Here is a 57547-nt window from a genome sequence, read left to right on the forward strand (position 1 = left end):
GTTTCCCCATGTGAGAGTAGGTCATTGCCAGGCACCTAATAAACAAAGAACCCCAGTACCGAAAGGTCCTGGGGTTTTTTGTTTTTTGGTAGCAAGGAGACTTCTGAGCGAATGCCCATGTGACCACAGATGCACCGAAGGTGCGCTGGGGAGGCGCCAACGGCGTCGCGAAGCGATTACGAACACCGTTCGTAACCTATTGTAGGTCATTTCGAACTTCGTACAGGATCTCTGCCAAATCCATCGCGGCCTTTGCAAGACCGCTCCAACGGTTTTAAAAAAGATCTCTGCCAACGTCAACAGCGGATGACAGGCTGAAGGCCAGTCACCGTAGCTTCGTAGTGAGTTAAGCACACCAGTGACTGGCTTTAGCCTGTCATCTGCTGTCCAATTACGCGCCCAACCTTCCCGGCCTTCGCAAGACCGCTCCAACTACCCCCTCAAATGCTTGGCAAAGAATTCTAGGGTTCTCTCCCATGCCAGCTCTGCTTCAGCTTCGCTATAGCGTGCTGTCGAGTCGTTGTGGAAGCCGTGGTTTACACCTGGGTAGGTATGAGCGGTATAGGTTTTACCAAGCTTATCCAATATAGGCTGGTAGTCGACCCAGGTTCCATTCACGCGCTTATCCAGTTCTGCAAAGTGGAACTGTAATGGAGCAGTGATCTTCTCAAATCCGTCTTCAGCAGGCGTTCCATAGAAGGGAACACCGGCGTTCAAATCTGATCCTAGATCGATCGCTAGTTGATTGACTAGGTAGCCACCAAAGCAGAATCCAACCATACCCAGTTTGCCACTGCTGAACTCGTGATTCTTAATAAACTGAGCGGCTGCAATGAAGTCTGCAACGATTTTGCTTCGCTCTAACGTACGCTGCATTGCGCGGCCTTCGTCATCGTTGCCTGGGTAACCACCCAATGGATAGAGAGCATCGGGTGCAAAGGCGATATAGCCTGCTTTGGCCAGACGTCTAGCGACGTCCTCGATGTATGGATTCAAACCACGGTTCTCGTGGGCAACCAGTACGGTCGGCGCATCATTCATCTCATCGACCCCTGCTGGAACAACTAGGTATCCGCGCCCTTTTCCATGGCCTTCAGGCGACTCGAACTCTACATATCTCCCTTTGATTTCGGGATCATTGAATGAGACCTGTTCCGCCAGGGCGTAGTTTGGTGTCAGTGCTGTCGTCATTGCGCCAAGGGTTAATCCTGCAATGCCTAAAGTGCCTAAGCGCGCTAGGAAGGTGCGTCGGTCAATATCACCGTGTGCATATTCGTCGTACCAATCAAACGCGACCTGAGGAATGGTCAGCGGGGTTTGTTCTTTTTGTTGCATATCCATGGTTGCACTCCTGTGCTGATGATTTACAGATACTCTTTTGCCTATGCGTCGGTTTCTTACTACTGGAGCAAACTCTATAATGAGTCTCTTATTTATAGCTTAGGATTTTGAAATGCGCCTAATGATATTTTTATTAACGGCCCTGCTTGTGTCGGGCTGCGTGCCATTCGTTCCGTTTATCTAATTCTAATATGCCATCAGATTTCACTATTAATCGCTTCACCACCGAGTTCTCACCGTCTGAGGACCGAATTCGAATGGTGGTCGAAGAGAGTCAGCAGCAAACGATTGTCATTTGGCTAACGCGTCGTCTTTTGGTGCGCCTCATTGAGGCGATGGTTAAAGCGATTGAATCAGAGACAGTGGGGCGTCCTGAGTCGGATACTCTTCAATCATTTACTCAACACCGTGCTCAACAAGCTCAGGTCGAAGAGGCACCTGTTAAGGCGATAGAGGGCAGTTCTGAGTGGTTAATCAATCGTGTTGATCTGAATGTCTCGCATGAGCAACTGACGTTAAAGCTATTCTGTGATGAGGAGTGTGCCACTCTTGCCATGCCTCGTGTTAATGCTCGTCAGTGGCTAAATATTATGCACCGGCTATTTGAGGTCGCTGAGTGGCACTATGATAAATGGCCTAGTTGGCTTCAGCAGTCCCCCTCAGTGACTCAGCCGGCCCTGGTCCATTAAGACCGCGTCAAAATTCCATTAACAGTTTATTTACTATGCTCGCATCCATTAACGCCCTGCTACCCGATTTGCTGACCGTATCAGAATCTTGGTTTCTAATTGTGCTTTCAGGCTTTACCTCGCTGCTAACGGCAACGCTTGGCATTGGTGGCGGCGCGCTGTTGCTAGCGGTCTTGGCGCAGATAATGCCGCTTGCTGCACTGATTCCGGTGCATGGATTGGTCCAATTTGGCTCTAATTTTAATCGTGCACTGCTGACTTGGCGCCATATTGATCGTCCATTGATCGCTCAATTTATGGCGGGTGCCGTCATAGGAGCGGTGATTGCGTCGTTCATCGTCGTTCAGTTGCCCCTGACGTGGATTCAAATTGCGGTTGGCCTATTTATATTATGGATCGTTTGGGGGCCTAAACCGAAAGGGGGTGGTCTCTCTCCAAAAGGGGCAGTTGTAGCAGGTGGGTTAACCACGATTATCTCGATGTTTGTTGGAGCAACCGGCCCTTTAGTCGGAGGGCTTGTCTACCGCACTGGAGCGGATAAGCTATCGAAAGTAGCGACAATGGCCGCTGCATTGACGGGGCAACATCTATTAAAGGGTGTTGTGTTCGCGTTTGTTGGATTCTCATTTCTTGAGTGGCTGCCCCTCATCTCATTGATGATCCTATCGGGCGCAATAGGCACTTGGGTCGGACTCAACATTCTGCACAAGATCTCTTCTGATCTCTTTAATCAGCTGTTTCGACTGGTCATTACTCTGCTTGCGCTGCGATTACTGTGGCAGGGGATCGAATCGTTTTTATGGCATTAACACCAAACCAGCCGCGGCCGTTAATGCTGTTGCGGTGAAACGCGCCAACCACTTAGTGTTTGACTCATCAGCGAGTTTTTTCTGTAACCAGCGGCCACCCGATGCATAAGCAATTAACGCACCGATCTCTATCACAATAAACGTCCCGCCCATGACAGTAACCTGCTCGGCGATATTGGCTGTTGGATCCATAAATTGTGGAAAGAAGGCGGTGAAGATCAGGATCAACTTAGGGTTGGTTGAGGCGACGATCGCTTCTGATCGAGCCATCTCCCAGATTTTTGTCTCTTGTGCATCGACACTGTTCAGGTTGACCTGTGCACGGAGTGATTGCCAGGCCATGTAGAGCAAGTAAGCGGCACCGATTAGCTTCATAACAAAGAAAGCGTGTTCGCTCAGTGCAAGCAGCGCTTCTAGGCCATAAGCAAGCAGAACCAGCATCACCACCATGACGGGTAGACGCGCAAGACCGGCAACTGATGCAGCAAAGAGTGAAGTGCGTGTCCCATGTATCAGTGCTATCAGGTTATTGGGACCAGGGAAAAAGTTCATCCCGATACAGGCTGGAAGGAATATCCACCATTGAGCTTCGTTCATATCTCTCCCTATTTCCCTAAAGAGTCGGTTAACAGCAGGTAAGCTATTGTCCACATAGTAAGGGCTACGAGGCAATCTAATACGCGCCAAGCCAGTGGATTGGCAAACAGAGGTGTAAGCGCTCTCGCACCGTAGCTAATGGTTAAAAACCAGAGCAGAGAGAAACTGGATGCACCGGCTGCAAACCAATAAGTGTCTAGGCTGTCATAACGCCCTGCAATGCTGCCCAGTAGTACCACAGTATCTAGGTAGACATGGGGGTTAAGCAGGCTTAAGGCTGCGGTTGCCATCAATGCTGTAGAGAGGCTGCTAAAACCTGCGCTTTTATTAGCTTGTAGAGTGTTGCTTTTGAGTGCCGACAACCCTGCTTTGCATCCATAGAGTATCAAAAAGGCAGCACCGCCCCAGGTAACCAAGGTTAAAAATAGCTCGGAGCGATTGATTAAAGCACCCATGCCGGCGGCACCCGCAAAAATTAACAGGGTATCGATCAATGCGCAGGTGAGGGCAATCTGCCAAAAGTAGTGCTGCTTAACTCCTTGGGTTAATACAAAGGCATTTTGAGCACCAATCGCAGCGATTAAGCTCGCTCCGGTAATGGCACCTGTAATGTAAGCAGTCGGTAGCAATGTCATAGTCGGTCCAAACCAAAAGAAGCCACGGAGTTCGTGGCTTCTTGATGGCTATCCTATCTAAGCGATCGCTTAGAACGGGATGTCATCATCAAAGTCATCAAACGCAGGAGGCTGCTGTTGCGGGGCTTGTTGTTGCGGCGCCTGCTGAGGCGCTTGTTGACGCGGTGCACTTTGCTGAGGTTGTTGGTTGTAACCCATATCGCCGCCCTGCTGTTGGTAACCGCCGCCCATGTTGTCGCCACCGCCATTTCGGCCATCTAGCATCTGCATTTCGCTCGCTACGATTTCAGTAGTGTAGCGATCTTGGCCATCTTGACCCTGCCATTTACGGGTACGCAGTGCGCCTTCAACGTAGACTTTTGAACCTTTGCGAAGGTACTCACCAGCGATCTCAGCAAGGCGGTTAAAGAATACAATGCGGTGCCACTCGGTACGTTCGTTCATTTGCCCCGTGTTCTTGTCTTTCCAAGAGTCACTGGTTGCCAGTGTGATGTTGGTCACCGCACCACCGTTTGGCATGTAACGAGTCTCTGGGTCACCACCAATGTTACCCACTAGAATTACTTTATTAATACCGCGTGCCATTCTTATCTCCGCACAAAAACTTTAATCAATTTAGGTTACTTTAACAGATCAAAAGCGGCGATTCAGCCGTAATTGCAATCTACTTATCTGTCGTATTGAACTGCATGATATAGTACTCGTTTTTTCACGGCCGGAGCAGTAATGGACACAATTCTGGTACGCGGTGCGCGCACCCATAACCTTAAAGGGATCGATCTAGAGATACCCCGCGATAAGTTAGTCGTAGTCACCGGTCTATCGGGATCTGGTAAGTCCTCACTTGCCTTCGATACGCTCTATGCTGAGGGACAGCGACGTTATGTCGAGTCACTCTCTACCTACGCGCGTCAGTTCCTATCGATGATGGAAAAACCCGAGGTGGACCACATTGAAGGTCTCTCGCCGGCCATCTCTATTGAGCAGAAGTCGACCTCCCACAACCCGCGTTCAACGGTCGGTACCATTACTGAGATCTATGACTACCTGCGCCTTCTTTACGCTCGTGCGGGTGAACCGCGTTGTCCTGATCATGATCTACCTCTAAAGGCGCAAACTATCAGTCAGATGGTCGACCAAGTGTTGGCACTGCCAGAGGGGTCTAAACTGATGCTACTGGCACCTGTTGTGCAGGATCGTAAAGGCGAGCATCTGCACACTTTGAATGAGTTAAGAGCCCAAGGCTTTGTTCGAGCTCGTATTGATGGCACGGTTGTTGATTTAGATGATGTCCCGGCGCTCGATAAGAACAAGAAGCACCGTATTGATGTGGTCGTAGATCGTTTTAAAGTGCGATCTGACCTACAGCAACGTCTTGCTGAGTCGTTTGAAACCGCCATCAATCTTACCGACGGTCTGGCAACGGTTGATTGGATGGATGAGGGTGCGGGCGAAGAGATGATCTTCTCTGCGCGTTTTGCTTGTCCTAAGTGTGGGCACTCCATTCAAGAGCTAGAGCCGCGCCTCTTCTCTTTCAACAACCCACACGGCGCTTGCCCAAGCTGCGATGGTTTGGGGGTTAAGCAGTATTTTGATCCCAACAAGGTTGTTCAAGATAACACTCTGACGCTCTCTGAAGGGGCAATTCGTGGTTGGGATCGACGCACGCTTTACTATTTCCAACAGCTTAAAGCAGTTGCCGAACACTACGGCTTTGATATCGATACGCCGTTTAAGGATCTGTCTAAAAAGCATCAAGAGGTGATCCTCTATGGCAGCGGTACTGAGACAGTACCATTCCGCTACCTGAATGATCGTGGCGATATCGTCTCTAAATCACACGCTTTTGAAGGGGTTATTAATAACCTTGAGCGTCGTTATAAAGAGACTGAGTCAGACATGGTGCGTGATGACTTAGCGAAGTACATCAACATGCAGCCTTGTCCGAGTTGTTCTGGCAGTCGTCTGCGTCGTGAAGCGCGTCACGTATTCATCGATGACAAGACACTGCCAGAGCTTGTACGTTACCCCATTGGTTCAGCATTGGACTACTTCAATGGCTTGAAGCTAGAGGGAAAACAGGGCGAGATCGCAGAGAAAGTGCTGAAAGAGATCCGTGAACGACTCAGCTTCCTTGTCAATGTCGGACTTGATTACCTCTCTCTAGAGCGCAGTGCAGAGACTCTATCAGGCGGCGAAGCTCAGCGTATTCGTCTGGCCAGTCAGATTGGTGCCGGTCTAGTCGGTGTGATGTACATCCTAGATGAGCCCTCTATCGGTCTGCACCAACGCGATAATGAGCGTCTTTTGAAGACGCTTGAGCATCTACGCGACCTGGGTAATACCGTGATTGTCGTTGAGCACGACGAGGATGCGATCCGCCAAGCTGATCATATTATTGATATTGGTCCTGGTGCCGGTGTACACGGTGGCGAGGTTGTTGGTTCTGGAAGCTATGAGGATATCGTTAACAGTGAGCGCTCACTTACTGGTCAATACCTCTCCGGCAAGCGTGCCATTGAGGTGCCCAAGCAGCGCCATGAGCGTGATCCTAAGAAGTCGCTCAAACTGTTTGGGGCCTCTGGTAACAATCTGCAAAACGTCGACCTAGAGATTCCGGTTGGCCTGTTTACCTGTATCACCGGTGTATCGGGCTCTGGTAAGTCGACACTAATTAATAATACGCTCTACCCGATTGCGGCAACGGAACTGAATAACGCGACGACCTTAACGCCAGCTCCGTATAAGAAGGTGGTCGGTATGGACCACTTCGATAAGGTGATCGATATCGATCAGAGTCCAATCGGTCGTACCCCTCGTTCAAACCCTGCAACTTACACCGGTATCTTTACTCAAGTACGTGAGCTGTTTGCCGGTACCCAAGAGGCTCGTTCACGTGGCTACAAACCTGGCCGATTCAGCTTCAACGTTAAAGGCGGACGCTGTGAAGCCTGTCAAGGTGATGGTGTTATTAAGGTAGAGATGCACTTCCTACCGGATGTGTACGTGCCCTGTGATGTTTGTAAAGGGAAGCGTTACAACCGCGAAACTCTGGAAGTTCAGTACAAGGGTAAAAACATCCACGAAGTGTTGGACCAAACGGTTGAGGACGCACGAGAGTTCTTCGATGCTATCCCAGCCTTGGCTCGCCGACTACAGACTCTGATCGATGTCGGCTTGAGTTACATCCGATTAGGCCAAGCGGCAACGACCCTGTCTGGTGGTGAGGCGCAGCGCGTTAAGTTGGCCAAAGAGCTCTCTAAGCGTGATACGGGAAAAACACTCTACATTCTCGATGAGCCGACGACTGGTCTGCACTTCTATGATATTGAACAGTTGTTGACTGTTCTCAATCGTCTGCGCGATCACGGCAATACCATCGTTGTCATCGAGCACAACCTCGATGTGATTAAAACGGCGGATTGGATAGTCGACTTGGGGCCTGAAGGTGGCAGTGGCGGTGGCCGTATTGTCGCTGAAGGAACCCCTGAGCAGGTGGCTGATACTCAAGGGTCCGAGACAGGGCGTTTCCTGAAACCGATGCTCTAAAACCGACAGCTACAAAAAAGCCGGCACATCTGCCGGCTTTTTTATGTCGCTTGAGATCAGTCCAGCTGACTAAGATCGCGAACGGCACCCTTATCTGCTGCCGTAACGAGTTTCGCGTAGGCTTTTAGCGCTGCAGAGACTTTACGAGGACGCTCTTTAGCAGGCTTCCATCCCGCAGCATCTTGAGCTGCGCGACGAGTCGCTAGCTCTTCATCGCTGACAAGCACATCGATGGTGCGATTCGGAATGTCGATACGAATCATATCGCCATCTCGAACAAGACCGATGTTACCGCCACCAGCAGCTTCTGGTGAGACGTGACCGATCGATAGGCCTGAAGTACCACCCGAGAAACGACCATCAGTAAGTAGAGCACAGGCTTTACCTAGACCCTTAGACTTGATGTATGACGTTGGGTAGAGCATCTCTTGCATGCCTGGGCCACCCTTAGGGCCTTCGTAACGAACAATGACAACGTCACCCGCTTTGACCTGGTCGTTTAGGATGTGATCAACCGCTTCGTCTTGAGATTCGGTGATGTGTGCGGGTCCTTCAAACACAAGGATCGAGTCATCAACACCGGCTGTTTTCACAACACAACCATCTTGAGCTAGGTTGCCGAACAGTACCGCTAGGCCACCCTCTTGAGAGAAAGCGTGCTCTACTGAACGGATACAACCCTCGGCGCGATCCCCATCAAGAGATGGCCAGCGCGTCGATTGAGAGAAGGCTTGTTGAGTTGGAATGCCGGCAGGACCCGCTTTGTAGAACTCAACGACTTCCGGTGTTGGATTACGCATGATGTCCCATTTGTCGAGCACTTCAGCCATATCTTTACCAGCTACGCTTGGAACGTCGGTGTGTAATTTGCCGCCACGATCGAGCTCACCCAAAATGGCCATGATGCCACCCGCACGGTGTACATCTTCAATGTGGTATTTAGGTGTATTTGGCGCCACTTTACAGAGCTGTGGGACGACGCGTGAAAGACGATCGATGTCAGCCAATGTGAAGTCGATCTCTGCCTCTTGAGCAATCGCTAGAAGGTGAAGAATGGTATTGGTAGAACCGCCCATTGCGATATCCAGCGTGATCGCGTTTTCAAAGGCTTTGAATCCAACGCTACGAGGTAGAACGCGTTCGTTGTCATTCTCGTAGTAGTCCTTTGCCATCTCAACGATGCGGCGGCCTGCCTCTAGGAAGAGGTTTTCACGGTCAGCGTGGGTTGCCACGACCGTACCGTTACCTGGTAGAGCAAGACCTAAAGCTTCTGCCAAACAGTTCATCGAGTTGGCCGTAAACATACCAGAACAAGAACCACAGGTTGGACAGGCTGAGCGCTCAACGGCGTCTACTGTCTCATCGGAAGCCGTTGGATCGGCTGCCAGTACCATTGCATCGACTAGATCGAGTTTGTGCTCTGCTAGTTTTGTCTTGCCGGCTTCCATTGGGCCGCCGGTGACGAAGATAACAGGGATGTTCAGGCGCATAGAGGCCATCAACATTCCCGGTGTGATCTTGTCACAGTTAGAGATGCAGACAATGGCATCGGCACAGTGTGCGTTCACCATGTACTCCACTGAATCGGCGATGATGTCACGGCTAGGTAGAGAGTAGAGCATACCGTCGTGGCCCATCGCGATGCCGTCATCGACGGCAATGGTGTTGAACTCTTTTGCAACACCGCCCGCACGTTCGATCTCACGTGCGACTAGCTGCCCCATGTCTTTTAGGTGAACGTGGCCGGGAACGAACTGAGTAAATGAGTTGGCTACGGCAATGATCGGTTTGTGAAAGTCATCATCTTTCATGCCAGTTGCACGCCAAAGCGCGCGGGCACCAGCCATATTGCGGCCAGCGGTGGATGTTTTTGAACGGTACTGTGGCATCGTCTTCTCTCTTTTGATTACGCCAAAAAATTATCCACTCAGTATATCAGATTGAACGAAATGATCAGCTTAAAGACTTGTTCGCAGGTTCCTTATTCTGAGTAGGGTTTTTTACCGATTCAGACTCAATTAATATGTGCTGAGTTATTCTAATAATCATTGTTCTATCCTCGTGTTTGGAGGAGTGTTTGAAACACTTATTTTTGTTGATGTTGAGCCCCGTGTTTTTGGGGTTTTCTGTTGCTAGTGCCGCTGATAAAGAGGCCGTGGCCGATGCGGTTACTGCTGTTGTTGAAGCAGATGTTACTTCGCCTGAAGCCGTTGCAATTCCTGAAGGTGTCATTGATCCTGTTGTCACCCCTGAGTCGACCAGTGCCGCTGAAGTGAGTGTGGCTGATGTGCAATTGCCCTTTGATCTTAAGGCTGCAGCTGATCTGGCCATCGACACATTCGGTGGTGAAGTGGTGAAAGCGGAAGAGACACCGGACGAAGCTGGACTGCTTCTTTTCACTATCCGTATTGTTAACGAAGGGCGTGTTAAAGACGTCGTTATTGATGCAGCTAATGGTGACATTATTAAGCCTCTTGAAGAGCCGCTTGCTGCAGAAGCTGAATCGGATACGGTAACCGAGGATGTTCCTGTAAGCGAGAAAGCTCCTTTAAGTGAGGAGGCTGCACAGTGAAAATACTCGTCGTTGAGGACGATCCGGATCTACGTCGTCAGCTAGTCAGCGGTCTATCGGGTCGTGCTTATACTGTAGAAGATTGCGGTGATGGTAACGAAGCGCTCTACCAGGGCAGTGAGTTTGAATACGATCTTGCGATTGTCGATATTGGCCTACCCGGCATGTCAGGCCTTGATGTTATTCGAGGCTGGCGTAAAGCGCAGAGACAGTTTCCTATTTTGATTCTTACGGCACGCGGTGATTGGCAGGATAAGGTAGAGGGGTTAGAAGCGGGCGCTGACGATTACCTTGTTAAACCTTTTCACATGGAAGAGCTGAATGCGCGCGTGAATGCACTGCTTCGTCGTGCAGCTGGTCACGCCTCCCCGCAGATGACCTTTGGCCTCATTACTTTGGATACGGTCGCACGTGCCGTATTTGTTAATGGCTCAGAAATTAAACTGACCAGCTATGAATACCGCACATTGGAGTACCTAATGGTGCACGCCGGTAAGACAATCTCTAAAGCTGAGTTGACTGAGCATCTCTACCATCAAGATTACGATCGCGACTCCAATGTGTTGGAAGTGTTTGTTCGTCGTCTTCGTCAAAAACTGGATCCTGATCAGACCTTGCATCCGATCATGACCGTCCGAGGTCTAGGCTATCGTTTTGCTCTGGAAGCCTCTGAATAAGTTCTTTTCGGGCATCAAATGGGTGCCCGGATCTCTGCAGACTCGACTCCTTTGGGCGTCGATTGTGCTGCTCCCTATTCTGATTATTTTCGCCGGTGCAGCACTGCAGAACGCCTACGAGAGCAGTCTGTTTGCATCGGAGCGCTCCCAAGCGCAACTGCAAACCTATGGTATTTTGGGGTCCGCTGATCTGGTGGAGGGGGAGCTCGTCCTACCACGCCGCCTTCAAGAGCCGCGTTTCAGTCAGGTCCAATCTGGATTATCAGGGCTGGTGTTCGATGCTCAAGGTCTATTGCGTTGGCAGTCTGAGTCGAGTGCACTGCTCGAAGAGCAGTTTCTCATTCAGGTTTCAACCATCCAGCCGGAGCCGGGCAGTAGTCGATTTCAGCACTTAAAAGATCAAGGATTCTACCTCTACGTCTACCCACTGGTTTGGGAGATTGAAGAGAAGGAGTTTCGTTACACCATCGCGATAGTGAGTTCAGATGCGGCCGCGATGGAAGAGCTGCTAGCCTTCCAACGCCAGTTGTGGGGTTGGTTATTAGCGGTCTACTTGCTGGCTCTTTTGCTGCAGTTCTTTATTCTTCGTTGGGGTCTGAAACCCTTGGATGATCTTGCGGACGACCTCTCTATGATTGAGCAGGGTGATGCGGAGAAGCTTGAAGGTGTCTATCCCTATGAGGTGGAGCGTATTACCAAGAACTTGAACCGCCTGATCGAATCCGAGCGCTCGCAACGAGAGCGCTACCGCAACACCCTAGGCGACCTTGCACACAGTCTTAAAACACCACTGGCAGTGATTCGTGGTGCCGGAGAAGAGCAACACTCGCAATCGAGCTATAAACGCTTGGTTGAAGAGCAGAGTGATCGCATGACTCAGATTGTGCAGTATCAATTGAGCCGTGCGGTGAAGTCTAAAGAGCAGGCTATGACAGGCGCCACCAGCCTGCTGTTGTCGGTCGATCGTATTGTTAATGCACTTGGCCGGGTCTATGCCGCAAAAGAGATCGATGTCGAGCGTGAAGGGTTAAATCATTTCTTCGCGGGTGATGAACGAGATCTGATGGAGATGCTGGGTAATCTGATTGAGAACGCCTTTAAGTATTGTGATCATCAGGTTCGTCTCTCTGCGACGCAAGAGCAGCAGTGGTTAGAGATTGTTATAGAGAATGATGGCCAAGCTATCTCGACAGAGGAACATCAGGTTGTCATTGAACGAGGTGCTCGTCTCGACACCTCTCGACCTGGTCAGGGCATAGGTTTAGCCGTTGTGACGGATATTGTCAGCAGTTACAACGGGGGTATCGAAATAGCGCAGTCGGAGCTTGGCGGAGCCCAGATTAGACTCCGCCTTCCGGCTGGTGAGGAGTGATTACTCCAAGATTTTAAAGAAGACTTTTGAGTTTCTTTGAAAGTTATAGAGCGCCTGACGTTCAGTGGGTAGTGCGCTTAAATCGCGCTCTACAAAGCCTCTCTCCAAGAACCAGTGTGCGGTTCTTGTTGTCAGTACAAACAACTCTTTAAGGCCAATGGCTTTAGCTCGCTCAGTAATGTGCTCAAGCAGACTATCACCACGTTCACCACCACGATACTCATCACTGACGGCTATTCCGGCAAGCTCACCAACGCCCTCTTCATGGAAGGGGTAGAGGGCGGCACAGCCAATGATCGCATTATCTCGTTCAATGACAGAGAAGCGCTCAATTTCAGATTCGAGCAGCTCTCTAGAGCGGCGCACCAACACACCGGCCTGCTCTAGAGGGGCGATAAGATCAATCAGACCGCCGACATCATCGATGCTCGCTTCCCTGACCTGCTCATAGGAGTGGCGGCTGACCATTGTGCCGTAACCGTCTCGGGTGAACAGTTCCGTTAGCAGTGCACCATCCTCTTGGTAGCTCACTAGGTGACAACGTGGCACACCACGCTCACAAGCATCGGCCGCGGCACCAAGCAGACAAGCGATCTCGGAGTGTGGTTGAGTCGGGTCATCAATATTCGCTAAATAGTGCGAAACCAGACGTTTAGCCGTCGACGCGAGCAGTTCACTGCGTAACTCGCCTTGGCTATCACGTATACCCTGCTGTGCGCCAAACAGCACAAGTTTGTCGGCGTTCAATGCTGTCGCTACATTCACTGCGACCTCCTCAACCGATAGGTTGAAGATCTCTCCAGTCGGTGAGTAACCCAGGTTGGTCACCAGCACTATGTTCTCTAGGGCTAACTGCTGCTGAATCGCTTCACTGTCGACGCGACGCAGCTCGCCGGTTAATCCCATGTCCACGCCATCAAGAACACCCAGCGGTTTAGCCATAACAAAGTTGCCACTAACAACACGTATTTTGGCGCCGTGCATCGGTGTGTTGGCAAGGCTCATAGAGAGGCGTGCTTCAAATTCGGTTCTGACATTGGCCACGGCATCAATGACATCACCCATTAGGTCGGGTGAGGTAATACGCTGATCGTGGTGCAGTCTAACCTCTTTGCCGGCAGCTTGAAGGCGTTGATCAATTTGTGGGCGCGCACCGTGCACCAGAACGAGCTTAACACCTAAGCCATTCAGCAGCGCAATGTCATGAATAATGTTAGCAAAGTTGTCGCTGGCAACGGCTTCACCCGTCAGCATCATCACCATCGTTTTATCACGATGATGGTGGATGTAGGGTGATGAGTGCCTAAACCACTTCACATAGTTCGATGAGCTATCCATCGTTAACAGCCTTTCACACAGTATTGATTGATTAGATTATGCAACAGATCGAGGGTTGGAGCGAATTGATCCAGCGCTAAGAACTCATCTGGCTGGTGAGCCTGATCAATCGACCCAGGTCCGAGTACCAGTGTCTGCATCCCCATCTGCTGCAGGAAGGGCGCCTCTGTGCCAAATGCGACCGCTTCCGCTTTGTGTCCAGTGAGTCGTTCGACACATGCCACAAATTCGCTTTCGCTCTGTTCAAACGGAGGGATGCCGGGGAATAGTGAGCGAACACTCAGATCCACTCTGTGCTTCTGCTCTATCGGCTTGAGCCGATCGCTGATTAGGTTTCGCAGTCCATCCATCGACATGCCAGGTAGCGGGCGAAGGTCAAACTCCAACTCACACTGCCCACAGATCCGATTGGGATTATCACCACCGTGGATACAGCCCAAATTCATGGTCGGGACGTCGATTCTAAAGTTTGAGTTCTGATACTTAGACTGAAGCTCGCTGCGTATTGTGAGCAGCTCATTCATCACACCACTCATCGCCTCTAGCGCATTGGCCCCAAGCGATGGATCGGATGAGTGACCCGCTTGCCCCTCAATGCGAACCGCTTCCATCATCATGCCTTTATGCATTCTGATCGGTTTCAGGCTGGTCGGCTCGCCGATCAACGCAGCACGTGCTTTGGGTTTGCCCGCATCGACCAAGGCTCTTGCCCCAGACATCGAGGACTCCTCATCGGCTGTTGCGAGAATGATCAGCGGTGCTTGTAAGGGTGTATCTTTGTATTGCTTGGCGGCTTCAATCGCCAGTGCTAAAAAGCCTTTCATGTCACAGGTGCCCAGCCCATACAGTTTTTGATCACGCTCTTCGACTTTAAAAGGGTCTGATTTCCACAGCTCTGGATCACAGGGCACAGTATCGGTATGGCCAGAGAGAACGAGACCGCCAGGTCCTGTGCCCAAGGTTGCTATTAGATTGGCTTTGCCTGGGTTGTTGGGAACCGGCATCACCTCACATTGAAACCCTAGCGATTCACACCAGCTGTGCAGTAACTCAATGACGCCGAGGTTTGAGTGATCCCATTTCGGTGTGGTTGAGCTGATAGAGGGCACAGCTATCAGTGAACTGATCATCTCTATCGGCTTGGGTGGCATGGGCATGGTCGGCTCTCCATAAATATTTCATCTGACTTTATCCTGTTCCAGTGCGTTGGTCACTGATTCAGAGCTCAAAACTCTTGTACAATGGCTTAAACATCCGCGTTATTGAGAATGGAATCATGTCCAAAGAGCTTGAGTTAAAGTTAGGTTGCCTTCCGACTGTGGCAGCACAGGTCTGCGCACTGCCGTTTTTAAGTGACTTACCCAGTGAATCAAAGCTCCTTCTCAATCTCTACTACGATACGCCGGATGAGTCTTTGAAACGGATGAAAATGGCGCTGCGCATTCGTAAATCTGGCGATCAGTGGCTGCAGACTTTGAAAACGACTGGGATAACCGATGCATCGGGGCTCTCCACTCGTGGTGAATATGAGTGGGTGATCGATGGGCCCAATCTCAAGTTGGATCTTCTAAAGGAGTTGCTGCCCGCCGATCTCGACAGTGACAGCCTCTACCCTGTCTTTTCAACCAACTTTAAGCGCACAACTTGGCTCTATCAACGCGAACAGACGCAGATCGAGATCGCTTGTGATCAGGGTGAAGTACGAACCGGTAATCGTATTGAGCCGATCTCTGAAGTGGAGTTAGAGCTAAAACAGGGCGATGCCAGTGCTCTGTTTGATCTTGCTGAACAATTGACTCGATTGAGCCCACTGTGGATTGGTCAGCGTAGCAAGGCGCAGCGTGGCTGGGAGCTACGATTCGAGCACCCTCCTGCCCCAGAGTTGCCATCGCTTATCATGGAGCGTGGCGATTTGGCTGAGCGTGTTGAGCGCCTCTCGGCCATGACCATCTGTTGGCAGCGCTGTTATGAATTGATTCCAATCACTCTCGCACCAACGGTCATTACCACCCTCTGTTCTGCCCTGGAACAACAGATTGCACTGTTGCGACAGTTAAGTGATTTAGAAGCCTCTGCAGGGCTGCTGAAGGAGTACGAAGCACTGCTTACTCGAGTCATGCCTCTTTATGATTTGGCCTATTTCAGCGGCTCCTCTCCAACCTTTTATAAGACCATTGAAGAGAGATCACGATCGATCTCTGCTGATCTTTTGAATGATCCTTCAATCGGTCAGTTAGCGCTCAGAACGGCTCACTTCATTCGTGAAACGACTCAAGGAGCGGGTGATGAATAAGGTTCTGATCATTAATACCGGTGGCACCTTTGGTATGGTGCTAGGTGAAGCCGGGCTGGCGCCCGCTGCCGATCTTGAATTACGGCTGCGAGAACAGGTACCAGAGTTGGCGCACTATTCATTTGATCTCGTCGACCTGCTTCCCCTCATCGACAGTTCCGATCTTCGTTTAAATGATTGGACGCGCATCTGCGAAACGATCCTATCTGAACAGCATCACTATGCCGGCTTTATTGTGATTCATGGCACGGATACCTTAGCGTACACCGCATCGGCGTTAAGCTTTGCGCTGCTGGGTTTGAGTCAGCCTGTTGTGGCGACGGGATCTCAGTACCCCTTAGGTGTTGAGGGCAGTGATGCGCCAACTAACCTGTTGGATTCGCTTAGCTATCTGGCCCAGCCTGATGTTGAAGGCGTTCGTGTCTGTTTTGGCGGACTTAATCTTCAGGCAAACCGCGTTCGAAAAGTGGATGCTCAGGACTATGTCGCTTTTGAGATGCCAAACGGTGAGATCTCATCTATCCATGAAGCTGCGGTTCCAGAAGTGCTGGGCTACCAAGAGGGCGCAGTCGCGACCCTTTTGATCTACCCCGGAATGTCTGCCGCTATCATGGATGGGCTTCTGACGGATGATCGCCTGCGAGCTGTTGTGTTGTTGAGCTTTGGCAGTGGCAATATTCCAACGACCAGCAGTGACTTTGGCGATGCACTAAGGCGTGCTCATGAGAAAGGTGTGCTGTTGGTCAACATGACCCAGTGTCTGAAAGGTCGAGTCATTCCAGGGGCTTATGAGACCGGAGCTTTGTTAGCAGAGTTGGGCGCATTGCCGGGCTTTGATATGACACCTGAAGCGGCCTTTGCCAAGCTGCACTATCTGTTTGCAAAAGGCTTAGACAAAAAAGCGGTTGAGGCCCAATGGCAACAACCGCTTTGTGGAGAGCTTCAGCCCTGAGAAGAGCTTTAGCCTTCATTGAGGGGTGAAGGCTCTGTATTAGTGCCCCAGAATCTGACTTAGGAAGAGTTTAGTACGCTCGTTCTGTGGATTGTTAAAGAACTCGTTGGGTTCATTCTCTTCCACAATTTGTCCTGCATCCATGAAGATGACACGGTCAGCAACTTTCTTAGCGAAGCCCATCTCGTGTGTCACACACAACATGGTCATACCCTCTTCAGCGAGCTCAACCATGACGTCGAGTACCTCTTTGATCATCTCAGGATCGAGAGCTGACGTCGGCTCATCAAACAGCATGATGTTCGGGTTCATACAGAGGGAGCGCGCAATCGCGACACGCTGCTGCTGACCACCCGATAGCTGGCCTGGGTACTTATCAGCCTGATCAGGAATCTTAACGCGCTCTAGGTACTTCATTGCGATCTCTTCAGCTTCCGCTTTTGGCTTCTTCTGAACCCAGATCGGGCCTAGTGTAAGGTTTTCCAAAATGGTTAGGTGCGGGAATAGGTTGAAGTGCTGGAACACCATACCCACGTCGCGGCGGATCTTCTCGATATTCTTAACATCTTCAATCATCTCGACACCGTCAACCACTAGAGATCCCTCTTGGAACTCCTCTAGGCGGTTGATACAGCGAATGGTGGTCGATTTGCCTGAGCCCGACGGGCCACAGATAACGATACGCTCACCTTTTTTAACACGCAGATTGATATCACGTAGTACATGGAAATTACCGTACCACTTGTTTAGGTTCTCAATAACGATGACATCTTGAGAGTCTGCTGCTGAGTTAGTTGCGGTCATGATTAGTCTCTCTTATCAGTATTCATTTGACGTTCGATGCGGCGAGCAAGCACCGACATGCTGAAACAGCTTCCCCAGAACACGAGGAAGACGAATAGGTAACCTTCAAGCGCATGGCCACCTAGCCAGTAGGAGTTAGACAGAGCTGTCTGTAGTGTTTGAACGACTTCTGGGATGCCGATGATCAACAAGAAGGTTGTGTTCTTAAACAGCATGACAAAGGTAGCCAGAATGTTCGGCATCGACACTTTGATAACCTGCGGCAAGATGATCAACAGGATCTTCTGCCAGTAGCTAAGGCCGATCGAATCTGCCGCTTCGTATTGACCCGACGGGACAGCTTGGAAACCACCACGGAACACTTCTGCCATGTAACCTGACATGAAGAAGATCAATACCAACCAGACACGAATCAACTTATCGACGTTCGTTCCTTCTGCAAAGAAGAGTGGCAGCATGACTGAGCCCATGAAGAAGAGCGACAGTACCGGAACACCACGGAAGAACTCGATAAAGATAACTGAAACGGATCGGATAAATGGCATCTCTGAGCGACGGCCCAAAGCCCACAGGAAGCTGAATGGGAAGGCGACGATAATGCTGGCGGCTGCCATAAAGACGTTGAGCGTAAATCCACCCCAAAGGTCAGTACTGACAACCTCTAGACCTAACCAACGACCATCTAGGATAGCGATACCCACAATCGGTAGTAGTAACCAAGATGTGATGGAAGCTTTCAGGCGAATCGATTTTGGTAGCGTGAATGACGCCGCAATCACCATCACTAGTAAGACTAGGGTTAGGTTGATACGCCATACCTCTTCAACAGGGTAAGTCCCATAGAAGAATTGGTAAGACCAAGCGTTAATAAAGACCCAACAAGCCCCCTCTTTGACACAGGCATCTTCTGTGGTGCCGGTGAAATTTGCCGACCAAAAAGCCCAGTCAAAGATAAGTGGTAGGTAGTAAGCCAACAGTGCAATGACTGAAAGGGTTACGACCGAGTTCGGGATCGAAGAGAAAAGGTTGTCACGCAGCCAGGCTGTAAAACCGACGGTTTTAATCGGTGCCGGGCGGGCTGCAATAGGCTGAAATTCTTTCATTATGCTCTCCTATCGGCTCACCAACGCAACCGCGCTGTTAAATCGGTTCATGAGGAACGAGATCACCATATTGACCACAAAGTAGACGATAATGGTCATAAAGATGGTCTCAATCGCTTGTCCAGTCTGGTTAAGAGCGGTGCCGACAAATACGTTGAATAGATCGGGATAACCGACCGCCGCCGCTAGCGTAGAGTTCTTCACCAGTGACTGATACTCGGAGTTAAGTAGCGGCACAATGACACGCATTGCCTGAGGCACGATGATCAATGACATGATCTTATTCTCACGCAAACCAATGCTGCGAGCCGCTTCTGTTTGACCGTGTGGAATCGATTGCACACCTGCACGCACGGCTTCGGCAATGAATGCACCAGTGTAGACCGACAGCGCAATGGCAAGCGACATCAGCTCTGGGATGACGGTAATACCACCGAAGTAGTTAAAGCCCTTTAGAGCTGGGTATTCAACGGTGAATGGAAAGCCCGTTAACGCTGCAACAATTAATGGAAATAGAATCACCATGGCGATGCTGGTCTTCAGCACAGGGAACTGTTGGCCGGTCAGCTCTTGACGTTTTTTGGCCCAGCGACGCAGTACAAAAATTCCTGCAACGGCAGCGCCTAAAGCGATCCAGACCAAAGATGATAGATCGCCGCCAATCAGTTTAGGTAGGTAGAGGCCGCGAACGTTGAGGAACACAGCTTCGCCTAAACTCAAGCTTTGGCGAGCGCCAGGCAGACTGGATAGAACGGCGAAGTACCAGAAGAACACCTGTAGCAGAAGCGGTACGTTTCGGAAGATTTCTACATAGACCAGAGCAATCTTACGAATCAACCAGTTATGCGAGAAGTGCGCCACACCAAAGATAAATCCAAGTAGCGTCGCGAAGAAGATACCGATGGCCGAGACCAAAAGGGTGTTTAAGAAACCGACAACAAATATTCGTCCGTAGGTGTCGGTCGACTCAAAGGAGATCAACGACATCAAGACATCATAGCCTGCAGCTGCGCCTAAGAAGTCGAAACCGGTTTTGATCCCCGTCGCTTCCATGTTGGCCAGCGTGTTGCCAATGATGGTGCCAAAGAAATAGAGCAACCCAGCGACCAGTGCGATCTGATAGAAGAAACCGCGGATGCGTGGGTTGTTATAAAAGGCGTTGGAGGTGGTTCCGGAGCTCGATTTACGGCTCGCTGACTTAACCTCTTCAATGGTTTTTTGTTTGAACATTGAATTAACCTAAAAATAGAGTGCTTTCACGCAGAAAGGGGCACTGTTGTGCCCCTTTTTAGATCGCTTCGGTTTTAGCGCATAGCTGGTGCGTATAGGATACCGCCATCACGCCAAGACGCGTTGATACCACGTGCTAGCTTAAGTGGTGAATCCATACCCACGTTACGCTCAAACGACTCTGAGTAGTTACCTACTTGAGTGATGATGTTGTAAGCCCAGTCAGCACTTAGACCTAGGTTAGCACCTAGTTCACCTTCAGCACCTAGTAGACGCTTGTTAGCTGGGTTGCCGTTCGCTTTCATGTCAGCTGCGTTTGCAGAAGTGACCTTCTGCTCTTCTGCTTCGATCATTGCGTTTAGAGACCACTTAACAATGTTGAACCACTGGTCATCGCCTTGACGAACTACTGGGCCTAGAGGCTCTTTAGAGATAACTTCGGGAAGAATCACTGCATTGCCTGGGTTAGCTAGACCGATACGAAGTGCCGCTAGCTGAGAACCGTCTGATGTTAGGAAGTCACAACGACCTGATTCGAAACCTTGACGAGTTTGGTCAGAGGTATCGAAAGTAACCGCTTTGTATGACATGCCGTTCTCACGGAAGTAGTCAGCGATTGCAAGCTCAGTAGAGGTACCCGCTTGGATACATGCGTTTGCACCGTCTAGCTCAGTTGCGCTTGATACGCCTAGGTCTTTCATGACCATGAATGACGCACCGTCGTAGTAGTTAGTACCAGCAAAGTTGATACCTAGTGATGTATCACGAGTGTGAGTCCAAGTCGTGTTACGAGATAGCATGTCGATTTCGCCAGACGCTAGCGCAGTGAAACGCTCTTTAGCGGTTAGCGGTTTGTATTGAACAGCTTCTGAATCGCCAAGTACTGCAGCTGCAACCGCACGACACATATCAACGTCGAGACCGCTCCATTTGCCGTTCTCATCTTTTTGAGAGAAGCCTGCAAGACCAGTAGATACACCACAAGTTAGGGTGCCACGGCTCTTAACATCGTCAAGAGTAGCTGCTTGAACTGCACCAGCAGTCATTGTTGCAGCAAGGATAGAAGCGGTTAGTAAAGCTTTCTTAGCCATTATGTAGATCCTCTTTTGAGTAGGTTGTTGTTCTTTTTCCACAGCAACTAGTGTGCCAACAATTTTCAGTGAGTCATTTTCATCGACATTCATCGTTAAAAATTGTCTGAAAGTTACGGTATAACGGGGTGTTTTGATCAAATAATCTTTAATACCCAACGCCAGCACTCTGCTTACTCGTTTAAGATTGTGTCATTCTGACTCAAAGGTCAATACTAAAGTAGGGCTTAAATTGAGATTTTGCACAGTATTGGTGCAATTTGATTTAAGTCCTGTTCCTCTTATAACTGAACGCAGTATATTAGTCCTATTGGCAAGATTTCGGAGTGGTTTGAGTGACAGCGATATTGAATGACTACCTAGAAAAACAGCAGCAAAAGGTTTCAGCAGCAAGAGATCTGCTTGAATCAGATCACAATCGGTTGGCGGAGTTAGATCGAGTGCTATTGGGATCTGACTATGTTGCGGATCAGCTGCAGCGTCATCCCGAATTGATTGAGCAGTTAAACCTTGATGTTGGTGAGCTTCCAACAGGTGCTTTAACAGCGCAAGTGTTGGCGGCTGTTGAAGCTGTGGGGAGTGAAGAGGCACTGAGTGTTGCGCTGCGTCGCCTGCGTCGATTGGCCATGGTTAGAATTATTTGGCGCGACTTGAACCGATTGGCCGATCTAACAGAAACCACCCGGATGCTCTCCGAACTGGCCGATGCCACTACTGATGCAGCATTGAATTGGCTGCACCAAGATCTAGTCAAAGATCTGGGTGAGCCAATGGACTCTGATGGAAATTTGCAACGCATGGCCGTCATTGGAATGGGCAAATTGGGGGCACATGAGCTCAATCTCTCCTCGGATATCGACCTGATGTTTACCTTCCCCGCCAATGGCGAAACCCAAGGTGGCCGCCGTTCACTATCCAACCAAGAGTTCTTTACACGACTGGGTAAAAGATTGATTCGTGTTTTAGATGCCCCCACAGCCGAGGGCTTTGTATTCCGTGTCGATATGCGTCTGCGTCCGTTTGGATCTTCTGGTCCATTGGTTGCCAGTTTTGATGCCATGGAGCAGTACTACCAGACACAGGGGCGTGAGTGGGAGCGTTATGCGTTGATCAAAGCGCGTATCATCGCGGGTGATAAGGAAGCTGGCGCCCAGTTGATGCAGGATCTGCGCCCCTTTGTCTATCGTAAGTACATTGACTACAGCGCCTTTGAATCTTTGCGTGAAATGAAAGGGATGATTGAGCGTGAGAACCGTTTAAAGGGTCGTGAGAATAACGTTAAGTTGGGAGCCGGAGGTATTCGCGAGGTTGAGTTCATCGCTCAAGCCTTTCAGCTAATCCGCGGCGGGCGTGATACACGTTTGCAGCAACGAGAGTTGTGCAACATATTGCCACTTCTCCCAGAGGTAGTCGGCATTCCAGACGTGGTTGTGACAGAGCTAACCCATGCCTACGTCTTCCTGCGTAATGTGGAACATGCGATTCAGGCGCAAGCAGATAAGCAGACCCAAGAGCTACCAGCTGATGATCTCGGTATGCAGCGCCTTGCCTACTCCATGGGCTTTACGAGTCCAGAGGCGCTTTTAACAGAGCTAAATGAGCATCGAAGTCGAGTCTCACAGCACTTTGCAGATGTTATTGCACCAGTGGATCAGGAAGGCAATGCCGAGCAAACTGAGAGCGATGCGCATCTTACGGGCCTCTGGCATGAGGAGTTTGCAGATCAGGAGGCGCTGGCTCACTATCTGACAGAGCTGGGTTACAGCGAAACCGATCGAGCGTTGAAGGCACTGGTATCGCTGCGCCAGTTAAGAACGGTACAGGCGTTGCAAAATGTCGGGCAGGAGCGTTTGTTGGATCTGCTGCCTCGTTTGCTCCGGGATCTGTCGGGCGTGGAAAACGCAGAAGAGACTTTGGAGCGGGTTTTGCAGCTGATTCAAGCTGTAGTGCGTCGTTCAGCCTATCTTCTTCTGCTAGCCGAAAACCCCAGTGCTCGAGCGCAGTTGGTAAAGCTCTGTTCAGCCAGTCCATGGTTTGCAGAGAAGTTAGCTCATCAACCGGTCCTTCTTGATGAGCTGATTGATGCATCATCACTGTTCAATCCACCGGACGCACAAGCTTTATCCAATGAGTTACGACAGCAGTTGATGCGTATCCCAGAGGATGACATTGAGCAGTTAATGGAAGCGCTGCGTTACTTTAGAAATGCACATATTCTGCGAGTGGCTGCTGCGGATATAACTGGTGCTTTGCCTCTGATGAAAGTGAGTGATTACTTAACCTGGCTAGCAGAAGCGATTCTCCAGGCGGTTTTGGAGATCGCATGGCGAGATATGACAACCAAATATGGCACGCCGCAGCGATCGGCAGGCGTTCCATGCGATCAAGACTTTGTCATTATCGGCTTTGGTAAATTGGGTGGGATTGAGCTCTCTTATGGATCGGATCTGGATCTGGTTTTTGTGCATGATGCGCCCAGTAATTTGATGACTGCTGGGGGCAATAAAGAGATAGCCAATGACGTTTTTTTCACGCGTTTAGGTCAGCGCATCATTCATATATTGAATACCTTTACTACCTCGGGTCAGCTTTATGAGGTCGATATGCGTCTGCGACCCTCGGGCAATTCTGGACTCTTGGTCAGCTCCTTGAATGCCTTTGAGGCCTATCAACTGAACGAAGCCTGGACCTGGGAGCATCAGGCTCTGGTTCGTGCCCGTGTAGTGGCAGGGTCGAGTCGACTTAAAGCCGAATTTGAAACGGTGCGTGCTAAAGTCCTTTGTAAAGAGAGGGACACTGAATCGTTACGTGAAGAGGTGATCGCAATGCGTCAGAAGATGCGTGATCATCTTGGCAGTGCAGAGGGTTCAGAGGCGTTCAATATCAAACAGGATGCTGGCGGTATTGTCGATATCGAGTTTGCGGTGCAGTACCTTGTGCTCAGATACGCCAAAGAGTCAGCTGCGCTTTATAAGTTCACTGATAACGTGCGCATTATTGAGGCTCTGGCGGATGCGGGTTATTTGGATCAAACCCAGGCTGAAGTGTTAAGCGAGAGTTATAAAACTTACCGCGCATTAGGCCATCGCCAGACTCTACAAAACGCGAAGGGAGTGGTAACAAAAGATGCCCTGTCTGAGATGCGAGAGGCCGTTTCTAATATCTGGAAAGTACTGTTAGAAATACGCTAAATAAAAAGGGGCTGATGCCCCTTTTTAGTTGAAAATTTATAGGTGGGTTAACCAGCCGTGCGGGTCTTCGGCCTTACCCCACTGAATGTCATTCAGTGCACGACGAAGCTTAACGGTAGTCTCGCCGATTCCACCGTTGCCGACTTTGTACTCTTTATCTTTGTAGATCAGAGTATCTACAGGGGCTAGAACAGCTGCCGTACCCGACAAAGCCGCTTCACAACCCGGTTTTGCAGCACGTTCCAGAAGCTCATCTACTGAAAGCTGGCGCTCTTGAACATCCATGCCTAGATCACGAGCTAATGTCAGAATCGAGTCACGAGTGACACCGTGCAGGAAGCTCTCATCCAATGCTTTAGTGATGATCTGGTTGCCATCAATAAGCAGGAAGTTCGCAGCGCCGGTCTCTTGAACGTCACCACCTGGACAGAAGAGTACCTGATCCGCTTGGTATTGTGCCTTGGCATTTAAGATAGGCCCCATGGCTGCAGCGTAGTTACCACCGCTTTTGATCATGCCCATGTGTGGAGGGCAGCGCATCGCTTCATCGTCGACCAGTAGGCGAAGTGCTTTATCGCCACCTGCGAAATAATCACCTACAGGTGATAGAAGGATGTATTGACATGAGGTAACCGATGGCACCGCCGCTTTACCAATTGCAGGCTCAGTACCAATGTGTGTCGGGCGAATGTACATCGAACCCGGTGGTTCTGGTACATCTGCAGCGTACTGACGAACGATTGACTCGATCATTTGCTGCGTCTGCCCCTTATCAATCTCAGGTAAACCAAGAAGGCGGCTGCTCTGCGCAAAGCGTTCAATGTTCTTGTCCATACGGAAAATTTTGACTGAACCATCAGCATGGCGAAATGCTTTTAACCCCTCAAAGCAGGTGCTTGAGTAGTGCAGCACATGTGCGCCAGGGTGAAATGAGATGGAGTCACTAGCGACCACTTCAGTTGGGCTCCAGCTGTCGCCATCAAACCAAGTTATCGCCATCTCTGGCATAAAGAGAGAACCAAATGCTGCCATGAAAATCTTCCTAAAATTACAACTGTTCTGTTGAGTCGATACAGTGCGCCAAAATTTAATCGATCAATTGTAAGCCATAGAGGGAAAATTGGAATCGATATTTATTAAATTGAAGTGTGTTTAGGGCGGGAACTGTTTATCCTTAGGGATCTATATGCGAAAAGGTTTGTTGTGGCAGATATCTGGATCATCAGTGATGGAAAGCCCGGGCACATTAATCAGTCCCTTGGATTGGTAGAAGCGTTGCTTGAGTTTAAACCGAATCTGACATTCAAAACCCTTCCACTGAAGGGTGTCAGTAGTTCACTGTTTGCTACAGATCGCCCCAAATTGATTATCAGTGCAGGCAGAGCCACTCACTTTTGGAATTGGGCGCTCACTGTTCGCTTTGGGGCCAAAAATGTCGTACTGATGCGCCCATCGCTCCCTTACAGCTTCTTTAATTTAGCTCTGGTCCCAGAGCATGATGCGCCCCCCGCTTTTGATCGTGTAGTTACTACCAAGGGAGCAATTAATCGAATGAAGCCGTCTAAAAAACAGCCGGAAAGTCGACTGGTGCTTTTAGGTGGGCCAAGCAAGCACGTGATCTGGGATGATGCCCGCATTATTGAGCAGATCGACCAGTTAACTGAACCATCCATTGGTTTATTGAATGTAGCGACCTCTCGAAGAACTCCCAACGACCTATTACAACAACTTAGATCGAAAACGAGCATCAGATTAATTGAACCTGATTCAGTCGATAGTGATTGGTTACCCAGCACTTTAGCAACCACCGAACAGGTGATTGTCAGCTCAGACAGTGTCTCAATGGTCTATGAAGCATTAACCGCCGGGTGCACTGTTTCGCTGATACGTTTAGAATCTACGACTAATTCAAGAACGCAACAGGGCATCGACTCATTGGTTGAGCAAGGTTTAGTGGGTGCTACAGCCGACCAAAAACCGGCCAATCCAGTGTCGAATTTTCGAGAAGCAGCCCGCTGCGCTGAGATTATTTTGGAGAGATTTCCCCTGTGAAAGTAGTTCAGGTACTTCCGGCATTAGAGGTTGGCGGAGTCGAACGCGGTACCATCGATATCGCAAAAGCATTAGTTGAAGCAGGGCACGAATCTATTGTTATTTCAGCTGGGGGGCGATTAGTTGGTCAATTGGAGTCTGAGGGCTCGCGACATATCGCATGGGATCTTGGCAAAAAATCTCTGCTCACATTTTTAAAGCTTTGGTCATTTCGCAAATGGCTTCGCAAAGAGAAGCCAGATATCGTCCATGTTCGTTCCCGTATGCCAGCTTGGGTTGTCTGGCTAGCTTGGCGCGGTATGCCAAAAAATGATCGCCCTAAATTTATTACTACACTGCATGGTATGCACTCGGTCAATTGGTACAGCGCAATAATGGCCAAAGGGGAGCGTGTTATTTGTGTTTCCGATACCTGCAAACAATATCTATTCGATAACTATAAAGTTGATGACCCAGATAAAGTGACTGTGATTCACCGCGGCATAGATGAGGATTATTTTTACCGAGGCTTTAAGCCATCTGATGAGTGGCGTGAAAAGTTCTTTGGGGAACACCCAGAATGTACCAATAAAAAATTGATCTGTTTTCCAGGCCGAATCACTCGATGGAAAGGTCATCTTGAGCTAGTCAAAGTTGTTGAAGAGCTCGCTCATCAAAGAGATGACTTTAAAGTATTGGTCGTAGGCAGTGATTCGAAAGGTAAGTTTTTCGCTGAAGTACAGTCTTCTATACAAGCAAAAGGTCTTGAGCATTTTTTTGTTTTTTTAGGCACTCGCTCTGATATGCGGGAGCTATACTCCATTTCTGACGTCACTTTATCACTGACCTCAACCACCGCAGAGTCATTTGGTAGGACGGTTGTGGAAAGTTTAGTGCTAGATACACCAGTGATTGCCTATGAACATGGCGCTGTTAAAGAGACACTCGAAGCCTGCTTTCCAGAGGGTAAAGTAGAAGTTAATGACGTTAAAAAACTGGGTCACAAGGTTTTAGACCTTTTTGAACATTCTTTATTGTCATCTATCTCAATACCAAACGCATTCACACTGGATTGTCAGAAGCAATCCACCTTAACTCTTTATAAGAACCTATTAAGTAAAAAATTATGAACTCGATACTAAAAAGTAAACTATCAAGCGCAGCCATTTTTTTAATGCCGACAGTGTTTCTGTTCTCAAGAGCTGCTGCAGATATTGCTATGTTCATTGTCGGGCTGGTTTTTTTGTTTAAAAGCTATACCTCGAAAGAGTGGCAATGGACTCAGGTGTTGTGGGTTCGTTTAGCTGCACTGCTGACGCTCTATATCTCGTTCGTTGTACCTTTTTTCTCAACCGATTTTGTTCCGGCTCTTTTGAATGGTATGGCCTTTTACAGGTGGCCTCTGTTTGCGGCAGCGATGGTGTTTTGGATCTTGAACTCAAACGAGAAGTTGAGGGTTTTCGAGACAGGTGTTTTAGCTGTGTTGGCTTTCATTTTTGTTGACACTTTTATTCAGTACTTTACGGGTACTGACCTTTTTGGGCATCAAATCTCCTCATATGGACATAGATTAACTGGCCCTTTCACTAAATTAGTTCCAGGTACATTTTCAGCCAGAGTATTGTTCATTGGCGCGTGCTTCATATTTTTCGCCCTGAAAGGGTCATACAGATTAAAGCTTACAGCCCTGCTTACTTATTTAGCCTTAGCTCAGGTGTTTATGTTTGTGACTGGCGAGCGAGGCGCATTCTTAGTGACTGGTTTGGCGAGTTTTATATTGGTCGTTTATCTATTCTTCAAGCTAAATACAGAACGATTTTATCTACTAGGTATGGGGGGCGTGCTACTTGCATCAGCCATTGTGTTTGGGTTGAGTCAGCCCAAGATGGTCGATAGGACGATTAATAGTACGATTGATTACATAGTTAATTGGAAAGACAGTCCATCAGGCAGCCACGTTATTTTGCCTACGATCGAGATTTGGCAGGATAATAGTGTCCTATTTGGTGTGGGAGTAAAAAACTACCGTGAGCTCTGTTTAAGAAGCGATTATGACTATCTTGATAAAGAGTTTGGTGTAGCGCGCAATTGTGCCCACCCGCATGCACTCTATCTTCAATGGGCGGTTGAGGCAGGTGTTATAGGGTTAATAATTTTCGTGTTGTTGGTAGGTGCTTGTATAAAGGCATTTTTTGAGCACTCGAATACAAGTACACGACTTGTCTCAATCTTTGCATTCTGTGCTTTTTTGACTACCTTTTGGCCGATCATGGGGAGCATGAGCTTCTTCAATAATTATGTGGGTGCTGTTATTTGGCTCTCATTGAGTTGGTCCTTGGCTAAAACATATCAGTTAAGAAATGCTTAGCGTCGCGACAGTTTTACCTCCCAGAGAGGGATTCAATTCTGAGGAAGCTGGCGCCATTGCACTTTTCGTGTCGCACTTCATGAGAGTTGAAAAAGACAGTGTCGACAGTACGGTATTTGGAGGCTGGGTTGGTACGCCTTACAAAGATCTAAAATATCGCTCGGTTAAAATTCCAAGGGTACGACTGACCTCTAAAAGCATTGTTTATGCAAACAAGGTCAGTGAATTAGTGTTACAAGGTGGTTATAGTCTAGTTGAGGTGCACAACCGACCCGCTATTGCGCTAGCCATTAAACAGCGCTGTCCCGAATTAAAGGTCTCTCTTTTTCTTCATAATGATCCCGCCACCATGAAGGAGTTAAGATCTTCTAAGTTTTTGCAACGTTGTGCACGTGAATTAGATCGTTTTGTCGCTGTTAGCCAATTTGTTGCGGACTCTTTAAGTAATATGTGTCCCGAGGCAAAGAGTAAAACAAAGGTGGTGTATAACGCTCTCGATGACAGCTGGTTTGATCGGCCTGAATCGACTATCGATATAGATGATTTACCCATCAATGTGACCTACATTGGTAGGATTGTTCCTGAAAAAGGAGTTCTTGAGGTTGCTCAAGCTGTTAAGCAACTGTCTCTATCGTCAAAAAAATTTAATTTCTCATTCATAGGGAGCTCAGGCTTTTTGAAAAGTGCCTCAGAAACTAACTTTGAGCGAGAGGTAAAACGGTTAGTTGAAGCATCGAGTTCAAGTGTTGAATATCTTGGCGCAAGAAGTAATGACTTTATACGTCAGCATTTACAAAAAAGCGATTTAGTCATTGTTCCGTCTAAGGTAAAAGAAGCCTTCGGTAGAGTCCTGCTCGAAGCCATGTCCCAAAATAATGCCTGTATTATTAGTGATGCAGGTGCTCTGCCGGAAGTGGGAGGAGAGGCTGTTATAGTGCTTGAGACTGTTTCCGCCGAGGCTATCACTTCCACAATAGAAAAGTTGATGGCGGATAAATCGTGTATCACTGATCTAAAGCGCAAAGCTATTGAAAGAGCGAAAGAATTTAGTGTTCAAGCGTGTTACCCTGATCTGGCAAGATACAGGTTCGAATTATTAAACGGAGAAAGTCATTGGAAAGCGTAAATGTTATTTGTATGAAGTGGGGTACTAGGTATGGAGCGCATTATGTAAACCGCCTCTTCCATGGAGTCAAAAATAACTTAAACCGTCCATTCAGATTTGTCTGCTTCACAGATGATGACACGGGTCTCGAAGCGGGTATTGAGAGCTTTCCACTTCCTCCGATTACTATCCCTGAACAACATACCGTTTCACCATGGAGAAAACTTTCTCTGTTCTCAAAAGAGTTAGCCGATCTCTCTGGTAAAACGCTGTTCCTAGATTTGGACGTAATTATTGTTGATACCCTAGATGATTTTTTCGATTTCAGTGAGAACTTTTCAATTATCGAAAACTGGACTCAAAAGGGCCGAGGAATAGGTAATTCATCTGTATACTGTTTCAATATTGGCCAGCATGCAGATATTTTGGAGTATTACGAGTCTAATCAAGACGAAGTATTTGCAAACTACTCTAATGAGCAGATCTATCTTTCTCTTAATATAAAGGATAAAGAGTATTGGCCCGATACCTGGTGTAAAAGCTTTAAGTTCCATGCTATTCCACGTGGTATAAAAAGGCTGTTCGTTGAACCCTCAATTCCAAGTGGATGCAAAATAGTAGTATTCCATGGTTACCCCAACCCTGACCAAGCGATGATTGGCGATTATGGTAAGAAGCTTCGTAAGTACTTCAAACCCGCCACATGGATTGAAAAATACTGGGTTTGATTTAATCCAGATGGGTAAATAGGCCAGGGGTAACTGCAATCGTAAAGTTACTTCTGCGCCACCATCTAGAATTAAGCGACCTTTCAATGTCCTGAAATCCATTCAGTGCTCTTGATGAAGGGTGTGTTTTAACTCTCTCTAGAAGTGTATCCACCATAAAATCTTTGTGAATCATTACGGATTGGTTTGTCCAGTTGAGGATTGAAGATGGGACTAGATAAGTATTGTTTTGAACTCTTTTAATCCGTTTGTGACGTTTCTCTGGGTGAGACAGGGCGTAAACTGATGAACCTGATAAGCGTTTGGCTTTAAATGGACGCAAATACTTGCGGAGCTGTTTGACTAGAATCGTTTTCCGGTCAGAGGACGTGGGTTCGATCTCAAAGTAACGGGAATATTTTTCTATATTGTAGAATTTAGCGCCTGGCGCTTTTCGAGATCTCAGTCTCACAACGTCAGCAGTGCCGTTTTCGAGCAGATCCTTGGCAAAAATTAGCTCTTGTAAGGTTGTCGCTTTGCTTTCAACAAGAGGGCAGTCATTTTCTAGCACTAAACAGTAGTTATTCTTGATATTATTTAGTGCACACCTCCATGCCCCCTCAATGCCAAGATTTTTAGGATTTTCTACAAGTCGCAGTCCGTATTGTGAAGCAATGTTTCTCTCTGCATCTGATGTTTCTTGTGATACCAGAATGCAATCTGATACAGCATCAAAGAGTCCGCCCTCTTGGTAAGATTTCAGAGTTAATTCAAGCTTTTCAAAGTTTCGCCAAGTGATGATTGCTAGGCTAAGGTCGTTAATCATTTTAACTCAATAAGCGTTTTGTAGTGGTCGATAGTCTTATTCACCATCGCCTCAATTGTGAAGTTCTCGGAGGCAAATGTGAATTCTCGAGAATAGTTTAGATTGTTGTTTGCAGCACGCTGCATTAACTCAGAGAGGGCGTTAACATCACCAACTGCGCATATTTTCTCGTCGCCAAAAAATTCATTAGCTACGGGAACGTCAGTCGAAATGACAGGTGTCTGATGCACCAATGCTTCAGCAATAACATATGAGAACCCTTCATTTCTGGATGAGACAACGCAGATATCGGACTCTTGTAGTAGCTTAATCACATCGTCTCTTTGGCCAAGAAATTCGACGCGATCATCAAGTTTGTTGAGTGTGCATAGACTGGTTAGCTCCTGCATTCGAGGCCCGTCGCCAACAATTTTGAGTGTGCCTGGCACTTGTGCGAATGCATTTAATAGTATGTCAAAACCCTTAGCATCTACGAGACGGCCTACAGAGATCCAGCGGATAGAGCCTTCATCACTATTTCGATAATGGGTCTTTGGTTGCAAACTCTCTTTTTGAATGCCGTTATAAATGATTACTGGAGTGGTCGTGTCTGGAAAATTTTGAGCAACATTGCGACTAACAGCGATAGTACTTTTGAACGATTTCAGAAAGCTCAGGTTCTTCTTAAGGTTATGGATAGTGCAGACAGCAGGTATGTGTAAAAATTTACTTAACAATCCGCCAATCTGTGCCGCTTTATTAGCCTGATAGTGAACTATATCTGGATCGATCTTTCTGACTAATTTATAAATTTTAAACAGTTGTATTGGATTATATCGGCTGTTCGCAAATTCAAAGTGATGCACTTTGATTTTTGGATTTTGAACCGATTGGCATAGGTTTTGGGGAGCAATAAGGTGCACCTCAACGCCATTTGTGTACAGGCCTTCACTCAACTCTAGGGTGTGCTTTTCTAGGCCTCCCATACCCTGGCTTGCTAGAACTAGAAGTACTTTCACTGCGAATCAGCCTGATAAATAAAGTTTTTACCACGTGGATGGGTCTTAAATCGTCTATGCACCCACATATATTGAGTAGGTTCATAGCGAATGCCTTTTTCGATCTCTTGGTTTATACGAGTTGCAGAGGCAACGTCATCATCCAAGGGGAAGGGTTCTACCGGTGGATGCACTCTTAAGATGTATTGCCCATCAATTGAGCGGTGGTGTGAAAGCATGATCACAGGAGATTTGCTCATTTTTGCCAATCGAGCGGTTGCTGGGACTGTGGCTGCAGGCACTCCAAAAAAGGGTGCAAAGACAGAGTTGGTCGGGCCGAAGTCCTGATCAGGTGCGTACCAAACAATCTCATTTCTTTTAAGTGCTTTCAATACGGATCTAAAGTCAGATCGATCAATCATGGAGTCAATCGACCTTAAACGCCCCTTTGTAATGACCTTGTCCATGAGTAAGTTGTTGTGTGGACGGTACATAGTATGTAGAGGAAAAAACAGTGAGAAAAGCAGCCCGCCTAAATCCAAGGTGGAAAAGTGAGCACCCAATAGGATGACGCCTTTGCCTTTTGAGAGAGCCTCTTCTAAGTGCTCTTTGCCTTCAATAGTTACTCGACGCCGAAAGCCTTCACGAGGGCTCCACCAGGCCATTGCTGTCTCAATAATGCCGATGCCATTTTCAATGAAAACCTGTTTTACCATCTTCTTGAGCTGGATCTCATCGAGTTCTTGAAAGCAAAGTTTGAGGTTGATGTAGACGATATGCCTTCTCTTCGGTGCTAAATAAAAAAGAGCTAGGCCGAGCCATTTTCCTACAACAAGCTGAGTCTGAAAGGGTAAGGTATTAACGAGACGTAATAGCCCTAAACCTAACCATGTTGGCCAGTAAGCTGGAGAGTAAATTGAGTGGACTGTTTTATTAGGCATAAACTGTTAGTCGTTGCTGTATTACGAGTTTAATGCTGCACTGATACTCAATCAACACAGGATGCTGTTTGCTGAGGTATACTTAGCTCAAAATAGGTTCGATTAGAGCATTAAAGGATTTTTGTGAGTCAAACTCAGTCAAGTTGGCATCTTTATCATCGCTTACTAGGGTATGTAAAACCTTATTGGCATGGCTTTCTCTTTAGTTTCATTGGCTATGCGATTTATGGGGCCTCTCAGGCTGCTTCTGCAAAGTGGTTAGAGATGGTCGTTAATTCAGTTGAGTCTGGCAGATTTGATCAGCGCTACCTACTTGCAGCTATGGTCGTTGCTATTTTTGCAGGAAGAGGTCTGGGGACCTTTGTCGGCTCTTACTGTATTGCCTATATCGCCAGACAGACGATTCATGGTTTGAGAGTCGATCTTTTCAATACCTTACAAAAACTCCCCACAGCATTCTACTCTGCGAGCTCCAGTGGCCAGATCTTGGCCAAGATGACCTATAACGTTGAGCAGGTGACCGAAGCTGTGACTGACGCTGTTAAGGTCGGACTTCGAGAAGGGATGACCGTTATTGGCTTGTTTGGCTACATGCTTTACCTAAACTGGAAGCTCACTCTGATTTTTGTCGCTGCTGCACCTCTAATCGGGGTGGTCGTTATGATTGCTTCAAAGCGTATGAGAAGACAGTCACGCAAAATTCAGGAGTCGGTGGCGGACATTACTGATGCCGCATCTGAAGCCGTTAAAGGTTACCAAGTTGTTAGGGTGTTTGGCGGTTCAGAGTTTGAAAAGCAGAGGTTTTTTCAGGCGAGTGATTTGAATCGACGCCAGTTCATGAAATTGGTGGTTACCCAGTCTATTAATACCCCGATCGTTCAAGTGCTTGTTGCGATAGCTTTAGCGGCACTGATGTTCATTGCGATGCACCCAGATGTCATGTCAGGAATGAGTACAGGTGGTTTTGTAGCCTTTCTTACCGCTGCAGGCTTAATTACTAAACCCCTTCGATTGCTCACCGATGTGAATACCAAGATTCAACGCGGTATTGCCGCCTCAGAAGGTGTTTTTGCGGTAATGGATGAACCGGTTGAGGTCGACACCGGATCGATTGAGCTTGGTCGAGCGGTTGGTGATCTTAAATTCTCGGATTTAAGCTTTGCTTATCCCGGAACTCAAGATGATGCGCTGAAGCAGATTAATTTGGATATTCCTGCAGGAACGACCGTTGCGTTGGTTGGTAAGTCTGGCTCGGGTAAATCGACGCTGGTCAGTCTGTTACCGCGTTTTAATGATGGTTGGCGTGGTGAGTTGTTACTGGATGGCCAAGCGCTTGAGTCCTGTACGCTAGAGTCGCTACGTGAACAAATTGCGTTAGTTAACCAGCAAGTTGTGCTTTTTAACGGCACGATCGCTGACAATATTGCATATGGTGCGCTTGCATCATCGACTCCAGAACAGATTAAAGTGGCCGCAGAGGCTGCGCATGTCATGGAGTTTGTTGAGCGACTGCCCAAAGGTCTTGAAACTGAGATTGGCGAGGGTGGCGTGCTTCTCTCAGGTGGTCAGCGTCAGCGTATTGCGATCGCTCGCGCTATTTTGAAAAATGCACCTATCTTGATTCTTGATGAGGCAACCTCGGCACTGGATACAGAGTCGGAACGACACATCCAGGAAGCACTCGATGAGGTCGTAAAGGGGCGGACAACGCTTATCATTGCCCATCGCCTCTCCACCATTGAAAAAGCGGATCTGATCGTTGTAATGGATCAGGGGCAAATAGTGGAGCGCGGTACTCATGCAGAGCTGTTGGCTTTGGATGGGGATTATGCTCAGCTTCATCGTATGCAGTTTAGTGAGCAGCTAGATGGCTAGGCTGCTCTATTCCGCGCTTTATACACTGTTACTGCCTCTCTTCGTTTTTCGCCTGTTAGTTCGTAGCTTAAAAGCCTCTGCCTATCGACAGCGTCTGATTGAACGTTTTGGTATTCAGCAGAAAACACTAGGCAGACCGATCTGGATTCACGCGGTTTCTGTTGGTGAAACCATTGCGATTAGCCCGCTTGTTGAGAGGCTTTTAGATCAGGGTGAGTCGGTCCTTTTCACAACGACCACACCAACGGGAGCGGCACAGGTAAAACAGCGTTTTGGCGGGCGAGTCGAGCACCGTTACCTGCCATGGGATCTACCGATCTTCTTTACACTGTTTTTCGGAGCTCACTCTCCAAAATTACTGCTCATTGTTGAGACAGAGATTTGGCCGAATCTCTTGACAGCTACATCAAGTCGGAAGATTCCCATCGTTCTGGCAAATGCTCGTCTATCTGAGAAGTCATTCAAGGGGTATAAGCGCTTTTCAGGGTTGACCAAGGATACGTTAAATTCAATTTCGCTTTTGCTAGCCCAACATGAGTCGGATGCAGAAAGGTTTAAGAGCTTGGGTATGCCAGAGGATCGACTGCTGGTTTCTGGTAGTATCAAATTCGATATCGATCTTCCTGAAGATCAGATTCAAATAGGTAAAGCGTGGAAAGCTGCTTTTGACCGCAAAGTGCTAGTGGCTGCCAGTACCCATAAGGGTGAGGATAAGATTTTGTTGGATGCTTGGAGTGTCATTCCACAAGATCAGCGTCCGGTACTCATTCTCGTACCCCGCCATCCAGAGCGTTTTGACTCTGTTTATCAGTTGGCTAAAGGCTATTCTGATTTTGTAAGTAAGCGATCACTATCTACGGCCGATAGAAATATCGATATATGGATTGGTGATTCGCTGGGTGAGATGTTTGCTTACTACTCAGCTGCGGATCTAGCCTTCGTCGGTGGAAGCTTCTCTGGTACGGGTGGGCATAATCCGCTTGAGCCGGCCGCTCTTGGTTTGCCAATTGTCATGGGGCCAAGTGATTATAACTTCCGCTCGATTATCTCGACGCTGAAAAGTGAAGGTGCATTGGTGCAAGTTCAATGTGAACAGGAATTGGCTGAGCAGATTAGGGTTTTGCTTGGCAATGATAACCACGCAATGTCTCAAGCGGGCATCAATGTGGTAGAAAAAAATAGAGGCGCTCTGGAGCGCCTCTATGAGCAAGTGAAAAAATTAATTTAGATATCAGATAGGTCGAGTTGTTCATCGGTTTGATCGGCGAATGCAGCCATTAGATGAGTTCGTAGCAGCGAGCCATCCGAGTCTAAAACCCAAGCTTGTTGAGCTTCATCGTAATCAAAATGCAGACCTTGTGTGCGGGTTGCTAGCCAAAGCTGCTTCACTGGAGGCTGGCGCGTTAGGATAATTTGGCTTCGGTCAGTGCACTTAATCGTCATCATCGCGCCGTTATTGTCATAGTCCAAATCGGATTCCGCATCGTCTAATAACTCTTCGAGTGCGTTGAGGGTCTCTTCAACACGCTCTAAATAGATCGCATCACTCATTGTCTAACCTCCTGTAAACATTGGTTTCATTATACTGATTTCCGCAGCTTTGTCCGTGCTAAATAGGCCTTTCGTGGTCGCCTACAGGCCTATTATCAGGGTATACTCTGGCTTTAATTTTATTGATCAAAACCCGACACAAAAAGGGTTGGTCGTAATTGGAGTGGATTATGCGAATGTTCTTTGCACTGGTGTTCTGTTGTGCACTCGTTGGATGCGGTCAGAAGGGCCCATTGTCTATGCCTGGTGCTGAAACTTCGCAGCAATCAAACTCTTAAGAGAGAAAAAATGGAAAGTTTTGAATACCGCGACGGTCAACTGTTTGCGGAAGATGTATCTGTTGAAGAGATCGCTAATACGGTTGGCACCCCCGCTTATGTTTACTCGCGTGATGCCCTAGAACGAGGCTATTTGGCTTATGCCGATGCGTTAGCAGGGCGCGATGCATTGGTCTGCTTTGCGGTTAAATCTAACTCCAACCTAGCTGTATTAAACGTATTGGCTAAGTTGGGAGCAGGCTTTGATATTGTCTCTCAGGGTGAATTAGAGCGCGTGCTTTTGGCGGGTGCGGATCCTTCCAAAGTGGTCTTTTCTGGTGTTGGCAAGCAGGCTGCAGAGATCGCTCGTGCGCTAGAAGTTGGCATCCACTGTTTCAATATCGAGTCTGAATCAGAGCTGGAACGTGTTAATGCCGTCGCTGCTGAGTTAGGCAAGGTGGCCGATGTCTCATTCCGTGTGAATCCTGATGTCGATGCGGGCACGCACCCTTACATCTCAACGGGCCTAAAAGAGAACAAGTTTGGTATCGCCATTGATTCTGCGCTTGAGGTTTATCAGCGAGCGGCTCAGCTTTCAAACGTTAAAGTGGTTGGCGTTGATTGCCACATCGGTTCGCAGTTGACTGAAATCGATCCCTTCCTCGATGCGCTCGATCGCCTATTAGCATTGATCGATCGATTGGCGGAAGCGGGTATCCTGATCGAACACCTCGACCTTGGCGGTGGCTTAGGGGTTTGTTACACCGACGAGACACCACCAGAGCCCAAAGATTACATCGATGCCATCATTGATCGTTTGGGTGATCGTCAGCTTAAGTTAGTGTTTGAGCCGGGCCGTTCGATCTCTGCGAACGCGGGAATTCTACTCACCAAGGTTGAGTTCCTTAAGCGTAATGAAGAGAAGAACTTTGCCATTATCGATGCGGCAATGAACGATCTGATTCGCCCGTCGCTATACAGCGCTTACCAAGAGATTATTCCAGCTCAGCTAGAGTCATCCGCGGAAGAGGCCGTTTGGGATCTTGTCGGCCCGATTTGTGAAACCGGCGACTTCCTTGGCAAAGATCGTAAGTTGGCACTGACTCCAGGTGATCTATTAGCAGTCTGCTCGGCAGGCGCATACGGCTTTGTCATGGCTTCTAACTACAACACCCGTGGCCGTGCCGCTGAGGTGATGGTGGATGATGCGCGCTTCCAAGTGGTTCGTGAGCGTGAGCAGTTTGCTGATCTTGTGCGCGGTGAATCATTGCTGTCAGAGGAAGGCTGATGCTACTGCGATTCACTAAGATGCATGGCTTGGGCAATGACTTTATGGTCATTGACGCCATCTCACAACGCGTCCGTGTCAACGCGGACCTTGTGCGTCAACTTTCGGATCGTAATTTTGGTGTCGGTTTTGATCAGATGTTGTTGGTCGAACCGCCATCCGATCCGGATATGGATTTTCGTTACCGTATCTTTAATGCTGATGGCAGTGAAGTCGAGCACTGTGGCAACGGCGCTCGCTGCTTTGCGCGATTTGTTCGCGATAAAGGGTTGGTGTTGCGAGATACCATTAAGGTGCAAACAGCACGTGGTCGTGCGGTGTTGAACATTGTGGGTCGCGATCTGGTTGAAGTTGATATGGGTGCTCCAGAGTTGGATCCGGTCGAAGTGCCTACCACCTTCACAGAGAAGAGCACGACTTACTCTACCCAACTGGCTTCAGGTCAAACTGTTGAGTTTGGTGCTGTCTCCATGGGTAACCCTCATGCTGTCTTGGTCGTTGATTCCATTGAAAGCGCGCCGGTTGAGAGCTGGGGGCCAGAGCTGGAATCTCATGCTGTCTTCCCTAACCGTGCCAATATCGGATTTATGGAAGTCATCTCTAAGAATGAGGTGAATCTTCGTGTCTATGAGCGCGGTGCAGGTGAAACTCAAGCGTGTGGTACTGGGGCTTGTGCTGCCGTCGTGTCAGGTCGTTTGCGTGGCCTTCTCGATAGCAAAGTTACCGTTCACTTACCTGGTGGTGATCTTGAGATTGAGTGGTTAGGTGAAGGGCACTCCGTCAATATGACTGGTCCCGTATGTTCGGTTTACGAAGGGCAGATCTACTTATGAGCCAACCGCTAGATGAAAACCAAGTCGCAGAGTGGCTTGCACAGAATCCCAGTTTTTTTGAGAACCATACCTGGTTACTTGAAAAGCTGACGGTACCTCATCAGAGAGGTTCGGCGGTCTCCTTGGTTGAACGTCAAACCAGCATGCTGCGAGAAAAAGCCAATACACTCGAAATCCACCTGTCGGATATGATCGAAGCAGCGCGTCATAACGACGGGCAATTCGGTAAGACCAAGCGGATGGTTCTGTCACTGCTAGAGGCAGACAGCTTTGATGAAGTCAGTATTGCACTTGAAGAGAGCTTGTGTGGCGACTTCAGTGGCGATGAGGTGGAGCTAATCCTCTTCTCGGATACGGAGCTCGACGTTAACTCACTAAGAGTGTTGCCGCGCAGTCAAACGTCAATTGTTCAGCCGTTGATCGACTCATCAAGCCCGGTCTGCGGACAGTTGTCGGATCAGATGACCCGATTCTTATTCCGAAACCCTCAAAAGCCCGTTGGATCTTGCGCTGTGGTACCGCTAGTGAAGGGCGAATCTTTAGGTCTTCTGGTGATTGGCTCATACGACGCCAACTACTTCCAGTCTACGCAAGGAACGCTATTTTTGGCGTATATCGGCGAAGTTCTAAGCAGAATCCTTGCGCGTTTGATGAATATTCGAGGCTAACATGGGTTGCTCGGACAGCGACTTAGAATTTCGCTTTACCGAGCATATGCGTGTCGAGCGTCAGCTATCCGATAAAACAGTCTTCAACTATCAGCGCGATCTTCAACGCTTTCGAGAGACGCTACAACTGATTGAATTCACCAGTTGGCTCGAGCTCTCTGAGCGCCCTCTGCGTTACGCGGTGGCCGAGCTGCACTCTGAGGGTCTGTCGGGCCGATCGTTGCAACGAATGCTGTCTGCGCTTCGTAGCTTTTATCGATATCTGAATCAGCAATCGATCTGCGAACATAATCCCGCTCTGGCCATTAAAGCGCCGAAAGCCCCTCGCCGTCTTCCACAAACACTGAGTTCTGAGACCTTGAATGAGGTGTTAGACACGCCCCAAGATGATCCCTTAAAGATTCGTGATCTAGCCATGATGGAGCTGCTCTATTCCAGTGGGCTGCGCGTATCGGAACTGGTTGGTATTAATCTAAGCGATATCGATTTAGGTTCAGGCTCCGTCATCGTTGAGGGTAAGGGGCGCAAAATGCGCCAAGTTCCGGTGGGCGGTGCGGCTCTGCAGGCCATTCAGCTTTGGCTCAAGGAGCGCTTGGCGCTAGCTGATTACAATGAAGAGGCCCTGTTTGTCGGGAAGCTAGGCAAGCGTCTCTCATCCCGCAGCGTCGAGAAACGTTTGAAAGAGCTTGGTGAACAGTCGGGTGTCGCAGGAAATTTATATCCACACCGGCTGCGTCACAGCTTCGCGACTGAGATGCTTGCTGGTTCTGGTGATCTTCGTGCCGTGCAAGAGCTATTAGGTCACGCTGATATCAGTACGACTCAGATCTATACGCACCTAGACTTCAAGCAACTTAAATCGATCTATCAAAACTCACACCCAAGGGCTAAACGACGTGAAAAAAATTAAGTGTGTCACCTTCGATCTCGACGATACCTTATGGGCCGTCCACCCGGTTGTGATTAAAGCGAACGATCTATTGTGGGAGTGGCTAGAACGCGAGGTTCCAGCTTACACAGAGCGATATTCACTCAGTGATCTTGCCGAAGGGTCAGCACTGCGTCGCTCTCTACTTGAGCGTTATCCAGAAATTGCACACAGCATGACAGAAACGCGTATACGTCTGCTTGAAGAGGGGATGGTCTCAGTGGGGCTTACCCAACAAGAGGCGGAATCAAAAGCGGCGGCAGCTTTTGATCTGTTTTTACATCATCGCCACGCGGTCACGCCCTACGACCAGGTGATCGATATGTTGCAGCAACTTAAAGATCAAGGGTTGCTGATTGGTGCACTGAGTAACGGTAATGCTGAGGTGGCTAAAACCCCCTTAGCGCAGTGGTTCGATTTTCAATTTAATGCCGACGGGGTGGGTACTGCGAAGCCCCACCCTCTGATGTTTGAGAAGGCTTTAGAGTTTGCTTCGGTCAACGCGGATGAGGTGGTCCATGTGGGTGATCACCCGATTAATGATATTCGGGCGGCAAAAGAGATGGGAATGCATACCATCTGGGTCAACCCCGAAGGGCTGGAGTGGGCCATTGAGGTGGATGCTGACTGGCACGCTGAGACGATTAGTGAGATACCTAAGATCGTCGCCAATCTCAATCGATAAACATCTCCAAAAGATCATTAAGAAACAGCTGCCCCTCTTGGGTTGGAGCAATTCTAGTTAAGTCTTCAACTAGCATTCCACGTTGACGAGCTTTTGATAGCAGAGGTTCTATACGTTCAATCGAACATCCAGTGCTCTGCTCAAAAAGCTCTGTGGCAACGCCCGATTTCAGGCGCAAGGCGTTGAGCATAAACTCAAAGGGCAGAGCCTCGGATTCTATGATCTCTCTACCTGCAACTGGGTCGATGGCATTTATGTAAGCCTTGGGTTGGCGCTGTTTATGAATACGTTCAATCAGCAGCTGACCTTGCTCCCAGCGGGAAATCTTAGCGTGTGCGCCGGCACCAATACCTAAGTAGTCACCGAACTGCCAGTAGTTGAGGTTGTGTTTTGATTCACCGCCTGGTCGTGCGAAGGCGGAAATCTCATACTGCTCATAACCATGACGTTTTAGCAGTTCACTGCCCTGCTCCTGAATAGCCCATAAGAACTCCTCGATCGGTAGAGAGGGCGGTTTAGCTGCAAACTCTGTGTTGGGCTCAATCGTCAGTTGATACCAAGAGATTTGATCAGGTTCAAACGCGATAGCCTGCTCAAGATCATTCAACGCAGCGTCCGGGGTTTGACCGGGTAGTCCGTGCATCAGATCGATATTGGTCCGTTGAAACAGTTTTGTTGCTGATTGAATGGCTTTAATGGCTTCGCCGCCTGTATGAATTCGGCCAAGAGCTCTCAGTCGATCATCATCAAAGCTCTGCACGCCGATCGACAACCGATTGATGCCCGCATCTGCAAACCCTTCAAACTTCTCTTGTTCAAAAGTCCCAGGGTTTGCTTCCATAGTAATTTCAGCGTCTGGTTCTAGGCTGTAGTTTGATTTAACAGCCTCAAGTAATCTGGCGTAGCTTTCCGGTTTTAGAAGGCTAGGTGTCCCGCCACCGATGAAGATCGAATGTATGGGTCGACCAGACGTTAGGTGTTGCTCGTTTTTTAGTTCTGAAATGAGTCGGTCCAAGTAGAGTGATTCAGGAATCTCATCTCTGACTTGGTGCGAATTGAAGTCACAATATGGACACTTTCGAATGCACCAAGGCACGTGCACATAGAGTGACAGCGGTGGTAGCTTGGCATCCATTTAGGCGAGGAAAGCAGCCAGCTGTTCTGTCAGCTGTGCAACGGCTTTGCCGCGATGGCTGACGGCTTTTTTCTGCTCTGGGGTCAGTTGTGCTGCAGCACAGTCATATTCAGGCGACCAGAATACAGGATCGTAACCAAAGCCATTCTCCCCTTCAGGTGCACCAAGAATCTTACCTTCCCAGCTGCCCACAGCGATCAGTGGAGTAGGATCATTCTGGTGGCGCATACAGACCAGAACACAGCGAAATCGTGCAGAGCGCTGCTCCGCTTCAAGCTCACCAAGCTCTTGAAGAAGCTTATCTATATTCTGTTGGTCCGAGGCTCCTGGGCCTGCAAAACGAGCAGAGTAGATGCCAGGGGCTCCAGAGAGAGCATCCACCTCAAGGCCTGAGTCATCAGCAATGGCAGGTAAGCCGGTTGCAGCGCAGGCGTTGCGGGCTTTGATGATCGCGTTCTCGACAAAACTTAAACCGGTCTCTTCAGCATCTTCAACACCCAAGTCTCCCTGGGAGACGATCTCAAAATCCAAAGGGGCCAGTATCTTTGAGAACTCCTTGAGTTTGCCCTGGTTACCGCTGGCTAAAACAATCCGCTGGCTCATGCCTACTCCGTGTAGAAGGTTTGGTTGAAGCTAACCTTGATCGGAGCTTGGTTAGGGTCCGGTGTGACCTCGAGCTCGATCGTCATGCGTTCCTCTTCGCTGAAGCGGAACCCGCCAATGTAGTAGATTGCATCGCCTTCAATGATCGGTTTGAATTCGATGGTCTGAATCTGTTGAAGCAAATTACTCGCCTCGCCTTTTATATTGGCACGTACAGCCGTTTTGTCACCGTTCTGCTCAAGTTTGAAAACAGCCACATTGACCAGAGCTCTCACTTTACTACGCAGGATGCCATTTGCAGCGGCGACTTCAGGGGTAACGAAACTCGAGTTGAAGGCGTTATAGTGCACTTCATAACCACGCTCAATCTGTTTCTGTTCCGCATGACCGGACAGAGCAAATAGCGAAGTGAGTAATAGAACCATTAAAGAACGCATCATTAACCTCTATCGTGTGATTCGGTAGATCGCGATTTCACCCATCATGTTGGGCCAGAGCTTATGCCACCAACGCTGGCGGTGCTCATTATCGACTACGGTGCGTTCAATGATTCGGATGTTTCTCTCGATGCAGAGCGCTTCAAAATCTTTAAAGGTACAGAAGTGAATGTTTGGCGTGTCATACCAGCTGTAAGAGAGAAACTTGGAGACCGGCATCTTACCGCGAAATGCCAAGTAGAATCGCGCACGCCAGTGGGCAAAGTTAGGGAAGGTGACGATCCCCTCATTACCAATACGCAACATCTCCTCTACGATCAAGTCGGGACGGTGCATGACCTGCAACGCTTGCGTCATAACGACGCTGTCAAAGCTTGAGTCGTCTATGCTGGCAAGACCTTCATCTAAGTTTTTTTCAATGACGTTCACACCGCGCGCAATACAGTGAGTGATATTGTCATGATCGATCTCTAAACCTAAGCCATCAACCTGCTTTTGCTGGGAGAGAAAATCGAGCAGTTCACCGTCACCACAACCCATATCAAGGACGCGCGCCTCGGGTTGAATCCAGTCTGCAATGATCTCTAAATCAGCTCTCATGGGTGACTCCTAGATTGAGTTCATTGGCTACACGGTTCATGTAGGCTCTAAATACAGCCATGTATCGAGGGCTGTCGATTAAGAAGGCGTCGTGTCCGTGATCAGAGTCGATTTCTGCGTAGCTGACATCTTTATCGGCTGCGACCAGTGCATCGGTAATCTCACGCGAGCGCTCGGGAGAGAAGCGCCAGTCTGTTGTAAACGAGACGACGAGAAATTTACAGCTAGCCTGGCTTAATGCCTTTGAAAGATCATCGCCATACTCTGATGCGGGATCAAAGTAATCCAGCGCTTTTGTCATTAACAGGTAGGTATTTGCATCGAACGCCGTCGAAAACTTCTCACCTTGGTATCGAAGGTAACTTTCGACTTGGAATTGAGTATTTAAGTCGAAACTCAGCTCACCCGTGCGCATCTCACGACCAAACTTCTCGGCCATGCCATCATCAGATAGATAGGTGATGTGGCCAATCATACGAGCCAGTGAGAGCCCTGTTTTGGGAAGGGTTTCGTGATCGTAATAGCGTCCCTCGTGGAACTGAGGGTCTTTCGAAATAGCCTGTCTAGCCACCTCATTGAACGCGATATTCTGTGCCGTTAACTTTGGTGAAGAGGCGATGATTAATGCGTGGCCCAGTCTTTCAGGGTAGTCGATTGACCACTGCATCGCCTGCATACCGCCCAAGCTGCCACCCACAATCGCTGCCCAACGTTGGATACCGAAGTGGTCTGCAAGTCGAACCTGACTGTTGACCCAGTCTCGAACGGTTACAAAAGGAAAGTCTGGTCCGTAAGGTTTTCCTGTGTTTGGATCGATGGAAGTCGGCCCTGTTGAGCCGTGACAGCCACCAAGGTTATTCAACGACACAACAAAAAAGCGATTCGTGTCGATCGGCTTACCTGGACCAATAGCACTGTCCCACCAGCCAGGGTATTTATCACTCTCTGAATGATATCCCGCCGCATGGTGGTGACCCGATAGTGCATGGCAGATCAAAACCGCATTTGAGCAATCTGCATTGAGTTGCCCGTAGGTCTCAACCATTAGATCGTATTCAGGCAGCACTCGGCCTGAAGCCAAAGAGAGAGGCTCGGCAAAGTGAATCAATTCTGGTGTAACGATACCGACGGAATCCGTTGGCAAGCTAGCCGGCATTAGGCTATCTCCTGTGCAATGCTGTACGTGAAACAGTATTTAATTCTAGCAAACCACGGGTTCAGTTACATGACCAGACGAGTGATTTGAGATTGTAGAATTTGAATCACTAAAAAGATCAAAATCGGTGATAGATCCAGACCGCCGATAGGTGGAATGACTTTGCGCGCCAAAGAGAACACGGGCTCTGTGATCTGCATAATGAGCTGTGGACCCGGGTGGTAGCTGTTTGGGGCTACCCAGGAGAGGATCACTGACCCAATAACAGCCCAGAAATAGATGGTGAGAATGCCGTCAAGCACCCCGAATAGGCCAAACAGTGCCGCACCCAGCATGTTGGGGATGTTGCCCTGTGTAAAGAAGATAATCGCGACAACAACAGCCACTTTAACTGCGAAGGCCAATACCAACGGGGAGATGTCTAAACGCCCAATTCTTGGAACCAGTTTCTGCAGTGGAGCCAAAGGAACTTGGGTAAAGCGAACCACCGATTGAGAGATCGGATTGTAATAGTCAGCGCCACTCGCCTGCAGTAAAAAACGCAGAAGCAGAATAAATGCAAAAACTTCACCAATCGTTCGAATGATTAATGTCAGTGTATCGCCAGCCATGTTCAATCCTATAGTTCGCTTAATGATGACAAGTGTTTAAGAGTAGCTGTTTTGCAGCCATTAGTCTTTACCGAGTTGCTCACTCATCTCTGCTGCACGGTTCTTGCAGGCGGTCATTGCTCGTAACACAACCTCGCCCAGTTGATCCTGTTCGAAGCTGTTAATCGCTTGCTCAGTGGTACCGCCTGGGGAGGTGACATTTTTTCGCAACTGGGCCGGTTCAATCCCAGTTTGAGCGGCCATCTCTGCAGCCCCTTTGGCGGTTTGAATGGTTAGTTGACGCGCCGCTTCAGGACTCATGCCGAGCGCTTGTGCCGCTTCAATCATCTTCTCCATCATTAGGAAGAAGTAAGCAGGGCCTGACCCCGAAACGGCAGTTACCTGATCGATGCCCTCTTCAGTATCACACCAGGTAGCAATGCCGACCGCTTCTGCAATTGAAGAGGCTTGAGCTTTCTGCTCATCACTCACTCTAGGGTTGGCAAACAGGCCGCTGGCGCCTAATTTGAGTAGAGATGGCGTGTTCGGCATTGAACGAATCACGGCCAGTTCACCGCCGGCCCAACGCTCCAAAGAGTCGCAGCTAATGCCTGCTGCCACAGAGATTAACAGCGGTTTACGCTGTTTCAGTGTGGGTGCTAACTCAGTCAGTGTATCGCGCATCATCTGCGGCTTAACGGAGATTACAACAATTTCCGAAGCGTTAATCGCGAGATGGTTATCGGTCGTTGTGTGAACGCCACGCTCAGCAAAGCTTGCTAACTTATCGAGCTGGCGACGTGTGGCCCATAGCTTGTCGACGGGGTATCCCGTTGCAATTAAGCCCTCAAGGATTGCACCGGCCATGTTGCCTGTACCAATAAATGCGATAGATGGCTGTGCCACACTCTTCTCCTAAAAATTATTTGTTGTAGTTGCGTGGGCCGAATAGAGCCGTACCAATACGAACGATGGTTGCGCCCTCTTCAATGGCGGCATCCAGATCACCCGACATGCCCATTGATAGGGTATCCAGACTGGGTATCGTTTGTTTGATCTCTTCAAACAGAGTTCTCACCTGACAAAAACGCTCTTTTTGTAGTTCAACATCCTCAGTCGCTTCTGGTATAGCCATTAAACCACGCAAGTTTATTTTGGGGAGTTCGGCAATCTGTTTGGCGAGCTCGAGCGCTTCATCTGGAAAGCAGCCAGATTTGCTCTCTTCACAGCTAATATTAACCTGCAAGCAGATGTTTAAGTCCTCGGCATAGTAAGGCCGTTGTGCTGACAGACGTTGTGCGATTTTCAGTCTATCGACACTATGGACCCAGGCAAATTGCTCTGCGATTGGCTTCGTTTTGTTGGATTGAATGGGGCCAATAAAGTGCCATTCGAGATTAAGGGGCTCAAGAGACGATATTTTATCCAGCGCCTCTTGCAGATAATTTTCACCGAAAGCACGTTGCCCTAAGCGAGCCAGTTCGACGACCTCATCCACACTGCGGGTCTTACTGACGGCTAGTAGGCATACCTCTTTTTCAGAACGGTTTGACTCAGCGCAGGCTTTTTCTATCTCGGATCTCACCTTTTTCAGGCTCTCTGCTATGCTAGTCATATGTGTCACTACTCATGAGGTTGATGCGGTCGTTTCCGCTAGGGTGAACTCAATTATGGATATTACCGAACTTTTAGCCTTTGCTGTACAGCAAGGAGCATCCGATCTGCACATTACGGCGGGTATGCCGCCGTTGATCCGTGTCGACGGTGATGTGCGTCGCATCAAACTGCCATCGATGGATCATAAACAGGTCCATGGGTTGCTGTATGACATTATGAATGACAAGCAGCGTAAAGAGTACGAAGAGAAGTTAGAAGTCGATTTCTCCTTTGAAGTACCTCAGCTGGCGCGTTTTCGTGTTAATGGTTTTGTTCAAAACCGCGGAGCGGCAGCGGTATTTCGTACCATCCCCAGTAAAGTGCTTACTATGGACGATCTTGGTATGGGTAAGGTCTTCCAGCAGCTCTCCGACCAGCCAAAAGGGCTGGTTCTAGTGACAGGACCAACCGGTTCCGGTAAGTCGACCACGCTGGCAGCGATGATCGATTACATCAATGACTCTCGATCTGAGCATATATTGACGATTGAGGATCCCATCGAATTTGTACACGAGAGTAAAAAGTGTCTGATTAACCAGCGTGAGGTGCATCGAGATACCCTTGGATTTGATGCGGCACTGCGTTCGGCGCTGCGTGAAGACCCCGATGTCATCCTAGTGGGTGAGATGCGTGACCTAGAGACCATTCGTCTTGCGTTGACTGCAGCAGAGACTGGACACTTAGTTTTCGGCACTCTTCATACCACCTCGGCAGCGAAAACCATTGACCGTATCATCGATGTCTTTCCAGCCGCAGAGAAAGATATGGTCCGTTCAATGCTCTCTGAATCGCTGCAGGGCGTTATCTCTCAAGCCCTTTTGAAGAAGACAGGCGGCGGTCGAGTCGCAGCTCACGAGATCATGATCGGGACATCTGCCATACGTAACCTGATTCGGGAAGATAAAGTGGCTCAGATGTATTCAGCCATTCAGACGGGTTCCCAGGTGGGTATGAAGACCTTGGATCAGGCCCTTTTAGAGCTGGTTCAAAAAGGCTTTATCACGCCAGAGCAAGCGGCTGCTCGCGCTAAAGACCCTTCGATATTTTAAGTGAGGTAACCCGTGGATTTTACACAGCTATTAAAAGTAATGACTGAACGCGGTGGTTCAGATCTGTTCATCACTGCGGGTGCACCCCCTTCTATCAAGGTGGACGGCACGATCAAGCCACTGACACGTGAGTCGCTCAACTCATCACAATCACGTGCACTGGTTTACAGTACGATGAGTGACAAGCAGCTGGCCGAATTTGAAGCAACCAATGAGTGTAACTTTGCACTGAGTGTGAACGGTATCGGTCGTTTTCGTGTTAGCGCCTATGTGCAACGAAACACGCCGGGAATGGTGCTGCGTTCTATAGCTAACCACATACCGACTATGGAGGAGCTCAAACTTCCTGAGGTGCTTAAAGATCTCTCGATGACTAAGCGTGGTTTGATCCTATTTGTCGGTGGTACCTCTACCGGTAAATCGACCTCTCTGGCATCAATGATTGATTACCGTAATGAGCATGCTGCGGGGCATATCATTACGGTTGAAGACCCCATTGAGTACATTCACCATCATAAAAAGTCGATCGTGACTCAACGTGAAGTGGGGCTTGATACTGAGTCGTTTGAAGTAGCACTGAAAAACACCTTACGTCAGGCACCAGATGTCATCTTGATGGGTGAAATCCGCTCGGCTGAAACCATGGCGTACGCTCTGGCATTCGCTGAGACCGGCCACCTCTGTTTGGCAACGCTTCATGCTAACAATGCGAACCAAGCCCTTGACCGTATCATCTCGTTCTTTGGCCCTGAGCATCATAATCAGATCTGGATGGATCTATCACTTAACTTGAAAGCGATTGTCGCGCAGCAACTGCTGCCCACTGCGGATGGTAAGGGGCGAAGAGCGGCCATTGAAGTGCTAATCAACACGCCGCTGATTCAGGATCTGATTCGCAAAGGTGAGGTGCACGAGATTAAAGATGTCATCAAGAAATCGAGCAATCTTGGCATGCAGACCTTCGATCAGGCACTGTTTGCGCTCTACAAAGAGGGTGTCATCACTTACGAAGTGGCACTGTCCTTTGCTGACTCGTCAAATGATCTGCGTTTGATGATCAAACTCAGTGATGAGGGGGGTAAGCAAGAAGGTGAGGATCTACCGTCATTTACTCTTCAAGATTCAGACGATACTCTGAATCACTGATTGGTCCATAAATAGGCAAAAAAAGACCCAGCATCGGCTGGGTCTTTTCGTTTTCAGACTATTAACTTAAGCGATGTACTGGCTGACCATTGAGTAGAGTCAGTGTCACACGGCCTTTCAGTTCAGTGTTGATGAACGGGGTATTCTTACCACGAGATTTGAGCGTTTCACTGTTGACCGTCCAGGTCGCTTCTGGATCAAAGACACACACATCTGCATCAGCCCCGACTTCGAGAGAGCCGGCTTCGATGCCTAGCACTTTCGCAGGACCCGCTGTCAATTTTTCAATCAGCTGAGGCAGGGCGATCAACTGCTGCTCTACCAACATTAGGCTCAGCGGTAATAGTGTTTCAAGTCCACTAATGCCTGGTTCAGTCGCCGCGAAAGGTGCTTCTTTTGAAATAGCATCCTGAGGCTGATGATCGGAACAGATGGCATCCAGTGTGTCGGTGACTAAGCCTTGACGCAGTCCCGCACGATCCAGCTGCGAACGCAGCGGTGGGATGACATGGAATAGGCTGTTAAAACCATTAACCTCCTCATCTGTCAGAAGCAGGTTGTGAATCGCCACATCAGCGGTCACATTGAGACCTCGTTCACGGGCACTCTGAATTAATAGAACTGACTGAGCACAGGAAAGCTGGCCGAAGTGAGCCCTTACACCGGTCTCTTCAATCAGAATCAAGCAGCGTGATACCTCTATGGTTTCAGCAGCGGAAGGAATGCCGTTCAAGCCAAGACGAGTGGCGGTGGTGCCTTCGTGCATACAACCCTCGGCAGCCAGTGCTCGATCTTCCGCTTGAAACACTACCAACAGGTCATGTGTGGCCGCGTATTCAAGCGCTCTTAGCATTACACGCGAGCTATCGATCGGGTGACGACCGTTAGTGAAACCGATACAGCCTGAGCTCGCCAGTGCATGCAGTGGCGCAAGCTGCTCGCCTTGCATTGACTGTGTCAGCGCTCCTAGCGGTAGCACTCGTGCCATACCGGCATCGGTTGCACGATCTTGTACCAGTTCAGCAACCGCTGTGCTGTCTACGACCGGTTTGGTGTTAGGTGAGGCTACCAGTGTGGTAATGCCGCCAGCAGCGGCAGCGGCAGTCTCGGATGCGATAGTCCCTTTTTGCGTTAAACCTGGTTCACGCAGATGGGTACATAGATCGATGAGACCGGGGCAGACGATCTGTCCTTCAGCATCAAACTCTTCGTCAGCAGAGAAGCCCTCTGGCGCCTCTCCTATGGCGGCGATGCGTCCTTTGACAATGTAGAGGTCATCAATTCGATCTATATTTTGTGCAGGGTCGATAATGCGCCCGCCGGCAATTTTAATCTGCACTGTTTACTCTCCTGCCTCTAATTTTTTTGCTCTCTCCGCAACCTGGCCACTCATCGCCATCGACATAACGGCCATCCTAACGGCAATGCCGTTGGTGACCTGATTCAGTATCACCGATTTAGGTCCGTCAGCTACGGAGGACGCGATTTCAACGCCTCGGTTAATCGGCCCTGGGTGCATAACGATCGCCTCAGGGTGTGCAAAGGCGAGCTTCTCCTCTGATAGGCCATAGAGTTTGAAGAACTCAGACTCGCTCGGTAACAGAGCGGAGGTCATACGCTCTTTTTGCAGACGAAGCATGATGACGACATCGGCATCACGAAGACCCTGTGCCATGTCGGTAAAAACTTTGACCCCAAGCATCTCGACATTACGCGGTAGCAGTGTACGAGGTGCGATCAGACGAATCTCGGGTACACCGAGAATCCTTAAGGCATGAATCTGTGAGCGAGCTACACGCGAATGAAGTATATCGCCGACGATCGCGACTTTTAGATGCTTAAAGCCACCTTTATGGCGACGAATAGTCATCATATCCAGCATCGCTTGGGTCGGGTGTGCGTGACGACCGTCACCGGCATTGATGATGGCGACGTTGGGTGTGACCTGGCTGGCAATGAAGTGAGCCGCACCGCTATCCGAGTGGCGAACGACAAACATATCCGAATGCATCGCTTCCAAGGTCATCAAGGTGTCTTTTAGCGTCTCCCCTTTTTTTGTGGAGCTGGTGCTGATGTTTAAATTCAGAACGTCAGCCGATAGGCGCTTAGCGGCTAGCTCAAAGGTCGACAATGTACGTGTACTGTTCTCAAAAAAGAGGTTGGCCACGGTTTTACCCCGAAGAAGCGGCACCTTTTTAACCTGCTGCTCACTCATATCCACAAAAGAGTCAGCCGTATCTAGCAGCTCTAATAGCAGTGACTCTGGCAGCCCCTCGATATCTAAAAAGTGCTTTAGCTGGCCATCTTCGGTTAGCTGCGCTTGAGTTGGGTCAGGAAAGTTAAACATGTTCGCTTCCTATTATTTGCTACGCTGACTGATGGTCAGTTCAAGGGGAGATGGGCCTGTTAGCTTTACCTGTTGATCGCTTGATAACGTCAGGGTTCCACCGATGACATCAGCTTGAATCGGCAGTTCGCGGCGTTGTAGGTCAATCAGGGTGACCAGTGTCACAGAGGCTGGACGACCAAAATCGAACAGTTCATTGAGCGCGGCTCTAGCTGTGCGACCACTCATTAACACGTCGTCAACCAAGATAATGTTGCGATCTTCGGTTGCGCTTGGCAGCTTTGAAACCCCTACTTTAGGGTTCAATCCAACGCGAGTGAAATCGTCACGATAGAAGGAGATGTCCAGCACCCCCATCTCATCCTGAATCCCCAGGTGTTGGTGAAGACGTTCAGCCAACCAAACACCGCCACTATGAATGCCAATGATGTACGGTTTATCTAAGCCGCGTGTCTCGATTAACTGCTGTGTGCTGTCACACATTCTTGTTAGGAGCTGTTCAGCGTCCAAAGTTTTACTGGTCATAATAGTCCTCAAGCCTTGCATGGCTTGGTATGCGCTGTTCTTGAAGAAACCAACCTTCTAACATCAATTGAGCGGCGATACCGTCGACAGATTCTGCACCGAAATCGGCTGATCCGCCATTCTCAAGATGAATCGATTTAGCCTCTTGAGATGTTAATCGTTCATCAAAAAGAAAGCAGGGTATTTTAGATCGTTCATGCAGGCGGTTGGCGAATTTTCTCGCTCGTCGCGCCATATCACTGATAGTGCCATCCATGTTCAATGGCAGTCCCACAACGATCGTCTTTGGCTGCCATTCAGCAATCATTTTATCGACTAAACTCCAATCGGGGATGCCATCTTTTGCAGCAATTGGATTTAGAGGTTGGGCGGTGGCTGTTAATGACTGACCAAAGGCAACACCAATTCTGCGTAAGCCAAAATCGAATCCCAGTGCGCTCTCAGTTAACTCAGTCATTGGACCTTAATTATGCGTGCCCCGCCTGTGCGGAGATTAGGTTTAGGTCGACACCCAGAGTAGACGCTGCGGATGAGAGTCTAAATTCGGGTTCAACATCGAACAGTATATCTAAATTTGCGGGTGAGCTTAACCATAGGTTCTGACACATCTCTTCATCGAGCTGCCCCGGTCCCCAGCCCGCATAACCTAAAGCGAACAGATAGTCTTCAGGCCCCTCGCCACGCGAAATGGCCTCTAGAACATCAAGGGATGTGGTTAACGTCAGTTGCTCGGGTAGGTGTAGTGAGGATTTCCAAGCTTGCTCGCCCTGTCTGTGCAGAATAAACCCATGCTCTTCAGAGACCGGTCCGCCTTGGTAAACAGGCTGATAGTTCAAGGGAGAGTTTTCAGGGAGATCGAGCTGATCAAGGATCTCATCCATAGGAATCTCATGCGGCTTATTGACCACAATCCCCATGGCACCCTCTTCATTGTGCTCACAAAGATAGATGAGGCTGTTGCTAAAGTAGTCACTCTCCAGACTGGGCATAGACATCAAGAAGTGGTGCTTGAGTAGGTTGGCATTACTCATCTCTTTCTCCTTTAACAACGTCGAATCTTTTTACACCCTCAGTGTAAGCTGAAAATGTTTCGATATCAGTACACTTGGGTATTTTTCTCAAATTTCCAAGTGCGAATGATCTCCAGTCGGTCCAGCCGCTGGCGCATCTCATTAGGGAAGGGCTCGAAGGGTGAAGCGCTCCTAACTGTCCGAACGGCGGCATCATCCAGTATTGAGTAGCCAGAACTTTTGAGGATCTCTAACTGCTTGACGCTCCCATCAGCGGCTAAAGTGACTAGCATCTGCAGACTGCCTTCAATGCCCTTGCGTCGCGCTTCGATAGGGTAGTTGAGATTACCTATCGTTTCGATTTTCTGACGCCAGCGCTCTAGATAGAGTGCATCAGCTTTGGCCAAGGTCGAAAGCGAAGTGACACGCCCCGTGCGTGAGCGACTCTCTAATTTTCGCTGCTCATCTTTTAAGCGCGCTTCCAAAGAGGCGATCTCCTCTGACGCTTTAAACAGAGCCGTTGAGTCGCCTGCTAAGGGATTCGAGGCGGTGGTCTGAATGGAATCAGTCTGTTGATTGGCTTTAAGCAGCGCTTGGGTGTTGGCTGCTAACAGCTCATTCGTCCCCGATTTCGCCTGTAGAGTACTATCGTTGACGCCCTCATCATTCGAAGGAGCTAAGCCCGTTCCGGATTGTGCACTGATCTGTGCCGAGAGTTGGTTGATCTTGTCAGACCTGAACAGCGCAGGCTCAACAACACTCGCCTCTTGGTTCGTTTGTGAATCGCCCTGACCTAATTGATGATGCTGGGCTAAATAGGCTGGATCGATAGGGGCCTGTGGATCCTGATTTATCGCAAAGGTGATCTCAAGTGTTTTAGATGATTGCTCTGTTTTCAGTGCATCAAATCCGACCAAAAGTATGATCAGTGCGTGCAGAGCCAGTGCCAATACCAGCATAAAGCGCAGACGCTCATCGGCATCTGCACACCATGCAGCTGATCGATTGACCGGTTTTGGCGAGGCAGCTAAGTTCATTGCTGAGCGAGTTGCTCCTCTATGCAATCCATTAACTGCATGCCGATGTCCAAACCGAACTGATCATTGAGTTCACGAATACAGGTCGGGCTGGTGACATTGATCTCTGTTAGGTAGTCACCAATCACATCCAAGCCGACAAATAGAAGCCCTGCTTCGCGCAGTTTTGGCCCCACCTGTGCAGCAATCCAACGATCACGTTCGCTCAGTGGGCGGCCTTCGCCTCGCCCCCCTGCGGCTAGATTACCGCGAGTCTCTCCCTGACTGGGAATGCGTGCCAGTGCATAGTCGATAGGCTCGCCATTGATCATCAATATGCGTTTATCACCCTCGACAATCTCAGGGATGTAGCGCTGCGCCATAATGGTCTCTTGGCCAAATTTTGTCAGCGTCTCTATCACCACCCCTAGGTTCAAACCATCCTCTTTGATGCGGTAGATAGAGCTGCCACCCATACCATCTAAAGGTTTAAAGATGACGTCCTTATGCTCAGCATGAAAGGCTTTTAATCGCTCCTCTGAACGACTGACCAGTACCGGCGGGCAGCATTGCGGGAAGTGCGTAGCAAATAGCTTTTCGTTGAAATCGCGCAGGCTCTGAGTGCGGTTTACGATAAGTACACCGGCAGCTTCAGCAACCGCCAAAAGATGGGTGGTGTAGATGAATTCGTTGTCGAAAGGTGGGTCTTTTCGCATCAATATGACATCGAGCTCTGTTAGCGATAGATCTTGGTAGGCTTCACGTTCGAACCACTTGTTCGGGTTCATATCGACGCTAATCGGTGCCATACGAGCACGAACATCCCCATCTCTTGAGTAGAGATCGGACTGCTCCATATAGAACAGCTCCCACCCTTTCTGCTGCGCTGCCCAAAGCATCGCCAAAGAGCTGTCTTTTTTGTAGTTGATGTCGTCAATAGGGTCCATGACGATGCCCAGTTTAATGCTCATCTCTCGTTCCTTTTATGAGAAGTCGCCCCAGAGGTAATTTAGTACCGATGCCGCTGCGACGGGGGCGGTCTCTGTGCGTAATATTCGACTGCCCAGTAACCAGGGCTTAAATCCTTTTTGCAGTGCCAACTCGACTTCGCTCTCTTCTAAACCACCTTCCGGTCCAATCAGCAGTGCCACGCTGGAGGGTCTTGGCTCACTGTTCAGCGATGTGAGCTCAAGGTGTGGGTGAAGAATCAGTTTTAATTCGGCATCACACTGTTCGATCCACTCTGTCAGTGACATTGGAGCGCTAACGCTCATCGGCTTAGCCCGAAAACTCTGTTCGCTGGCGCTGATCGCGATCTGCTGCCAGTGAGCGGATCGCTTCTCTTGGCGATCGGCTGTTAGTTTGACCTCGGAACGATCCGTGAAAAGGGGGGTCAGGCTTTGTACTCCCAACTCTGTCGCTTTTTGCACGGCATAGTCCATGCGTTCACCGCGCGAAAGTCCCTGCCCAATATGAATGTCGATCGGGGATTCGCGATCATTCGGGTCGGCCGCAATGATCCGCACACTGGATTCACGCTTTGCCACGCTCGATAGCTCGGCCTGATAGTCAAAACCATCACCATTGAATAGTACGAGTTTGAACCCTTGCTTCATACGCAACACTTTCACTAGGTGATTGTGAGCGGCTTCTGGCAGTTCAATTTCTGTTCCGGTGCTCAGTGGTAGGTCTAGGTAGACACGGGGTATTCGCATACTGATTCTCTGGTTACTCTGCCACTGATTATGCCATGACAATTAGGGTGCGTCAGGCTGGATTTAGACACAAAAAAGGGCAGGCTTTCGCCTACCCTTAGCCACTATTAGTTGGCGATTAGACGCCTGCAGCTGATTTTAACGCGTCTGCTTTATCGGTCTTCTCCCATGGGAAGACCGTGAAGGTGTCATCACCAACGGTCATCTCAAATGGATCACGACCAAAGTGACCGTATGCCGCTGTCTGGCGGTACATAGGGTGCAGTAGATCTAGCATGTTTGTGATTGCGTACGGGCGCAGATCAAAGGTCTCGCGAACCAACTCGATGATCTTCTCATCCGAGATCTTGCCAGTGCCGAAGGTGTTGATTGAAACTGAGGTCGGTTCTGCAACACCAATCGCGTAAGAGACTTGAATCTCACAACGATCTGCAAGGCCTGCAGCGACGATATTCTTAGCCACATAGCGACCTGCATACGCCGCCGAACGGTCCACTTTTGATGGATCCTTGCCAGAGAACGCCCCACCACCGTGACGTGCCATGCCGCCGTAGGTATCTACAATGATCTTACGACCCGTCAGACCACAGTCACCGACGGGACCACCGATAACAAATTTACCGGTTGGGTTGATGTGCAGCTTAGTGCCAGCATGCAGTAGATCAGCTGGCAGAACATGCTTGATGATCAGCTCCTGAACCGCTTCCTGAAGATCTTTCTGGGTGACATCTGGATTGTGTTGCGTCGAAAGAACAACAGCATCAATCGCGACCGGCTTACCGTTTTCGTAACGACAAGTCACCTGAGATTTCGCGTCTGGACGCAACCAAGGCAGCAAGCCTGATTTGCGGGCTTCTGCTTGGCGCTCTACAAGACGATGGGCAAAGGTAATTGGAGCAGGCATTAGAACATCGGTTTCGTTCGACGCGTAGCCGAACATCAAACCCTGGTCACCGGCGCCTTGATCTTCAGGTTTTGCACGATCGACGCCCTGAGCGATATCCACAGACTGTTTACCGATGATGTTGATCACACCACAGGTATCACCATCGTAACCCACATCTGAAGAGGTGTAGCCGATGTCATTAATCACGTCACGAACAAGATCTTCAAGATCAATCCAAGAGGTGGTGCTGATCTCACCAGAGACAATCGCAACCCCGGTTTTCACCATGGTCTCACACGCCACTCGTGCGTACTTGTCCTCTTTTAAAATCGCGTCTAAAACTGCATCAGAGATCTGATCGGCAATCTTATCTGGGTGCCCTTCTGAAACTGA

General features: G+C 49.0%; 57 protein-coding genes (1 of these 57 cut by a window edge). 24 read left to right on the plus strand and 33 right to left on the minus strand.

What is annotated here, in order from left to right; genetic code table 11:
* Window positions 1-432 precede the first annotated feature (432 nt).
* On the minus strand, window positions 433-1341 hold the full coding sequence (locus tag XMD564_RS06665) for a dienelactone hydrolase family protein (protein ID WP_173495564.1): 909 nt from the start codon (window positions 1339-1341) through the stop codon (window positions 433-435).
* A gap of 191 nt (window positions 1342-1532) precedes the next feature.
* On the opposite strand from XMD564_RS06665, the gene XMD564_RS06670 reads away from it, so the two are divergent.
* On the plus strand, window positions 1533-2030 hold the full coding sequence (locus XMD564_RS06670) for a hypothetical protein (RefSeq protein ID WP_173488962.1): 498 nt from the start codon (window positions 1533-1535) through the stop codon (window positions 2028-2030).
* A gap of 35 nt (window positions 2031-2065) precedes the next feature.
* Window positions 2066-2839, plus strand: coding sequence for a sulfite exporter TauE/SafE family protein (locus tag XMD564_RS06675; RefSeq protein WP_173488963.1), 774 nt, complete (start codon window positions 2066-2068; stop codon window positions 2837-2839).
* Here XMD564_RS06675 and XMD564_RS06680 read toward each other — a convergent pair.
* The 3 genes from XMD564_RS06680 to ssb all read right to left on the minus strand — a co-directional run bounded on the left by XMD564_RS06680 (window position 2828) and on the right by ssb (window position 4656).
* A complete protein-coding gene (locus XMD564_RS06680; RefSeq protein WP_173480025.1) occupies window positions 2828-3436 on the minus strand; it encodes a LysE family translocator in 609 nt (202 codons plus the stop codon). The two genes, XMD564_RS06675 and XMD564_RS06680, sit on opposite strands and share 12 nt — an antisense overlap.
* Window positions 3437-3444: 8 nt before the next feature.
* On the minus strand, window positions 3445-4071 hold the full coding sequence (locus tag XMD564_RS06685; protein ID WP_173482818.1) for a LysE/ArgO family amino acid transporter: 627 nt from the start codon (window positions 4069-4071) through the stop codon (window positions 3445-3447).
* Between the two features lie 69 nt (window positions 4072-4140).
* Window positions 4141-4656, minus strand: a complete 516-nt coding sequence (gene ssb, locus XMD564_RS06690) for a single-stranded DNA-binding protein (protein ID WP_173480027.1) — start codon at window positions 4654-4656, stop codon at window positions 4141-4143.
* A gap of 141 nt (window positions 4657-4797) precedes the next feature.
* Between ssb and uvrA the strand changes: the two genes are divergently transcribed.
* Window positions 4798-7620 carry an excinuclease ABC subunit UvrA gene (gene uvrA / locus XMD564_RS06695; RefSeq protein WP_173508018.1) on the plus strand — a complete coding sequence of 941 codons (2823 nt, stop codon included), beginning with the start codon at window positions 4798-4800 and terminating at the stop codon, window positions 7618-7620.
* 56 nt (window positions 7621-7676) lie between these two features.
* Here uvrA and ilvD read toward each other — a convergent pair whose 3' ends face one another.
* Complete coding sequence (ilvD, locus tag XMD564_RS06700; protein ID WP_173488965.1) at window positions 7677-9509, minus strand: dihydroxy-acid dehydratase; 1833 nt, start codon at window positions 9507-9509, stop codon at window positions 7677-7679.
* A gap of 188 nt (window positions 9510-9697) precedes the next feature.
* On the opposite strand from ilvD, the gene XMD564_RS06705 reads away from it, so the two are divergent.
* The 3 genes from XMD564_RS06705 to XMD564_RS06715 are packed head-to-tail and all read left to right on the plus strand — an operon-like array spanning window position 9698 to window position 12241.
* Window positions 9698-10192: a PepSY domain-containing protein gene (locus XMD564_RS06705; protein ID WP_173480030.1), complete on the plus strand. Its 495-nt coding sequence runs from the start codon at window positions 9698-9700 to the stop codon at window positions 10190-10192.
* Window positions 10189-10869: a response regulator transcription factor gene (locus tag XMD564_RS06710; RefSeq protein WP_173508019.1), complete on the plus strand. Its 681-nt coding sequence runs from the start codon at window positions 10189-10191 to the stop codon at window positions 10867-10869. Before XMD564_RS06705 ends, XMD564_RS06710 begins: the two co-directional genes overlap by 4 nt.
* The gene (locus tag XMD564_RS06715; protein ID WP_254442888.1) at window positions 10847-12241 is read left to right on the plus strand and encodes an ATP-binding protein; all 1395 of its coding nucleotides are present in this window, start codon (window positions 10847-10849) and stop codon (window positions 12239-12241) included. Before XMD564_RS06710 ends, XMD564_RS06715 begins: the two co-directional genes overlap by 23 nt.
* On the opposite strand, the gene argA is transcribed toward XMD564_RS06715, so the two are convergent.
* Window positions 12242-13579 (minus strand): amino-acid N-acetyltransferase, encoded by a 1338-nt coding sequence (argA, locus tag XMD564_RS06720; RefSeq protein ID WP_173480032.1) that lies wholly within the window; start codon window positions 13577-13579, stop codon window positions 12242-12244.
* A gap of 2 nt (window positions 13580-13581) precedes the next feature.
* Window positions 13582-14736 (minus strand): acetylornithine deacetylase, encoded by a 1155-nt coding sequence (argE, locus tag XMD564_RS06725; RefSeq protein ID WP_173480033.1) that lies wholly within the window; start codon window positions 14734-14736, stop codon window positions 13582-13584.
* Between the two features lie 119 nt (window positions 14737-14855).
* On the opposite strand from argE, the gene XMD564_RS06730 reads away from it, so the two are divergent.
* Together XMD564_RS06730 and XMD564_RS06735 are read left to right on the plus strand one after the other, a co-directional pair.
* Window positions 14856-15872 (plus strand): CYTH domain-containing protein, encoded by a 1017-nt coding sequence (locus tag XMD564_RS06730; protein WP_173508020.1) that lies wholly within the window; start codon window positions 14856-14858, stop codon window positions 15870-15872.
* Window positions 15865-16824, plus strand: a complete 960-nt coding sequence (locus XMD564_RS06735) for an asparaginase (protein ID WP_173488968.1) — start codon at window positions 15865-15867, stop codon at window positions 16822-16824. The genes XMD564_RS06730 and XMD564_RS06735 overlap by 8 nt, the downstream gene beginning before the upstream one ends.
* Before the next feature lie 39 nt (window positions 16825-16863).
* Here the strand turns inward: XMD564_RS06735 and XMD564_RS06740 are convergent, their stop codons facing one another.
* The 4 genes from XMD564_RS06740 to XMD564_RS06755 all read right to left on the minus strand — a co-directional run bounded on the left by XMD564_RS06740 (window position 16864) and on the right by XMD564_RS06755 (window position 21052).
* Window positions 16864-17628 carry an amino acid ABC transporter ATP-binding protein gene (locus XMD564_RS06740; RefSeq protein WP_173480036.1) on the minus strand — a complete coding sequence of 255 codons (765 nt, stop codon included), beginning with the start codon at window positions 17626-17628 and terminating at the stop codon, window positions 16864-16866.
* Window positions 17629-17630: 2 nt separating this feature from the next.
* Window positions 17631-18731, minus strand: a complete 1101-nt coding sequence (locus XMD564_RS06745) for an amino acid ABC transporter permease (protein ID WP_173482814.1) — start codon at window positions 18729-18731, stop codon at window positions 17631-17633.
* A gap of 9 nt (window positions 18732-18740) precedes the next feature.
* Window positions 18741-19961: an amino acid ABC transporter permease gene (locus XMD564_RS06750; protein ID WP_173480038.1), complete on the minus strand. Its 1221-nt coding sequence runs from the start codon at window positions 19959-19961 to the stop codon at window positions 18741-18743.
* A gap of 74 nt (window positions 19962-20035) precedes the next feature.
* The gene (locus XMD564_RS06755; protein WP_173480039.1) at window positions 20036-21052 is read right to left on the minus strand and encodes an amino acid ABC transporter substrate-binding protein; all 1017 of its coding nucleotides are present in this window, start codon (window positions 21050-21052) and stop codon (window positions 20036-20038) included.
* Window positions 21053-21387: 335 nt separating this feature from the next.
* On the opposite strand from XMD564_RS06755, the gene glnE reads away from it, so the two are divergent.
* A complete protein-coding gene (gene glnE / locus XMD564_RS06760; protein ID WP_173508021.1) occupies window positions 21388-24243 on the plus strand; it encodes a bifunctional [glutamate--ammonia ligase]-adenylyl-L-tyrosine phosphorylase/[glutamate--ammonia-ligase] adenylyltransferase in 2856 nt (951 codons plus the stop codon).
* Between the two features lie 36 nt (window positions 24244-24279).
* Here the strand turns inward: glnE and XMD564_RS06765 are convergent, their stop codons facing one another.
* Window positions 24280-25335 carry a branched-chain amino acid aminotransferase gene (locus tag XMD564_RS06765; protein ID WP_371731502.1) on the minus strand — a complete coding sequence of 352 codons (1056 nt, stop codon included), beginning with the start codon at window positions 25333-25335 and terminating at the stop codon, window positions 24280-24282.
* Between the two features lie 111 nt (window positions 25336-25446).
* Between XMD564_RS06765 and XMD564_RS06770 the strand changes: the two genes are divergently transcribed.
* Genes XMD564_RS06770 through XMD564_RS06790 form a run of 5 tightly spaced genes read left to right on the plus strand, consistent with a single transcriptional unit; the run spans window position 25447 to window position 30475 of the window.
* Complete coding sequence (locus XMD564_RS06770) at window positions 25447-26295, plus strand: ELM1/GtrOC1 family putative glycosyltransferase (protein WP_173508022.1); 849 nt, start codon at window positions 25447-25449, stop codon at window positions 26293-26295.
* Window positions 26292-27404, plus strand: a complete 1113-nt coding sequence (locus XMD564_RS11495; RefSeq protein ID WP_217363946.1) for a glycosyltransferase family 4 protein — start codon at window positions 26292-26294, stop codon at window positions 27402-27404. The genes XMD564_RS06770 and XMD564_RS11495 overlap by 4 nt, the downstream gene beginning before the upstream one ends.
* The gene (locus tag XMD564_RS06780) at window positions 27401-28642 is read left to right on the plus strand and encodes an O-antigen ligase (RefSeq protein ID WP_173508023.1); all 1242 of its coding nucleotides are present in this window, start codon (window positions 27401-27403) and stop codon (window positions 28640-28642) included. The genes XMD564_RS11495 and XMD564_RS06780 overlap by 4 nt, the downstream gene beginning before the upstream one ends.
* The gene (locus tag XMD564_RS06785; protein ID WP_173508024.1) at window positions 28635-29768 is read left to right on the plus strand and encodes a glycosyltransferase family 4 protein; all 1134 of its coding nucleotides are present in this window, start codon (window positions 28635-28637) and stop codon (window positions 29766-29768) included. Before XMD564_RS06780 ends, XMD564_RS06785 begins: the two co-directional genes overlap by 8 nt.
* Window positions 29756-30475 carry a hypothetical protein gene (locus XMD564_RS06790; RefSeq protein ID WP_173508025.1) on the plus strand — a complete coding sequence of 240 codons (720 nt, stop codon included), beginning with the start codon at window positions 29756-29758 and terminating at the stop codon, window positions 30473-30475. The genes XMD564_RS06785 and XMD564_RS06790 overlap by 13 nt, the downstream gene beginning before the upstream one ends.
* A gap of 1 nt (window position 30476) precedes the next feature.
* Here XMD564_RS06790 and XMD564_RS06795 read toward each other — a convergent pair whose 3' ends face one another.
* The 3 genes from XMD564_RS06795 to lpxL are packed head-to-tail and all read right to left on the minus strand — an operon-like array spanning window position 30477 to window position 33198.
* Window positions 30477-31280 (minus strand): glycosyltransferase family 2 protein, encoded by an 804-nt coding sequence (locus XMD564_RS06795; RefSeq protein ID WP_173508026.1) that lies wholly within the window; start codon window positions 31278-31280, stop codon window positions 30477-30479.
* Window positions 31277-32245 carry a glycosyltransferase family 4 protein gene (locus XMD564_RS06800; protein ID WP_173508027.1) on the minus strand — a complete coding sequence of 323 codons (969 nt, stop codon included), beginning with the start codon at window positions 32243-32245 and terminating at the stop codon, window positions 31277-31279. Before XMD564_RS06800 ends, XMD564_RS06795 begins: the two co-directional genes overlap by 4 nt.
* Before the next feature lie 29 nt (window positions 32246-32274).
* The gene (lpxL, locus tag XMD564_RS06805; protein WP_173495556.1) at window positions 32275-33198 is read right to left on the minus strand and encodes an LpxL/LpxP family Kdo(2)-lipid IV(A) lauroyl/palmitoleoyl acyltransferase; all 924 of its coding nucleotides are present in this window, start codon (window positions 33196-33198) and stop codon (window positions 32275-32277) included.
* A 123-nt stretch (window positions 33199-33321) separates the two neighbouring features.
* Here lpxL and msbA point away from each other — a divergent pair, with 123 nt between their 5' ends.
* Entirely contained in the window at window positions 33322-35073 is a 1752-nt protein-coding gene (gene msbA / locus XMD564_RS06810; RefSeq protein WP_371740256.1) for a lipid A export permease/ATP-binding protein MsbA, read from the plus strand.
* On the plus strand, window positions 35066-36301 hold the full coding sequence (waaA, locus tag XMD564_RS06815; RefSeq protein ID WP_173508028.1) for a lipid IV(A) 3-deoxy-D-manno-octulosonic acid transferase: 1236 nt from the start codon (window positions 35066-35068) through the stop codon (window positions 36299-36301). The genes msbA and waaA overlap by 8 nt, the downstream gene beginning before the upstream one ends.
* On the opposite strand, the gene cyaY is transcribed toward waaA, so the two are convergent.
* Window positions 36298-36624: an iron donor protein CyaY gene (gene cyaY, locus XMD564_RS06820; RefSeq protein WP_173508029.1), complete on the minus strand. Its 327-nt coding sequence runs from the start codon at window positions 36622-36624 to the stop codon at window positions 36298-36300. The genes waaA and cyaY overlap by 4 nt on opposite strands.
* A 176-nt stretch (window positions 36625-36800) precedes the next feature.
* On the opposite strand from cyaY, the gene XMD564_RS11575 reads away from it, so the two are divergent.
* Genes XMD564_RS11575 through XMD564_RS06850 form a run of 6 tightly spaced genes read left to right on the plus strand, consistent with a single transcriptional unit; the run spans window position 36801 to window position 41283 of the window.
* Window positions 36801-36902 (plus strand): lipoprotein, encoded by a 102-nt coding sequence (locus tag XMD564_RS11575; protein WP_371740260.1) that lies wholly within the window; start codon window positions 36801-36803, stop codon window positions 36900-36902.
* Window positions 36903-36912: 10 nt separating this feature from the next.
* Window positions 36913-38169, plus strand: coding sequence for a diaminopimelate decarboxylase (gene lysA, locus XMD564_RS06830; protein WP_173480058.1), 1257 nt, complete (start codon window positions 36913-36915; stop codon window positions 38167-38169).
* Window positions 38169-39002 carry a diaminopimelate epimerase gene (dapF, locus tag XMD564_RS06835; protein ID WP_173508030.1) on the plus strand — a complete coding sequence of 278 codons (834 nt, stop codon included), beginning with the start codon at window positions 38169-38171 and terminating at the stop codon, window positions 39000-39002. The genes lysA and dapF overlap by 1 nt, the downstream gene beginning before the upstream one ends.
* Window positions 38999-39670: a DUF484 family protein gene (locus XMD564_RS06840; protein ID WP_173482796.1), complete on the plus strand. Its 672-nt coding sequence runs from the start codon at window positions 38999-39001 to the stop codon at window positions 39668-39670. Before dapF ends, XMD564_RS06840 begins: the two co-directional genes overlap by 4 nt.
* A 1-nt stretch (window position 39671) precedes the next feature.
* Window positions 39672-40580 (plus strand): tyrosine recombinase XerC, encoded by a 909-nt coding sequence (xerC, locus tag XMD564_RS06845; RefSeq protein ID WP_173508031.1) that lies wholly within the window; start codon window positions 39672-39674, stop codon window positions 40578-40580.
* Window positions 40567-41283 (plus strand): HAD family hydrolase, encoded by a 717-nt coding sequence (locus tag XMD564_RS06850; RefSeq protein ID WP_173480062.1) that lies wholly within the window; start codon window positions 40567-40569, stop codon window positions 41281-41283. Before xerC ends, XMD564_RS06850 begins: the two co-directional genes overlap by 14 nt.
* Here the strand turns inward: XMD564_RS06850 and hemW are convergent.
* From hemW to XMD564_RS06890, 8 genes are all read right to left on the minus strand, one after another.
* Window positions 41273-42418 carry a radical SAM family heme chaperone HemW gene (gene hemW, locus XMD564_RS06855; protein ID WP_173508032.1) on the minus strand — a complete coding sequence of 382 codons (1146 nt, stop codon included), beginning with the start codon at window positions 42416-42418 and terminating at the stop codon, window positions 41273-41275. The two genes, XMD564_RS06850 and hemW, sit on opposite strands and share 11 nt — an antisense overlap.
* Entirely contained in the window at window positions 42419-43021 is a 603-nt protein-coding gene (locus XMD564_RS06860) for an XTP/dITP diphosphatase (protein ID WP_173508033.1), read from the minus strand.
* Between the two features lie 2 nt (window positions 43022-43023).
* Window positions 43024-43461, minus strand: a complete 438-nt coding sequence (locus XMD564_RS06865; protein WP_173480065.1) for a DUF4426 domain-containing protein — start codon at window positions 43459-43461, stop codon at window positions 43024-43026.
* A gap of 6 nt (window positions 43462-43467) precedes the next feature.
* Entirely contained in the window at window positions 43468-44058 is a 591-nt protein-coding gene (gene metW, locus XMD564_RS06870) for a methionine biosynthesis protein MetW (protein ID WP_173480066.1), read from the minus strand.
* Complete coding sequence (locus XMD564_RS06875) at window positions 44048-45214, minus strand: homoserine O-acetyltransferase (protein ID WP_173480067.1); 1167 nt, start codon at window positions 45212-45214, stop codon at window positions 44048-44050. The genes metW and XMD564_RS06875 overlap by 11 nt, the downstream gene beginning before the upstream one ends.
* A gap of 65 nt (window positions 45215-45279) precedes the next feature.
* Window positions 45280-45825, minus strand: coding sequence for a YggT family protein (locus tag XMD564_RS06880; RefSeq protein WP_173480068.1), 546 nt, complete (start codon window positions 45823-45825; stop codon window positions 45280-45282).
* 60 nt (window positions 45826-45885) lie between these two features.
* Window positions 45886-46710: a pyrroline-5-carboxylate reductase gene (gene proC / locus XMD564_RS06885; protein WP_173488983.1), complete on the minus strand. Its 825-nt coding sequence runs from the start codon at window positions 46708-46710 to the stop codon at window positions 45886-45888.
* A gap of 16 nt (window positions 46711-46726) precedes the next feature.
* Window positions 46727-47419 carry a YggS family pyridoxal phosphate-dependent enzyme gene (locus XMD564_RS06890; protein ID WP_173508034.1) on the minus strand — a complete coding sequence of 231 codons (693 nt, stop codon included), beginning with the start codon at window positions 47417-47419 and terminating at the stop codon, window positions 46727-46729.
* A 55-nt stretch (window positions 47420-47474) separates the two neighbouring features.
* Here XMD564_RS06890 and XMD564_RS06895 point away from each other — a divergent pair, with 55 nt between their 5' ends.
* Both XMD564_RS06895 and XMD564_RS06900 read left to right on the plus strand, forming a co-directional pair.
* The gene (locus tag XMD564_RS06895) at window positions 47475-48509 is read left to right on the plus strand and encodes a type IV pilus twitching motility protein PilT (protein ID WP_173480727.1); all 1035 of its coding nucleotides are present in this window, start codon (window positions 47475-47477) and stop codon (window positions 48507-48509) included.
* A gap of 12 nt (window positions 48510-48521) precedes the next feature.
* Complete coding sequence (locus tag XMD564_RS06900) at window positions 48522-49655, plus strand: PilT/PilU family type 4a pilus ATPase (RefSeq protein WP_173480071.1); 1134 nt, start codon at window positions 48522-48524, stop codon at window positions 49653-49655.
* 61 nt (window positions 49656-49716) lie between these two features.
* Here XMD564_RS06900 and XMD564_RS06905 read toward each other — a convergent pair whose 3' ends face one another.
* From XMD564_RS06905 to metK, 9 genes are all read right to left on the minus strand, one after another.
* Entirely contained in the window at window positions 49717-50994 is a 1278-nt protein-coding gene (locus XMD564_RS06905; protein WP_173480072.1) for a dihydroorotase, read from the minus strand.
* 3 nt (window positions 50995-50997) lie between these two features.
* Window positions 50998-52002 carry an aspartate carbamoyltransferase catalytic subunit gene (locus tag XMD564_RS06910; RefSeq protein WP_173480073.1) on the minus strand — a complete coding sequence of 335 codons (1005 nt, stop codon included), beginning with the start codon at window positions 52000-52002 and terminating at the stop codon, window positions 50998-51000.
* A gap of 12 nt (window positions 52003-52014) precedes the next feature.
* Entirely contained in the window at window positions 52015-52527 is a 513-nt protein-coding gene (pyrR, locus tag XMD564_RS06915) for a bifunctional pyr operon transcriptional regulator/uracil phosphoribosyltransferase PyrR (protein WP_173508035.1), read from the minus strand.
* On the minus strand, window positions 52517-52984 hold the full coding sequence (gene ruvX, locus XMD564_RS06920) for a Holliday junction resolvase RuvX (RefSeq protein ID WP_173482791.1): 468 nt from the start codon (window positions 52982-52984) through the stop codon (window positions 52517-52519). The genes pyrR and ruvX overlap by 11 nt, the downstream gene beginning before the upstream one ends.
* 10 nt (window positions 52985-52994) lie before the next feature.
* The gene (locus XMD564_RS06925) at window positions 52995-53558 is read right to left on the minus strand and encodes a YqgE/AlgH family protein (protein ID WP_173480076.1); all 564 of its coding nucleotides are present in this window, start codon (window positions 53556-53558) and stop codon (window positions 52995-52997) included.
* Between the two features lie 65 nt (window positions 53559-53623).
* Window positions 53624-54574 (minus strand): energy transducer TonB, encoded by a 951-nt coding sequence (locus XMD564_RS06930; RefSeq protein WP_173495553.1) that lies wholly within the window; start codon window positions 54572-54574, stop codon window positions 53624-53626.
* On the minus strand, window positions 54571-55524 hold the full coding sequence (gene gshB / locus XMD564_RS06935) for a glutathione synthase (RefSeq protein ID WP_173488987.1): 954 nt from the start codon (window positions 55522-55524) through the stop codon (window positions 54571-54573). Before gshB ends, XMD564_RS06930 begins: the two co-directional genes overlap by 4 nt.
* 12 nt (window positions 55525-55536) lie before the next feature.
* A complete protein-coding gene (locus XMD564_RS06940) occupies window positions 55537-56268 on the minus strand; it encodes a 16S rRNA (uracil(1498)-N(3))-methyltransferase (protein ID WP_173488988.1) in 732 nt (243 codons plus the stop codon).
* Window positions 56269-56386: 118 nt separating this feature from the next.
* Window positions 56387-57547: the 3' portion of a methionine adenosyltransferase gene (metK, locus tag XMD564_RS06945; RefSeq protein WP_173508036.1), read on the minus strand. Its footprint extends 30 nt past the window's final position; the window shows 1161 of its 1191 coding nt (coding positions 31-1191); its start codon lies beyond the right edge, outside the window; its stop codon occupies window positions 56387-56389.

Origin of the sequence: Marinobacterium sp. xm-d-564, assembly GCF_013283345.1 — a bacterium.
Lineage (GTDB): Bacteria > Pseudomonadota > Gammaproteobacteria > Pseudomonadales > Balneatricaceae > Marinobacterium_E.

Excerpts from the sequence above, each read along its gene's own strand:
- XMD564_RS06665 (WP_173495564.1), bottom strand. The coding sequence starts at position 1,341 with ATGGATATGCAACAAAAAGAACAAACCCCGCTGACCATTCCTCAGGTC.
- XMD564_RS06670 (WP_173488962.1), top strand. The coding sequence starts at position 1,533 with ATGCCATCAGATTTCACTATTAATCGCTTCACCACCGAGTTCTCACCG.
- XMD564_RS06675 (WP_173488963.1), top strand. The coding sequence starts at position 2,066 with ATGCTCGCATCCATTAACGCCCTGCTACCCGATTTGCTGACCGTATCA.
- XMD564_RS06680 (WP_173480025.1), bottom strand. The coding sequence starts at position 3,436 with ATGAACGAAGCTCAATGGTGGATATTCCTTCCAGCCTGTATCGGGATG.
- XMD564_RS06685 (WP_173482818.1), bottom strand. The coding sequence starts at position 4,071 with ATGACATTGCTACCGACTGCTTACATTACAGGTGCCATTACCGGAGCG.
- ssb (WP_173480027.1), bottom strand. The coding sequence starts at position 4,656 with ATGGCACGCGGTATTAATAAAGTAATTCTAGTGGGTAACATTGGTGGT.
- uvrA (WP_173508018.1), top strand. The coding sequence starts at position 4,798 with ATGGACACAATTCTGGTACGCGGTGCGCGCACCCATAACCTTAAAGGG.
- ilvD (WP_173488965.1), bottom strand. The coding sequence starts at position 9,509 with ATGCCACAGTACCGTTCAAAAACATCCACCGCTGGCCGCAATATGGCT.
- argA (WP_173480032.1), bottom strand. The coding sequence starts at position 13,579 with ATGGATAGCTCATCGAACTATGTGAAGTGGTTTAGGCACTCATCACCC.
- argE (WP_173480033.1), bottom strand. The coding sequence starts at position 14,736 with ATGCCCATGCCACCCAAGCCGATAGAGATGATCAGTTCACTGATAGCT.
- XMD564_RS06730 (WP_173508020.1), top strand. The coding sequence starts at position 14,856 with ATGTCCAAAGAGCTTGAGTTAAAGTTAGGTTGCCTTCCGACTGTGGCA.
- XMD564_RS06735 (WP_173488968.1), top strand. The coding sequence starts at position 15,865 with ATGAATAAGGTTCTGATCATTAATACCGGTGGCACCTTTGGTATGGTG.
- XMD564_RS06740 (WP_173480036.1), bottom strand. The coding sequence starts at position 17,628 with ATGACCGCAACTAACTCAGCAGCAGACTCTCAAGATGTCATCGTTATT.
- XMD564_RS06745 (WP_173482814.1), bottom strand. The coding sequence starts at position 18,731 with ATGAAAGAATTTCAGCCTATTGCAGCCCGCCCGGCACCGATTAAAACC.
- XMD564_RS06750 (WP_173480038.1), bottom strand. The coding sequence starts at position 19,961 with ATGTTCAAACAAAAAACCATTGAAGAGGTTAAGTCAGCGAGCCGTAAA.
- XMD564_RS06755 (WP_173480039.1), bottom strand. The coding sequence starts at position 21,052 with ATGGCTAAGAAAGCTTTACTAACCGCTTCTATCCTTGCTGCAACAATG.
- XMD564_RS06780 (WP_173508023.1), top strand. The coding sequence starts at position 27,401 with ATGAACTCGATACTAAAAAGTAAACTATCAAGCGCAGCCATTTTTTTA.
- XMD564_RS06785 (WP_173508024.1), top strand. The coding sequence starts at position 28,635 with ATGCTTAGCGTCGCGACAGTTTTACCTCCCAGAGAGGGATTCAATTCT.
- XMD564_RS06795 (WP_173508026.1), bottom strand. The coding sequence starts at position 31,280 with ATGATTAACGACCTTAGCCTAGCAATCATCACTTGGCGAAACTTTGAA.
- XMD564_RS06800 (WP_173508027.1), bottom strand. The coding sequence starts at position 32,245 with ATGGGAGGCCTAGAAAAGCACACCCTAGAGTTGAGTGAAGGCCTGTAC.
- lpxL (WP_173495556.1), bottom strand. The coding sequence starts at position 33,198 with ATGCCTAATAAAACAGTCCACTCAATTTACTCTCCAGCTTACTGGCCA.
- waaA (WP_173508028.1), top strand. The coding sequence starts at position 35,066 with ATGGCTAGGCTGCTCTATTCCGCGCTTTATACACTGTTACTGCCTCTC.
- cyaY (WP_173508029.1), bottom strand. The coding sequence starts at position 36,624 with ATGAGTGATGCGATCTATTTAGAGCGTGTTGAAGAGACCCTCAACGCA.
- XMD564_RS11575 (WP_371740260.1), top strand. The coding sequence starts at position 36,801 with ATGTTCTTTGCACTGGTGTTCTGTTGTGCACTCGTTGGATGCGGTCAG.
- lysA (WP_173480058.1), top strand. The coding sequence starts at position 36,913 with ATGGAAAGTTTTGAATACCGCGACGGTCAACTGTTTGCGGAAGATGTA.
- dapF (WP_173508030.1), top strand. The coding sequence starts at position 38,169 with ATGCTACTGCGATTCACTAAGATGCATGGCTTGGGCAATGACTTTATG.
- XMD564_RS06840 (WP_173482796.1), top strand. The coding sequence starts at position 38,999 with ATGAGCCAACCGCTAGATGAAAACCAAGTCGCAGAGTGGCTTGCACAG.
- xerC (WP_173508031.1), top strand. The coding sequence starts at position 39,672 with ATGGGTTGCTCGGACAGCGACTTAGAATTTCGCTTTACCGAGCATATG.
- hemW (WP_173508032.1), bottom strand. The coding sequence starts at position 42,418 with ATGGATGCCAAGCTACCACCGCTGTCACTCTATGTGCACGTGCCTTGG.
- XMD564_RS06860 (WP_173508033.1), bottom strand. The coding sequence starts at position 43,021 with ATGAGCCAGCGGATTGTTTTAGCCAGCGGTAACCAGGGCAAACTCAAG.
- XMD564_RS06865 (WP_173480065.1), bottom strand. The coding sequence starts at position 43,461 with ATGATGCGTTCTTTAATGGTTCTATTACTCACTTCGCTATTTGCTCTG.
- metW (WP_173480066.1), bottom strand. The coding sequence starts at position 44,058 with ATGAGAGCTGATTTAGAGATCATTGCAGACTGGATTCAACCCGAGGCG.
- XMD564_RS06875 (WP_173480067.1), bottom strand. The coding sequence starts at position 45,214 with ATGCCGGCTAGCTTGCCAACGGATTCCGTCGGTATCGTTACACCAGAA.
- XMD564_RS06880 (WP_173480068.1), bottom strand. The coding sequence starts at position 45,825 with ATGGCTGGCGATACACTGACATTAATCATTCGAACGATTGGTGAAGTT.
- XMD564_RS06890 (WP_173508034.1), bottom strand. The coding sequence starts at position 47,419 with ATGACTAGCATAGCAGAGAGCCTGAAAAAGGTGAGATCCGAGATAGAA.
- XMD564_RS06895 (WP_173480727.1), top strand. The coding sequence starts at position 47,475 with ATGGATATTACCGAACTTTTAGCCTTTGCTGTACAGCAAGGAGCATCC.
- XMD564_RS06910 (WP_173480073.1), bottom strand. The coding sequence starts at position 52,002 with ATGTTTAACTTTCCTGACCCAACTCAAGCGCAGCTAACCGAAGATGGC.
- pyrR (WP_173508035.1), bottom strand. The coding sequence starts at position 52,527 with ATGACCAGTAAAACTTTGGACGCTGAACAGCTCCTAACAAGAATGTGT.
- ruvX (WP_173482791.1), bottom strand. The coding sequence starts at position 52,984 with ATGACTGAGTTAACTGAGAGCGCACTGGGATTCGATTTTGGCTTACGC.
- XMD564_RS06925 (WP_173480076.1), bottom strand. The coding sequence starts at position 53,558 with ATGAGTAATGCCAACCTACTCAAGCACCACTTCTTGATGTCTATGCCC.
- XMD564_RS06930 (WP_173495553.1), bottom strand. The coding sequence starts at position 54,574 with ATGAACTTAGCTGCCTCGCCAAAACCGGTCAATCGATCAGCTGCATGG.
- gshB (WP_173488987.1), bottom strand. The coding sequence starts at position 55,524 with ATGAGCATTAAACTGGGCATCGTCATGGACCCTATTGACGACATCAAC.
- XMD564_RS06940 (WP_173488988.1), bottom strand. The coding sequence starts at position 56,268 with ATGCGAATACCCCGTGTCTACCTAGACCTACCACTGAGCACCGGAACA.